The organism is Enterobacter sp. N18-03635 (genome assembly GCF_004006055.1).
GTDB lineage: Bacteria > Pseudomonadota > Gammaproteobacteria > Enterobacterales > Enterobacteriaceae > Enterobacter > Enterobacter vonholyi.
Genome location: NZ_CP034768.1, coordinates 52,243 through 109,913 on the forward strand (window position 1 = coordinate 52,243; position 57,671 = coordinate 109,913).

Annotated in this window: 44 protein-coding genes and 10 pseudogenes (2 of these 54 only partly in view); 39 read left to right on the top strand and 15 right to left on the bottom strand. The window is 50.2% G+C overall.

Annotation, left to right across the window (positions count from 1 at the left end; translation table 11 throughout):
* The 19 genes from traU to ELK40_RS00480 all read left to right on the top strand — a co-directional run.
* A protein-coding gene (gene traU / locus ELK40_RS00390; RefSeq protein WP_032656090.1) for a conjugal transfer pilus assembly protein TraU crosses the window boundary here: on the top strand, nt 1-476 show its 3' end. Its footprint begins 523 nt before the window's first position; only the last 476 of its 999 coding nucleotides appear in the window; its start codon lies off the left edge, out of view; its stop codon occupies nt 474-476.
* A gap of 10 nt (nt 477-486) precedes the next feature.
* Nucleotides 487-1,110: a type-F conjugative transfer system pilin assembly protein TrbC gene (trbC, locus tag ELK40_RS00395; RefSeq protein ID WP_127728909.1), complete on the top strand. Its 624-nt coding sequence runs from the start codon at nt 487-489 to the stop codon at nt 1,108-1,110.
* Entirely contained in the window at nt 1,107-2,969 is a 1,863-nt protein-coding gene (gene traN, locus ELK40_RS00400) for a type-F conjugative transfer system mating-pair stabilization protein TraN (RefSeq protein ID WP_127728911.1), read from the top strand. Before trbC ends, traN begins: the two co-directional genes overlap by 4 nt.
* A complete protein-coding gene (gene traF / locus ELK40_RS00405; protein WP_127728913.1) occupies nt 2,966-3,748 on the top strand; it encodes a type-F conjugative transfer system pilin assembly protein TraF in 783 nt (260 codons plus the stop codon). Before traN ends, traF begins: the two co-directional genes overlap by 4 nt.
* Nucleotides 3,749-3,757: 9 nt before the next feature.
* Nucleotides 3,758-4,249 (top strand): hypothetical protein, encoded by a 492-nt coding sequence (locus ELK40_RS00410; RefSeq protein WP_127728915.1) that lies wholly within the window; start codon nt 3,758-3,760, stop codon nt 4,247-4,249.
* A complete protein-coding gene (locus tag ELK40_RS00415; protein WP_063409492.1) occupies nt 4,246-4,464 on the top strand; it encodes a hypothetical protein in 219 nt (72 codons plus the stop codon). The genes ELK40_RS00410 and ELK40_RS00415 overlap by 4 nt, the downstream gene beginning before the upstream one ends.
* Nucleotides 4,454-5,065 (top strand): type-F conjugative transfer system pilin assembly thiol-disulfide isomerase TrbB, encoded by a 612-nt coding sequence (locus ELK40_RS00420; RefSeq protein WP_127728917.1) that lies wholly within the window; start codon nt 4,454-4,456, stop codon nt 5,063-5,065. Before ELK40_RS00415 ends, ELK40_RS00420 begins: the two co-directional genes overlap by 11 nt.
* A gap of 17 nt (nt 5,066-5,082) precedes the next feature.
* Nucleotides 5,083-5,346, top strand: coding sequence for a hypothetical protein (locus tag ELK40_RS00425; RefSeq protein WP_032641305.1), 264 nt, complete (start codon nt 5,083-5,085; stop codon nt 5,344-5,346).
* A gap of 152 nt (nt 5,347-5,498) precedes the next feature.
* Nucleotides 5,499-5,747, top strand: a complete 249-nt coding sequence (locus ELK40_RS22810) for a hypothetical protein (RefSeq protein WP_244599384.1) — start codon at nt 5,499-5,501, stop codon at nt 5,745-5,747.
* Nucleotides 5,740-7,104, top strand: a complete 1,365-nt coding sequence (traH, locus tag ELK40_RS00435; RefSeq protein WP_127728921.1) for a conjugal transfer pilus assembly protein TraH — start codon at nt 5,740-5,742, stop codon at nt 7,102-7,104. The genes ELK40_RS22810 and traH overlap by 8 nt, the downstream gene beginning before the upstream one ends.
* Nucleotides 7,104-10,385 (top strand): conjugal transfer mating-pair stabilization protein TraG, encoded by a 3,282-nt coding sequence (gene traG / locus ELK40_RS00440; protein ID WP_127728922.1) that lies wholly within the window; start codon nt 7,104-7,106, stop codon nt 10,383-10,385. The genes traH and traG overlap by 1 nt, the downstream gene beginning before the upstream one ends.
* A gap of 8 nt (nt 10,386-10,393) precedes the next feature.
* Nucleotides 10,394-11,107 (top strand): hypothetical protein, encoded by a 714-nt coding sequence (locus ELK40_RS00445; protein ID WP_127728923.1) that lies wholly within the window; start codon nt 10,394-10,396, stop codon nt 11,105-11,107.
* Between the two features lie 148 nt (nt 11,108-11,255).
* Nucleotides 11,256-11,987, top strand: a complete 732-nt coding sequence (gene traT / locus ELK40_RS00450) for a conjugal transfer complement resistance protein TraT (RefSeq protein WP_127728925.1) — start codon at nt 11,256-11,258, stop codon at nt 11,985-11,987.
* Between the two features lie 191 nt (nt 11,988-12,178).
* Nucleotides 12,179-12,490 (top strand): hypothetical protein, encoded by a 312-nt coding sequence (locus tag ELK40_RS00455; RefSeq protein WP_127728927.1) that lies wholly within the window; start codon nt 12,179-12,181, stop codon nt 12,488-12,490.
* A 114-nt stretch (nt 12,491-12,604) separates the two neighbouring features.
* Nucleotides 12,605-15,172 (top strand): type IV conjugative transfer system coupling protein TraD, encoded by a 2,568-nt coding sequence (traD, locus tag ELK40_RS00460; protein ID WP_127728929.1) that lies wholly within the window; start codon nt 12,605-12,607, stop codon nt 15,170-15,172.
* Nucleotides 15,169-20,580, top strand: a complete 5,412-nt coding sequence (gene traI / locus ELK40_RS00465; RefSeq protein WP_127728931.1) for a conjugative transfer relaxase/helicase TraI — start codon at nt 15,169-15,171, stop codon at nt 20,578-20,580. The genes traD and traI overlap by 4 nt, the downstream gene beginning before the upstream one ends.
* Nucleotides 20,581-20,608: 28 nt before the next feature.
* The gene (locus ELK40_RS00470) at nt 20,609-21,394 is read left to right on the top strand and encodes a DsbA family protein (RefSeq protein WP_127728933.1); all 786 of its coding nucleotides are present in this window, start codon (nt 20,609-20,611) and stop codon (nt 21,392-21,394) included.
* Nucleotides 21,395-21,515: 121 nt separating this feature from the next.
* Nucleotides 21,516-22,043: a hypothetical protein gene (locus ELK40_RS00475; protein WP_244599379.1), complete on the top strand. Its 528-nt coding sequence runs from the start codon at nt 21,516-21,518 to the stop codon at nt 22,041-22,043.
* On the top strand, nt 22,034-22,411 hold the full coding sequence (locus tag ELK40_RS00480) for a type II toxin-antitoxin system YafO family toxin (protein WP_206529365.1): 378 nt from the start codon (nt 22,034-22,036) through the stop codon (nt 22,409-22,411). The genes ELK40_RS00475 and ELK40_RS00480 overlap by 10 nt, the downstream gene beginning before the upstream one ends.
* A gap of 251 nt (nt 22,412-22,662) precedes the next feature.
* Here the strand turns inward: ELK40_RS00480 and ELK40_RS00485 are convergent, their stop codons facing one another.
* Nucleotides 22,663-23,652, bottom strand: a complete 990-nt coding sequence (locus tag ELK40_RS00485) for a tyrosine-type recombinase/integrase (protein ID WP_127728936.1) — start codon at nt 23,650-23,652, stop codon at nt 22,663-22,665.
* 424 nt (nt 23,653-24,076) lie between these two features.
* Here ELK40_RS00485 and ELK40_RS00490 point away from each other — a divergent pair, with 424 nt between their 5' ends.
* From ELK40_RS00490 to ELK40_RS00515, 6 genes are all read left to right on the top strand, one after another.
* Nucleotides 24,077-24,547 (top strand): nuclear transport factor 2 family protein, encoded by a 471-nt coding sequence (locus tag ELK40_RS00490; RefSeq protein WP_127728938.1) that lies wholly within the window; start codon nt 24,077-24,079, stop codon nt 24,545-24,547.
* Between the two features lie 840 nt (nt 24,548-25,387).
* On the top strand, nt 25,388-26,434 hold the full coding sequence (locus ELK40_RS00495) for a tripartite tricarboxylate transporter substrate binding protein (protein ID WP_127728940.1): 1,047 nt from the start codon (nt 25,388-25,390) through the stop codon (nt 26,432-26,434).
* A gap of 31 nt (nt 26,435-26,465) precedes the next feature.
* The gene (locus tag ELK40_RS00500; RefSeq protein ID WP_164850599.1) at nt 26,466-27,416 is read left to right on the top strand and encodes a delta(1)-pyrroline-2-carboxylate reductase family protein; all 951 of its coding nucleotides are present in this window, start codon (nt 26,466-26,468) and stop codon (nt 27,414-27,416) included.
* A gap of 211 nt (nt 27,417-27,627) precedes the next feature.
* Nucleotides 27,628-28,071 carry a tripartite tricarboxylate transporter TctB family protein gene (locus ELK40_RS00505; protein WP_127728944.1) on the top strand — a complete coding sequence of 148 codons (444 nt, stop codon included), beginning with the start codon at nt 27,628-27,630 and terminating at the stop codon, nt 28,069-28,071.
* Nucleotides 28,072-28,077: 6 nt separating this feature from the next.
* The gene (locus ELK40_RS00510; RefSeq protein ID WP_127728946.1) at nt 28,078-29,574 is read left to right on the top strand and encodes a tripartite tricarboxylate transporter permease; all 1,497 of its coding nucleotides are present in this window, start codon (nt 28,078-28,080) and stop codon (nt 29,572-29,574) included.
* Between the two features lie 196 nt (nt 29,575-29,770).
* Nucleotides 29,771-30,631, top strand: a complete 861-nt coding sequence (locus ELK40_RS00515; RefSeq protein ID WP_127728948.1) for an alpha/beta hydrolase — start codon at nt 29,771-29,773, stop codon at nt 30,629-30,631.
* Nucleotides 30,632-30,987: 356 nt separating this feature from the next.
* Here the strand turns inward: ELK40_RS00515 and ELK40_RS00520 are convergent.
* The 3 genes and pseudogenes from ELK40_RS00520 to ELK40_RS00530 all read right to left on the bottom strand — a co-directional run.
* A pseudogene (locus ELK40_RS00520) lies at nt 30,988-31,235 on the bottom strand (Tn3 family transposase); the annotation flags it as partial.
* Between the two features lie 1,201 nt (nt 31,236-32,436).
* Nucleotides 32,437-33,057 (bottom strand): helix-turn-helix domain-containing protein, encoded by a 621-nt coding sequence (locus ELK40_RS00525; RefSeq protein ID WP_127728950.1) that lies wholly within the window; start codon nt 33,055-33,057, stop codon nt 32,437-32,439.
* A 65-nt stretch (nt 33,058-33,122) separates the two neighbouring features.
* On the bottom strand, nt 33,123-36,599 hold the full coding sequence (locus ELK40_RS00530) for an inverse autotransporter beta domain-containing protein (RefSeq protein WP_127728952.1): 3,477 nt from the start codon (nt 36,597-36,599) through the stop codon (nt 33,123-33,125).
* Between the two features lie 1,094 nt (nt 36,600-37,693).
* Here ELK40_RS00530 and ELK40_RS00540 point away from each other — a divergent pair.
* Nucleotides 37,694-37,873: pseudogene (locus ELK40_RS00540) on the top strand (helix-turn-helix domain-containing protein); the annotation flags it as partial.
* Between the two features lie 85 nt (nt 37,874-37,958).
* Here the strand turns inward: ELK40_RS00540 and ELK40_RS00545 are convergent.
* A complete protein-coding gene (locus ELK40_RS00545) occupies nt 37,959-39,509 on the bottom strand; it encodes a cyclic diguanylate phosphodiesterase (RefSeq protein WP_164850600.1) in 1,551 nt (516 codons plus the stop codon).
* Between the two features lie 699 nt (nt 39,510-40,208).
* Here ELK40_RS00545 and ELK40_RS00550 point away from each other — a divergent pair.
* The 10 genes and pseudogenes from ELK40_RS00550 to ELK40_RS00600 all read left to right on the top strand — a co-directional run bounded on the left by ELK40_RS00550 (nt 40,209) and on the right by ELK40_RS00600 (nt 48,801).
* Nucleotides 40,209-40,973 (top strand): fimbria/pilus periplasmic chaperone, encoded by a 765-nt coding sequence (locus ELK40_RS00550; RefSeq protein ID WP_127728956.1) that lies wholly within the window; start codon nt 40,209-40,211, stop codon nt 40,971-40,973.
* 62 nt (nt 40,974-41,035) lie between these two features.
* Nucleotides 41,036-41,242 (top strand): annotated as a pseudogene (locus ELK40_RS22660) (FimD/PapC N-terminal domain-containing protein); the annotation flags it as partial.
* Nucleotides 41,243-41,388: 146 nt separating this feature from the next.
* Entirely contained in the window at nt 41,389-41,838 is a 450-nt protein-coding gene (gene afaD, locus ELK40_RS00560) for an AfaD family invasin (RefSeq protein ID WP_127728958.1), read from the top strand.
* Nucleotides 41,839-41,942: 104 nt separating this feature from the next.
* Nucleotides 41,943-42,515, top strand: coding sequence for a hypothetical protein (locus tag ELK40_RS00565; protein ID WP_127728960.1), 573 nt, complete (start codon nt 41,943-41,945; stop codon nt 42,513-42,515).
* 33 nt (nt 42,516-42,548) lie between these two features.
* Nucleotides 42,549-43,058, top strand: a complete 510-nt coding sequence (locus ELK40_RS00570) for a hypothetical protein (RefSeq protein WP_127728962.1) — start codon at nt 42,549-42,551, stop codon at nt 43,056-43,058.
* A 302-nt stretch (nt 43,059-43,360) separates the two neighbouring features.
* A complete protein-coding gene (locus ELK40_RS00575; protein WP_127728964.1) occupies nt 43,361-43,873 on the top strand; it encodes a helix-turn-helix transcriptional regulator in 513 nt (170 codons plus the stop codon).
* A gap of 89 nt (nt 43,874-43,962) precedes the next feature.
* On the top strand, nt 43,963-44,724 hold the full coding sequence (locus ELK40_RS00580) for a winged helix-turn-helix domain-containing protein (RefSeq protein ID WP_164850601.1): 762 nt from the start codon (nt 43,963-43,965) through the stop codon (nt 44,722-44,724).
* A 5-nt stretch (nt 44,725-44,729) separates the two neighbouring features.
* Nucleotides 44,730-45,209 carry a FidL-like protein gene (locus ELK40_RS00585; protein WP_164850602.1) on the top strand — a complete coding sequence of 160 codons (480 nt, stop codon included), beginning with the start codon at nt 44,730-44,732 and terminating at the stop codon, nt 45,207-45,209.
* A 575-nt stretch (nt 45,210-45,784) separates the two neighbouring features.
* The gene (locus ELK40_RS00590; RefSeq protein WP_127728970.1) at nt 45,785-47,116 is read left to right on the top strand and encodes a glycosyl hydrolase family 28-related protein; all 1,332 of its coding nucleotides are present in this window, start codon (nt 45,785-45,787) and stop codon (nt 47,114-47,116) included.
* A gap of 596 nt (nt 47,117-47,712) precedes the next feature.
* Nucleotides 47,713-48,801, top strand: a pseudogene (locus ELK40_RS00600) (IS3 family transposase).
* A gap of 103 nt (nt 48,802-48,904) precedes the next feature.
* On the opposite strand, the gene ELK40_RS00605 reads toward ELK40_RS00600, so the two are convergent.
* The 3 genes and pseudogenes from ELK40_RS00605 to ELK40_RS00610 form a co-directional block, all read right to left on the bottom strand.
* Nucleotides 48,905-49,402 carry a hypothetical protein gene (locus ELK40_RS00605; protein WP_127728972.1) on the bottom strand — a complete coding sequence of 166 codons (498 nt, stop codon included), beginning with the start codon at nt 49,400-49,402 and terminating at the stop codon, nt 48,905-48,907.
* Nucleotides 49,403-49,685: 283 nt separating this feature from the next.
* Nucleotides 49,686-49,964 (bottom strand): annotated as a pseudogene (locus ELK40_RS22815) (IS481 family transposase); the annotation flags it as partial.
* Between the two features lie 4 nt (nt 49,965-49,968).
* Nucleotides 49,969-50,277: pseudogene (locus ELK40_RS00610) on the bottom strand (IS3 family transposase); the annotation flags it as partial.
* 1 nt (nt 50,278) lies between these two features.
* Here ELK40_RS00610 and ELK40_RS00615 point away from each other — a divergent pair.
* The 3 pseudogenes from ELK40_RS00615 to ELK40_RS00630 all read left to right on the top strand — a co-directional run.
* Nucleotides 50,279-50,497, top strand: a pseudogene (locus ELK40_RS00615) (IS3 family transposase); the annotation flags it as partial.
* Between the two features lie 151 nt (nt 50,498-50,648).
* Nucleotides 50,649-51,509, top strand: a pseudogene (locus ELK40_RS22820) (reverse transcriptase domain-containing protein); the annotation flags it as partial.
* Nucleotides 51,510-51,587: 78 nt separating this feature from the next.
* Nucleotides 51,588-51,707: pseudogene (locus tag ELK40_RS00630) on the top strand (IS3 family transposase); the annotation flags it as partial.
* Between the two features lie 78 nt (nt 51,708-51,785).
* Here the strand turns inward: ELK40_RS00630 and ELK40_RS00635 are convergent.
* From ELK40_RS00635 to ELK40_RS00665, 7 genes and pseudogenes are all read right to left on the bottom strand, one after another.
* Nucleotides 51,786-52,008 (bottom strand): annotated as a pseudogene (locus tag ELK40_RS00635) (IS66 family transposase); the annotation flags it as partial.
* A gap of 70 nt (nt 52,009-52,078) precedes the next feature.
* Nucleotides 52,079-52,657: a hypothetical protein gene (locus ELK40_RS00640; protein ID WP_127728974.1), complete on the bottom strand. Its 579-nt coding sequence runs from the start codon at nt 52,655-52,657 to the stop codon at nt 52,079-52,081.
* A 174-nt stretch (nt 52,658-52,831) separates the two neighbouring features.
* A complete protein-coding gene (locus tag ELK40_RS00645; RefSeq protein WP_127728975.1) occupies nt 52,832-53,317 on the bottom strand; it encodes a hypothetical protein in 486 nt (161 codons plus the stop codon).
* Nucleotides 53,318-53,380: 63 nt separating this feature from the next.
* On the bottom strand, nt 53,381-53,887 hold the full coding sequence (locus ELK40_RS00650; RefSeq protein WP_127728977.1) for a hypothetical protein: 507 nt from the start codon (nt 53,885-53,887) through the stop codon (nt 53,381-53,383).
* Between the two features lie 103 nt (nt 53,888-53,990).
* Nucleotides 53,991-54,419: an AfaD family invasin gene (gene afaD / locus ELK40_RS00655; protein ID WP_164850603.1), complete on the bottom strand. Its 429-nt coding sequence runs from the start codon at nt 54,417-54,419 to the stop codon at nt 53,991-53,993.
* A 42-nt stretch (nt 54,420-54,461) separates the two neighbouring features.
* Nucleotides 54,462-56,978, bottom strand: a complete 2,517-nt coding sequence (locus ELK40_RS00660) for a fimbria/pilus outer membrane usher protein (protein ID WP_127728981.1) — start codon at nt 56,976-56,978, stop codon at nt 54,462-54,464.
* 38 nt (nt 56,979-57,016) lie between these two features.
* Nucleotides 57,017-57,671: the 3' portion of a fimbria/pilus periplasmic chaperone gene (locus tag ELK40_RS00665; protein WP_127728956.1), read on the bottom strand. It continues 110 nt past the right edge of the window; 655 of the gene's 765 nt are visible here — the last part of the coding sequence; the start codon falls outside the window, past its right edge; its stop codon occupies nt 57,017-57,019.

The window sequence follows — 57,671 nt, forward strand, 5'->3', positions numbered from 1 at the left end:
ACAGCACCCTCTCGATGCTGATTAACCCCGAGGCAGCGCTGTTCGGCAACCTGATAGCTCAGGGGGCCTGTGCTGCTGACGCAGCTGCATCATCAGCTGGCCTTCCGCTGTCGCCGCTGTTCTGGTGCGCAGGTAGTCAGGGTTCTATCTACCCGTTAACAGGCTTTACCAGCGGTGAGTTTTCCCCGCTCGAGGCCTCTCTGCTGGTCGGAGAGCGAATGGCCTTCAAGATGCATCGTGAGGGGCTGGTATGGAACTCTGTGGGCGCGGACGTCGCCGTATGTAACCAGTATCCATCCCCGATCATCCCGAAAGAGCGATGGCGATACCAGATGGTGAACATGTACCCCGAACCGGGCAACTGCCATCCCTTCGGGGCCAGCACGCAGCTCTGGGGCACAACGCATAACTCTCCATCCTCCAAAAAGAACTTCGGCTACCTCTTCTGGCGCAAACGTAACTGCGTATTCCTTTAAGGACATGACAATGAAAAACGCTTATCTCCGGGCGCTGACGATCAGCGTCATGATTGCTTTCGCGCCGCTGGCCCTGGCGAGCGCCCAGACCGATATCTCCGTCTCCGACCATAGCTGGATCAAAGGTCAGCAGGATGCGCTGACAGCGATGAAGGAAGACCTGCAGGGGCATCCGGCGGCCGCACCCGTCTTACCGCAGCAGCAACTGGACATGATTAACCGCCTGCAGGGCGATATCGCAGCCCGGACCAACACGATGGGGGAAAAAGACACGTTCCCGGCTATTTACTTTGTGAGCCTCGGTATTCCACGTGAAGGTCTGCTGCCCATGCTGAAGGATGCCCGCCGTTACAACATTCCGCCAACGCTGCGAGGCCTGGTTAATAACGACATGCGACAGACCGCGGCGGCAATGTTTGAGCTGAGTAAGGAGGACAAGGACGCCGGCGTGCAAATCGATCCAACGTTGTTCACTCAGTACAACATCACCACGGTGCCCGCCCTGGTGGTGACCTGCCCTGGCCACTATGACGTAATCAGGGGAAGTCTGCCCCTGCAGCAGGCTCTCGAAAAAGTAGCTGAAAGTGGTGATTGTGCGGCAACGGCACGCCATCTTCTGGAGGCCGGAAAATGAAAAAACTGCTTTCAACGGCGCTGATGCTTTTTCCGCTTCTGGCTGGCGCAGCTGATCCTGCCTTTGAGGCGGGCGCGAGCTTTGGCAAAGGCAATGCCTCCGCCGGCACGGGAGCCCTCAAAAATCCGGATACCGTCACGGGGGCAATACCAGGCTATACCGCTAACCCACCGGAGAAAGGGTATTACGGCGGCGTGGATGGTGGTGACGGTGGGCTCGCCAACAAAGGGCAGGCCGCTCTGCAGGGCAATGACGCAGCGCAGTCGGTTATCAACTCCGGAAAAACGAACCCGACGCCCGCCATCGACCCGAACGCACCTTTCATCACTATCGGTAAAAATGCGGAAGCTGGCGCTGACGGTGTGCTGAACGGGACCGCGAACCAGTGTAAGGAGGTGACGGTATCGAAAACCACCTTTGAAAATTACACCTGCGATAAAGATGTGGCCTCAGTTGAGGCCTGTACCCGCACAGCAGTGGCGGGAGGGCATGTAGAAAAAACAACTGAGCAGAAGACCATCACAATTGATAAACCGATGTGGAACTGGACCTATGACAATGACAAACGCGTCTATTTCACGTTTACCTCCCCTTATTCAGGACCGGTTATCAGTGCTTCGCTGGCCATACATTTCAACGATAAGAATATGTATTACCAGTTAACCTGGTGGGGTGTTGATCAAGAGTCAGTTGCCAAAAGAGACAACTCGTGGGTTCTTCCAGGTGCTGCAGGTGCAGTGCTGGCAGAGGGACAGCCTTCACCGCAAGGTGTGATACTCAATAAAAACTGTCTTAATGGAAACCAGGGGCGATGCAGAGATTACGCAAGAAAAACCTATGACTGGCTGAACAGTGGTGAGGCCACCATGACCGTAACATTGACCATGATCGCGACAACAGAGAAGTGGGTTCCGGAAGTTAACTGGTCCTCTTCCTGTGGCCTGGATATGTCGAAGGCGCAAAAAACCACGTCAACATGCACCTCTCCGGGGGGAAATAAAACCATTGTTAACAATGGCCAAAGCTATGACGTCTACAGCGACTGCTGGCAGTACACTGATAACTATGTCGTGCCGTCAGACTCAACGGGAACCTGCGGAACGCTGATGACAAACCCGTCCTGTACGGCGGCAGGCAACACCTGCACCGAATCGACCGATGGGCAGTGTACCCACATGAGCTTCACCTACCAGTGTCAGACCACGCATCAGTCGGGTGGCCTGGTCTGCGGCGGCGACTACATCTGTAAGTCAGGCGAGTGTGACGACACCAATGGTGCCGGAAGCAGCGGTTTTGATACGGCGGTGGCCAAACTGGCCGGCCTTGCCTCGGCGGCTGAAGATGCAAAAGACGCCAGCAGTACCATTGAAGTTAAAGCCTTCACGGGGAAAGCCATGCGCTGCCGTAAGGCCTTTGCCGGTTTCTCTAACTGCTGCAAAGACTCTGGCTGGGGACAAAGTGCCGGACTGGCCGCATGTGATGATGAAGAAAAGGCTATAGGGAAGGCGAAGGCGAAGAAAATTACCGTCAGCGTCGGCGAGCGGTGCGATCGCAAGGTGCTGGGTGCCTGCATCCAGAAAAGTCAGGTCTACTGCGTCTTTGACGGCAAGCTTGCCCGCATCATTCAGGAGCAGGGGCGTCGCGACCAGCTGGGCGTTAAGTTCGGCAGCGGCGACAGTCCGAACTGTCGGGGGATCACCGTCCCGGAGCTGCAGAGTATCGACTTCGACAAAATCAACTTCTCTGACTTCTACGAGGATTTGATGAAGAACCAGAAAATCCCCGATACCAGCACGCAGGTCCAGCAGATTAAGGAGCGTATCGCCGCGCAGGTGAATCAGCAGGGAGGTGGTAAATGAAGCGTGCCCTCTGTGGTCTGCTTATGGCGCTGACGAGCCATACGGTGATGGCCGAGGAGATTGTGACCCCGGCAGAGCCGTTCACCGGCTGGTCCTGGTACAACGAGCCGAAAAAACCGCCGGAGCAGTCCAGAAAGCCACAACAGCCTGCACCGCAGGCCATTCCGGATCTCAGCAAAATGTCCCCTATGGAACAGGCCCGGGTGCTGAAAGGGTACACACAGGAGGCGCTTAACCGCGCCATCCTGTTTCCCTCCCGGGAAAACACGGCGACGTTCCTGCGCTGGCAGAAATTCTGGACCGATCGGGCATCGATGTTCAGCCAGTCCTTTGCGGCTGCGCAGCTGAGCCACCCGGACCTCGACTACAACCTGGAGTATCCGCACTACAACAGCATGGCGCCGTTTATGCAGACCCGCGACCAGCAGACGCGGCAGAGCGCCGTGGAGCAGCTGGCGCAGCAGTACGGTCTGTTCTTCTTCTACCGGGGCAGTGACCCGATTGATGTGCAGATGGCCGGCGTGGTGGCGGACTTTGCGAAAACCAACGGGATTTCGCTTATACCGGTATCGGTTGATGGCCAGGTGGCAGCCTCCCTGCCGCAGAGCCGTCCGGATACGGGGCAGTCCCGGTCGATGAATATTACGCACTTCCCGGCGCTCTACCTTGTTGACCCCCGGAGCAAGAATTACCGCGCGCTGTCATACGGCTTCATGACGCAGGATGACCTGTCTAAGCGATTCCTGAACGTGGCCACCGGCTTTAAACCCAATTCCTGAGAGATTCTTATGACAAAAACACTTTTCACCCTCATCCGTGATGCAGGGCGGGTCGCCATGTATTCCTTAGTCTTTGGCCCGGCACTGGTGCTGTATGTGTTTGTGATGCTGGCTGCATCAGACGGCTCACTTTCCCGGCAATTCCTGACGACCTTTCATGACCTGACTGACGGTGCGCCTGCCGGCAAGGTCATGGGGTGTGTTAATGAAAATGTGATGGCAGGACGCTTCTTGCCACCTGAACCCGGAGAGTCATTAAAGCCTGTGCCTCCTGCCTTAGCGAAAGCACCGCCTGAAGTGTTGTGTCGGCGTGGCCCTGTGGACAGCGATTCGTGGGCGCGTGCGACAGATGCAACATTGCTCAACACCTGGCTTCTCTCGGTGATGTTTGGCTTTGGCGTGTGGTTTGTATTCCGAGGCCTGAACCTTGCCGCCCGAAAGAAAATTTCACCAGACTCGCATTCGGTTCTGGCACGGCAAAACAAGGAGACACACGAATGAAACCCGCTATTCTCGCAGGACTGATTTTCTGGGGCACGATGGCGCGCGTACTGAGCGAGCTGATGACCTGGTCGGTTGAGCATACGCAGCAGGGGCTCTTATGGCTCTGCAATGGTATGTGGGCCGGGGCGGCTGGCATGGTGGTGTATGCCGTGTATCGCTGGTTCCGTGACGAAAGAGGGCATACGCATAAGGAAGGCGACCATGAACATTAAAACCGGACTCACGGCTCTGCTAATGTGCCTGCCCCTGCTGGCGAACGCCGGGGCGCGCGAGGAGTTAAAGGCGCTTGAAGCGACAAAAACAGCTTCTTCCGCTGATGCTGCAGCCATCACCGCTTCCACCATTACGGTACCCACGCCAGCCAGCCTGATGGCGCTGCCGGACGGACGTCGGGCTAACATGAAAGATTATGCCGTGGTGCTCTTTATGCAGGCGCACTGCCAGTACAGCGCTAAGTTTGACCCGCTGCTGAAGGGCTGGGCTGATGAGCATGCCATCAGGGTGTACCCGTACACCCTTGACGGCGGCGGGGACGTATCTTACCCGACCCCGATGATCCCGCGTAAGACGGACCCTAACTCTCCCATCGCAGATGAGATTGTCACCTTCTTCGGAAACGGTTTGCCAATTGCGACACCGACGGCCTTTATGGTCAACGTCAACACCCTGAAAGCCTATCCACTCACCCAGGGCGTGATGGACATCCCCGCACTTGAGAGCCGGATGGCCAGCCTTATTCAGGCTGACATGGATAACGTTGATCCAAAAATGTTGCCGCCAATGCCGGCAAGCGCGCAGGTCACCCCTCAGTAATACAAACGGACTACAAAATGACGACAAATACGTATGCGTTATCGCGTACCGAGCGCGTGTGGCTGTTATTCAGCGTGACGCTGCTTGTCTCCGCAGCATTCTACGGGGTGCTGGCCCACCGGGTGGTCAGCGTCATGGATCGCCCTGAACTGACAACCTGTCTGCAGGACTTCCCTGTGCTCCTGCTTATTTCGCTGAGCATCGGGTTCTTTTTCACCGTCACCGGGCTGTACGTCTGCCGACAGACCCTTGCCAGGAAACCCCGGGAGGAGATTGCATGAGGCTTACCAGACTAAAGACGTTTATCAGGAACCAGGCTTTCGCGATAGTGAAAGACTGTAGTGCGGATACTGAAGCCCGAAAATGGACGGATTTGTTAACCCTTAAACTGTTTTATGCCTTAATTTTTACCGCCGTAGTCGAAAGGGTATACGTGACGTGCGCCATCACAACGCTCAGTGCGATGTCCGTTGACCGCGCCGAACAGTTCACGCTCTCGCTTCTCATCCACTATCCGCAGTACCTGTTGTGGGGCGTTTTGGCCGCGATTATCGCGCTCATTGCGGTGAATTTACTCGTCTGCAGCTGGCTCAGTCTGGCCAGATATCTTTGCCGCAAAATTAACCGTGCTGACAGCCCGGCAGGCAAGAATACGCAAGCTGTGGAGGTGCCAAATGATTAAGGCGCTTATTACGGCAGGGGTCGTGTTCTTCTCAGGCCTGGCTGCTCTGCCTACTCAGGCGGACGTCAACGGCGATCTGAACGGTTTCTTCAATAATCTGGGCTACAGCGGCAACGTGACTCAGGCGCAGGCCTGGCAGGGGCAGGCGGCAGGGTACTTCTCCGGTGGCTCGGTATACCTCCGGAACCCCGTAAAAAACGTCCAGCTGATCTCGATGCAGCTGCCTTCCCTTAACGCCGGCTGCGGCGGTATTGATGCCTATCTCGGGTCGTTCAGTATGATCAGCGGCGAGGAAATCCAGCGATTCGTGAAGCAAATCATGAGCAACGCCGCCGGCTATGCTTTCGATCTGGCTCTGCAGACGATGGTACCGGAGCTGAAGCAGGCTAAAGACTTCCTGCAGAAACTGGCCAGTGATGTTAACTCCATGAACATGAGTTCATGCCAGGCCGCTCAGGGTATCATCGGCGGGTTGTGGCCAGTGACGCAGGTCTCCCAGCAGAAAATCTGCCAGGACATTGCCGGCGAAACCAACATGTTCTCCGACTGGGCAGCTTCCCGTCAGGGTTGTACCGTCGGAGGACAGGGCGACAAAGTCACGGCTAAAGCCGGTGATGCTGAGAAGGATCAGGTGCTGAAGAACAAAAACCTTATCTGGGACACCCTCAGTAAGAATGGCCTTCTCGGCAACGACCGCGCGCTGAAGGAGCTGGTCATGAGTACCGTCGGCTCCATCATTTTCAACAAGAATGGCGATGTGACAATTCTGACACCGCTGGTTGATAACCGCGACCTGATTAAAGTCCTGATGCGCGGGGGAACGGCGAAGGTCTACGGATGTGATGAATCCACACTGTGTCTGGGACCTGTTGTCACCAATCTGACGATTTCCGAGTCCAACGCTCTGGTTACGCTGGTTAAAAACCTGATGCTCTCAATGCAGAACAAGCTGGTCGACGATACTGCGCTGACCGATCAGGAAAAAGGCTTTGTGAACACTACCTCTGTACCGGTGCTGAAGTATCTGACTAACGCCCAGAGTATGGGGATGAGCGCCACTTACCTTCTGCAGGTCTCCGACTTCATTGCCCAGGACCTGATGATTCAGTACCTCCAGGAGCTGGTGAAACAGGCAAGCCTGTCTCTGGCTGGCAAGAACTTCCCTGAAGAAGCTGCCGCAAAACTACGCGACAACATTATTCATGCGCAGGGACTGCTGGCCGACATGAAGCTGCAGTCTGCGGCAGACCAGAACGCGCTGGACGGTATCGACCGCAACATGCAGTACCTGCAGCAGCAGGTGTCCACCATTGTTTCAGGCTCCTATCAAAGCAACTATCACTGGGGTGATCGCTGATGCTTGAGATATACACCATTTATGGCGGGGGTATGTGGAAAACGGCGCTGGACGCCGTTGTTACCCTTGTCGGTCAGAATACTTTCCACACTTTACTGCGTATTGCCAGCACCTTTGGGGTGCTGGCCGTACTGCTTACCTTCATAAAACAACGTAACCCGATGGTTTTCGTCCAGTGGCTGGCGGTCTTCATGATCCTGACATCCATCCTGCTGGTACCGAAACGCTCAGTGCAGGTAATTGACCTCTCTGATCCGGGGGCGGTCTGGGTCACCGATAACGTACCGGTTGGCCTGGCGGCTATCGCGACTCTTACGACCAGTATCGGGTACAAGATGGCGTCGGTTTACGACATGCTGATGGCCAGACCCGACTCAGTGACCTACAGCAAAACCGGGATGCTTTTTGGCTCGCAGATTGTGGCGGAAACCAGTGACTTTACGACGCAAAATCCGGAGCTGGCACAGATGCTACCGGACTACGTGGAAAACTGCGTGATCGGCGACATTCTTCTGAATGGTAAATACACCATCAATCAGCTGCTCAATTCCACTGACCCGTTGACGCTGATTACCAGTAACCCAAGCCCGCTGCGGGGCATCTTTAAGATGACCTCCACCTCGCGTCAGTTCCTGACCTGCCAGCAGGCCGCAACGGAGATCCAGAAGCTTGCCAATACCGACGCCAACCCGGGCAGTGCGACGTTCACCTGGCTGACGAGAAAGGTATTCGGCAACAAGCTGAATGGCGCGGCGCTTCTGGCCAACTCAATGGGGGACAGTTACGGGTTCTTCTATGCCGGTGGTATGACTGCTGCGCAGATCATGAAGAACAACATCACGAACAGTGCAGTAAGGCAGGGTATTAAAGGTTTTGCGGCTCGCTCATCCGATACGGCTAACCTGCTGAATCTGGCTACAGAGAACGCTGCAACCAAACAGCGTCTCGCCTGGGCTGCAGGTAACGAGCTGGCGACTCGCACGCTGCCGTTCGCACAGTCCCTGCTGATGCTTATCCTTGTGTGCCTGTTCCCGCTAATGATTGCGCTGGCCGCATCCAATCACACTATATTTGGCCTGAACACCCTGAAAATATACGTTTCCGGGTTTATCTATTTCCAGATGTGGCCGGTGATGTTCGCCATTCTTAACTATGCCGCCAACTACTGGCTGCAGAGCCAGTCCGGGGGCACGCCCCTGGTGCTGGCCAACAAGGATGTGGTTGCGCTGCAGCATTCGGACGTGGCGAATCTGGCAGGGTATTTGTCCCTTTCCATTCCGGTGCTGTCGTTCTATCTGACCAAAGGTGCTGCGGCGATGGGCTCTCAGGTGGCAGGGAGTGTACTCAGCTCGGGCGCCTTCACGTCAGCAGGTGTGGCCGCGACCACAGCGGATGGAAACTGGTCGTTTAACAACATGTCGATGGACAATGTCAGCCAGAACAAGATGGATACCAACCTGATGCAGCGTCAGGGTCAGCAAACCTGGCAGGCGGATAACGGTTCCACGCAGACTCAGACGGCCGGTGGCCATACGGTTATCGACGGCTCGGGTGCAATGTCGAATCTGCCGGTGAACATGAAGCTCAGCCAGCTGGCCAGCAGTGGTTTCCAGGAGTCTGCCCGCCAGTCGCAGGTACAGGCACAGACTGCTCTCGATGGCTACAACCACAGCGTTACCAGTGGCTGGTCGCAGCTCTCCCAGCTTTCTCATCAGACCGGTACCAGTGACAGCCTGATCCAAGGCAGTGAAAACAGCCAGGCCACTAATGCGACACGCGGAGCTGGCATGATGTTGTCTGCCGCTGAGAGTTATGCGAAAGCAAACAACATCTCGACACAGGAAGCCTATAACAAACTGATGGATATCAGTAATCAGGGGTCTGTATCGGCAGGCATTAAAGGGACGGCCGGAGGGGGACTTAATCTGGGCGTTGTTAAGTTTGGTGCCGAAGGAAGTATTTCAGGCGATTTGCGGCATTCTACGGGCAGCTCCAGAGGAATTCAGGATTCTGATTCCCATTCGCAGGATATGCGACATGATCAGAATGGCCAGGCAGTTAATGACTTCCGCCAGGGTATGGATATGGTTAAAAGTAGTCGTATCACCGATGGCGCAAATCATTCTGAGAATGCTGCAAGCAGCAATGTTCAGCAACTGGCCGCAACGCTCAATGATGCAGAAAGCCAGTACCATCAGTACACCACCAGTTCCACGCAGAGCAACGAGTTCAGCCGTATGGCCACCGTTGCACAGAATCAGAGTGCAAGCCTTGATACGAACTATACGCAGGAGTTTGTGGACTGGGCGGCTAATAAATACGGTGATAAGGCACAGTCCATGCTGACAAGTGCGCCGTCGGCACGAGAAGCAGCGATGGAATTCGTAAATGAACGTCTCAAACCTGAAATCATGGGGGATTATCAGCAGGGCCGTTCAGATCTTACCAGCGGCAAGGAGCATGCAGCATTCAGTGGGGAGCATATCGTTCAGCCAGCGCGTGGCAGTCAACATGTATCAGCTTCATCTGGTCAAGATGCTGGAGTTAGTTACAGCTCTCAGGATGGCGGTGCTCATAGCTCGGGAGGTATTGGCAATGCCCAGACTTACAGAACGACTCAGGGCGTTGAATATGGAGGCCAGCAGGGTGGAAATTATTCAGCCAGAACAGACGATTCTGTTTTGCCGGGTATTGAGCAGTCAACTGTTCATCAAGGACAAGCAGCCGGACAGAGAAGCAGCTCGGGTAATATCACCTCGTCGGCCGGCATGGTTGTTGCCGGTGGACGCACCACTGCAGATGAAAGAACCGGCCACATTGCAGAATCTCACCAGGAGTTCCATCACTCAGGAGCCGTTAGGGAGCAAGGAAGCATGCATGGTCAGGAGAGTGAAGTTACTAATAGCCGTTCAGGCATTAATGTTGGCGGTGAAAAAGTACGTGGCGATGCTATGCAGGAGTCATATAGAGAAAATCAGGCTAAGCTGCATGAACATTCCTCGCAGGGTTTTGGTCCTCAGAATGAATTACAGCGCCGAGTGGCGGAACAAAGATCTGAAAATGAGCATAAAATCAACGAATCTGCTGGGGAAATTGATAAAAAACAATCCACTGTTCAGGCATCCAGTGATATCCTGAAAGGAGAGAATTTAAATGCAACCGGTAATTTCAAAATTCAACGAAAAGAAGCCGAAATTGACCAGCAAACTCCAGTTATAGACAGTGCTGAAAAAAGGAAGTTAGAAGAGCAATTGCTGGAATTGAGGAAAAGGGCCGGCTAGGAGGATAAATGCTAAAGGCTAATCTATGCAGAATTTCGTACATTCCTGTATTTAGTATATATGCTGCTATTCCAATCATTCATGATGTGATGCCTAACCATAACAGGTATTACAGTGAGGATTGGATTGCATTGGCAGGGATGTACGTATTAGGTACATTGATATCCTTACCATTGTTCTATCTTCTTAAAAAAGCGGATAAGAGTGGCAGTGGCGTTTCAATCGCCTCGCTCTTTCCTCGCTTGCTTACTTCAATTCTAGCGCAAGTAATATGCCTCTATTTCCTTTGGGAAAATGCAATATATCTATATCTGTCGATGTCCACAGTTATGGTTCTTTCCGCCGCGTTATTTGGGGCAGGAAGGAAGGGGTTAAACCTCTTGAAGGATAAAGATACAGGCAATATCTATGAAATACGCGGGAGTAAAGCGTATAGACTCTCAGATGAAGAGGCCGTTAGATATCAAACAAGTATGTGTGGCAAGGGAATAGCATTGGCTGAGTTTTCATCGAGCCAATATTCAGGGCTAGACACAAACTTAGCTGTTCTACCTATCAATTTCGGTCCGAGTCATACGGATATCAATCAAGGGATTGCTATAAATCCTTCGTCAGGAATGCCAATGGTTGGCGGCATCTCTGGCCTTGATATACACGGAAACAGTTGGGGAACAAACTTCAACGAACCTTCAAATACGTATGACCCTAACCGGGGATACTGAGAATAAGGGGGCAATGGCCCCCCTTAATTTTTGTAGTAATCTAAGCAAACCATCTATTTAACCTAAATTCCCTTTCAAATCAGCCGATAACGTCTCTGTTAGCTATATCTCGCTAACGGGGACGTTTTTCTATGGACAGGATGAATTCATGAAATTAAAACAATTAGCCGTTGTTGGTCTGATCGCTTCTACTCTCGCTCTGTCTGGTTGTGGTGCCATGTCCACAGCGGTGAAGAAACGTAATCTTGATGTCAAAACCCAGATGAGTGAAACCATCTGGCTGGAGCCATCATCAGAGAAGACTGTTTATTTGCAGATCCGTAATACCTCTGACAAGGACATGTCTGGGCTGCAGGCACAAATTACAAATGAACTGGCCGCGAAAGGCTACCGCGTCTCCAGCTCTCCGGACACGGCCTACTACTGGATTCAGGCAAACGTGCTGAAAGCCGAGAAAATGGATCTACGTGATGCCCAGGGCTTCCTTAAGACCGGGTATGAAGGTGCGGCAATGGGTGCGGTACTGGGCGCGGGTATTACGGCGTATAACTCGTCGTCTGCTGGCGCAACGCTGGGTGTAGGGCTGGCCACCGGGCTGATTGGTATGGCTGCTGATGCAATGGTCGAAGACGTTAACTACACGATGGTGACCGATCTGCAAATCTCCGAGCGCAGCAAAGCGGCCGTCACTACCGACAATATTGCCGCCCTGAAACAGGGCACGTCAGGTATTAAGCTGCAGACCAGCACGGAGCAGGGCAACCGTGCTAAATACCAGACTCGCGTGGTATCCAACGCCAACAAGGTGAACCTCAAGTTTGAAGAAGCGAAACCTGTCCTGGAAGCGCAGCTGGCCAAGTCCATCGCCGGCATCATGTAATACCTGCGGCTGCGGCGATCGTCGCAGCCGTTCTCCTTCCCAAGCTGATTTTTAACCGTGCGCATTCCGGGCAGGGTGCGTCAGTGCTTTCTGTCAGTGACCAGTAATTACGCTTCCTCGCATGACTGCGCCTGGCGCAGCCCTGTCTGCGGCGAGCGTTGCGTCCTTAATTTCAAAGGAGTTCGTCCATCATGATGCATCAGATATATGAACGTGCAGATTACTCAGCTGAATTCTGGTCGCTTATCCATCTTGAAAGCGAGCTGATGGTAGCGAAGGCCTGGATTAATGTATTTGGTTCACTTCCTGAGGGGCAGGGAATGACCATCATTGCTTGCTGGGCTGGCTATGAATTCACCCTTTATGATCTGAAACCTCAGGAATGGCATTCAGCAGTTTATAAGGATGTGGCCTCTTCAGTTCGTTCTCTGGCCGCATGTATTAATGAACAGGAGTGGGAGGACGGGTGCCAGCAGGCCAGATATGAGCTGAGCCTGATGTAATAAACCGGCGCTTTACCCTCGCGATACCACGTTTTACAGCAACCTTTTCAACTTTTCTTCTCTGATAACACACATCACCGCGCAGGTGATGCGATAACGGCCGGACAACACTCTATGAGCTTCGCAGGAAAAAACCTCACCCAGGGCGGGCAGATGACCGCCTACCGCTGGCGCATGTTCATTCAGGTGAACAACTGGATAGGATTCTGGATCTTCATCCTGTTCGCCGTGCTGACTACCGCCATTTTTCTCTGGCGAATTCCACAGGAAGCCCTTGATAACGGCTCCCTGTGGTGGTTCGCCAGCATCAACAGCAGTTTTATCGATCTGATGCCGGCAACGGGAACGCCAAAAATTTACGACGTCCACTACTGGTATGCGCCAACGGCGACGATGATGGTGCTCAAAATGACCCTGCCGCAGATCTATGCGGACCCGTACATGCAGGCTATGGGTGACCAGTGCCTGACTGAGCTGCAGTGGGCGGCCGGCGCCAGTGGGTTGTTCAGTATGGTGGTGTTTATCGCCGTGACATGGTTTATCGCCAATATCGGTCGTAAGGAAAGTGAAGACGAATACATTTCCGGTATGCAGCTGACCGACAAACCTGCTGAAGTGAATAAGCTGCTACGTAAAAACGGTGAATTGTCCGATCTGCGGGTGGCTGATTTACACATGGTTAAACGGGCTGAGGTAATGAACTTCCTCATGCATGGCACCATTAACGTAGGTAAATCAACCATCATCCGCTGGCTCCTGGACTACATACGCAAACGTGGTGATCGGGCCATCATCTACGACTCCGGCTGTACCTTTACCGAAACCCATTACAACCCGTCCACCGATTTCATCCTGAATGCCCACGACGAACGCTGTGCCAACTGGCAGATGTGGGGTGAGTGTATTGATGCAGTCGATTATGACAACCTGGCTGCCAGCCTCATTCCGGTGGAAGGGGAGTCCGATCCATTCTGGGTTTCAAGTTCACGGACCATCTGCGCTGACCTCGCGATACGTATGTCGGTTGACCCGGACAGGAGTATAGAGAAGTTTCTCAAAACCCTGCTGTCACTCAGCATGAAAAGTTTGCGTGAATATCTGGTCAATACGCCTTCAGCCAACCTGGTTGAGGAGAAGATCGAGAAAACAGCAATCTCCATTCGCTCGGTGGTGACCAACTACGCCAAAGCGCTGCGGTTTCTTCAGGGGCTTGATGACGGCACTAAACCACCTTTCACCATTCGGGAGTGGATGACGCAGGAGCGTTATGACAATAGCTGGCTGTTTATTTCCACTCAGGCCCGACACCGCAAGAGTGTACGCCCGCTGATTTCACTTTGGGTGTCACTGGCCACATTGTTACTGCAGAGCATGGGTGAAAACAGTGAGCGCCGCGTGTGGTTCATTCTTGATGAAGCCCCGAGCCTTCAGCGCATCCCGGAACTGGCTGAAACGCTGGCGGAAGCGCGTAAGTTTGGCGGCTGTTTCGTGCTGGGGATGCAGAACATGGCGCAGCTGGTTCACGTCTACGGCCGCGAGCTGGCTAAAAGCATTTTCGACCTGATGAATACCCGTATGTACGGTCGTTCGCCGAGTGCGGAGATGGCCAAAGTGGTCGAAGAAGAACTCGGTAAGCAGCGTACTCGCAAAATCCGTGAATCAAACAGCTACGGTATGGATCAGGTGCGTGACGGTGTGTCCCTCGGCAAGGACGAGGTCAATAACCCGATTGTCGACTACGAGCAGATCATGCGTCTGCCAAACCTCAACTTTTATGTGCGTCTTCCGGGTGAGTATCCGGTCGTTCGCCTGAAGCTGAAATACCGTCCATTCAAAAAACGTCACGCTGGCCTTCTCGAGCGCAATATCCGCGATGCACTGAGTCCGGAACTGGAGAAAGTTATTAAGGAGAATGAGCGTGCAGCGACAGCGGCAGGTCTGACGTTCCCGACCGGTGACGAAGTGCTGGAGAAGGGTAGCGAGACATCATCTGCAGCTGACGTTTCTGCACCGGTTTCTTCTTCAGGATCTTCCGGCTCACCGGCAGCATCGCCCGTCGAAAAAGTGGCTCGTGCCCGAATGGAGGAGCCGAAACCATCAGGCAGCGTTGCACCTGAACAGAAGCCGGTACCTGCCAGGGAGCACGTCACATCGCGGACAGAGCCAGTGGTCCCGGAAGTCGTAACTGAAAATCACAGCACGGTGACAGACCCTGTCACCGAAGACAAAAAAGACAACGTCGTTTCACTTCGGTCTTCTCCTCCTTCAGTAACTCGTCAAAAAGAGAATGCGCCCCTCAAACCGGAAATACCTGCAGCACTGCAAAAAATCCGCAGCAGAACCCAGCTGGATACTTCCTCTGAGCCTGCTGCAGCCGGCGCGCTGGGGATGCTGAAACGGCGGCTCAATACCGGAGCCACCTCAGGCGGAGAAGAAGGTCAGGCCAGTGAGAATGCGGGCGAATCTATGAACCTGGACATGAAGGTGACAGCACTGCCAGACGGCGGCCTGAGTCTGACGACGGCTGGGAAGTCAGTGACACCGCAGACCCCGGATGAAGCACACCGGACGAGCCGGCAGCTGGCGAAGGAAGAAGAGAACATTTTAATTCACCGTCACGCGGACGATCCGGGTTACGACGAAAACGACCATCACTATTACGAGAGAGAGCATGACCTATGATGTCAGTCGCCCCAGTAGCGTCAGCCGGCGAGGCTGCAGGCTACTACAGCAATTCCGATAACTACTATTTTCTGGGCAGCCTGCAGAGCCTCTGGATGGGAGAGGGTGCAAAAGAGCTGGGCCTGGAGGGCAATGTCCCTGGCGATGACCTGACGGCCGTGCTCGAGGGCCGTCTGCCGGACGGCTCACGGCTTGGCAAGGAGGTTAACGGACAGCACGTCCACCGCCCCGGCCATGACCTGACTTTTTCCGCCCCCAAAAGCGTGTCCATTCTGGCTCTCATCGGCAACGATAAAGAAATGCTGGAAGCACACTACCACGCCGTCCGCGTGGCGGCCGGCTATGTGGAGAAGCTCATCTCGGCCCGGAACACCAAAGACGGCGTTACGTCCATCGTACACACCGGCAAGATGGTCGCGGCCGCCTACACGCATGACACGTCACGTAACCTCGACCCGCTGATACACACTCATCTCCTGGTTGCCAATATGACGGAGTATGAGGGCAAATGGAAAGCGCTGGCCACAGACTATATCCATAACGCCGGCTTTATCGAGACCGTCATGAAGCACCAGGTCACGCTCGGAAAAATCTATCGAGGTGCCCTTCGCGAACGTGTTGAATCACTCGGCCACGAAGTGAAAGAGGTCGGCAAACACGGCATGTGGGAGATTAAGGCAATTCCGGATGAAATTGTGGATGAATATTCCTCCCGTGGCCGGGAAATTCAGGGGGCCGTGGGGGCTGAAGCCACGCTGCGCAGCCGGGATGTGGCCGCCAAAGACACCCGCAGGGCGAAAGTTGACCCTTCGCGGATGCGCCTGATGGAGCGCTGGCTGGGCCAGATGAAGGAGAAGGGATTTGACCTGAAGGCGTATCAGGAGAGCGTGGTGCCGCGTGATGCAGGTGTTCGTGAGACCGCGACTCAGCCGGAGCGAGATCACCAGGCTAAGCCGGTTCCTGCCGGGCCTGAACAGACGTCGTCCACGGCAGAAAAGAGCGTCGACACACCTGCTCAACCCGCAGAACGGGAGAGCCAGTCCCGTCAGCAAGCACCACAACAGACTGACACGCTGAGTCAGCCGGCACAGACCGGTCCCGAAAAGACGCCAGCGGCCAGGAGCTTTCCTGCAGCGCAGCTGGACACTGAAATACCCCGCCCGGAACTGACTGAGGCTGTCCGGCTGGCCATCTCGCAGCTCAGCGACAGTAAAACGCGCTTCACCTTTGGCGAGCTGATGATGACCACTGCTGAGCTGAGCGAACAGCTGCCGGAAATTCAGGAAATTCGTGTGGCCATCGATGCGGCGCTGAAGGACGGCATGATTGTGCCGCTGGACAGTGAGAAAGGGGTCTTCACCTCCCGTATTCACCTGCTGGATGAACTCTCGATCCAGGCGCTGAGTCAGGAACATCTCAAATCCACAAAAGTCGTCAGTTTCACCCGCCCGGCGCAGTACGCGCCGGCGGCGCTGGAAGTGGTGGAGAAAGATGCCCTGGTTCTGATGAATGCCCCGTCAGGGGTGGCGGGTATCCGTGACCTGACCGCGCAGCTGGCCGGTATTGCCGGCGCGAATGGACGTGACGTACAGGTGCTGGCCAGCTCTGCCGAGCGCGCCATTTCGCTGGCGAAGTCGGACGATTTGCGGGAACGGATTATCAGCCGGCAGCATGTTCTGAGCGGTGATTTCCACCTGAAACCACAGAGCACGCTGATTATCGAAGGGGCAGAGCGTCTGGGATTAAAGGAGACGCTGGTTCTGCTGGGCGAAGCGCGCACGCAGGACGCACAGCTGGTCTTTCTCGACAGTGCCGGGCGTCAGGCGAACGGTAACGCCATGTCCGTGCTGGAGTCCGCGGGGGTTGCCCGCTCCCGCCGCATGGAGCCGGCGCCCGGACTTGAGGCTGAAGTGGTCAGTATTCCGAACAAACGCGACCGTTACGAGGCGCTGGCCAACCGGTTCGCAGAGCTGAGCGGAGGCAGTGAAAACGTCACCGCCGTCGTGGTCGGCAGGCGTGAACAGGCACAGATGACGTACCTGATACGTGAGGCGCTGCAGAACGCAGGACAGCTGGGGCGTGACGGCGTGGAGATAGAGGCCCGGCAGCCGGTCTGGCTCGACAGCAAAACGCGGCGCATGCCAGGTTCTTACCGTCCCGGCATGGTGCTTGAGGATCGCACGGACGCAAAAGAGCGTAAGTCCTATGTGATTGACCGGGTGCATGAGGACACGCGAGTCCTCTCGCTCATTGACGGTGACGGCGTGCTGACCCGGATGAAAATCGGGGATATCAGCGCTGACTGGCGTCTCTTCAGCCGAGAAACCCTCAGCGTGGCCACCGGCGAAAAACTGCTGTCCGTGGCGGGCGACCGCGAGCACAGCCTGAAGGCCAAAGATCGTCTTGAGGTGACCGGGATAAGTGAAAAGGGGATTGAGGTGAAACGGGGGGAAGACACCCTGACGCTGCCACAAGACCAGCCTCTCTATCTGTCACATGCTTACGTGACCGCGCCGGGCGGCCGGGATAACGACACCGGCGTGGTGCTGGCCGCGCTGAACAGCCGCGACATATCGACCCAGACCATGAATTCGCTGGCACAGAGTGGCCACCGGGCGGAAGTGTTCACCGCCGAAGTGCAGGACCGGGCGGAAGCCCGGCTGCAGCGTATGAAGACCAATGCCTCTCCCGTGCAGCTGGTAAGAAACCTGAGTGGCCACGATGACGTCAGTCAGGCGGTGGGTTCACTGCATGACAGCGTCCGGACGGACGCCGGACTGGCCGTCTGGCGTGCCATCAACGACCAGCGTACCGTGGTGATCAGCGAGCTGAAGCTCGCGACGGAAGCGCAGAAATATCATCCCGACCTTGAGGCCATCGGGAATGAAATTGGCGCGATGATTAAAAATGGCGAGCTGTTGTCCGTATCCTCAGGGGGAGAGCCGGTACTGGTTTCCCGGTCCACCTGGGAGATGGAGAAAGCCATTCTGCGTGTGGTGGAGGAAGGGAAAGGTACGCAGCAGCCGTTGCTGGAACAGGTACCGGAGGCCGTGCTGAACGGCCTGACGGATGGCCAGAAAAAGGCGACCACCCTGGTGCTGGGTACCACGGATCAGTTTATCGGGATTCAGGGCTATGCCGGCGTGGGGAAAACCACGCAGCTGAAGGCGGTGATATCTGCACTGGAGACCCTGCCGGCGGACGTTCGTCCGGTGATGACGGGGCTTGCTCCTACGCACCAGGCGGTGAAAGAAATGAGCGACGTCGGTGTCCGGGCGCAGACCATCAAATCCTTTGTCGTTGAGCATGACCAGGCGACGGCCGCAGGCGGGAAACCTGACTATAAAGGACAGGTGTTTCTTATCGATGAATCATCAATGGCAGGCAACCAGGATACGGCGGCACTGTTCCAGGCCATTGCCAGCGGCGGCGGTCGCGCGGTCTCAATGGGAGATATCGACCAGTTTGAAGCGGTCGACGTGGGCGCGCCGTTTAAGCTGATGCAGGAGCGAAGCCCGATGGATGTGGCCATTATGAAGCAAATCGTCCGTCAGAAAGACCTGCAGCTGCGCGGCGCCGTTCACGACATCATTGATAACCGGATCGATGCGGCCCTTCAGCGCATTGAAACCCAGCCGGCTGACCGCGTGGCGCGTAGCGCTTCAGCCGCGCTCCCGGAGAGTGCGATTCAGGAAACGGAGACTCCTGTTAACGACATCGTGGCGGACTGGAAGGACCGGACGCCGGAGGCGCGGTCCCGTACGCTCATCATTGCGCAGCTGAACGCCGACCGTAAAGCGATAAATGCCGGCATTCATGCCGCGCTTGCAGCGCGGGGAGAACTGGGGGAGAAGGCCATTAAGGTGCCTGTGCTCGATAAAATCCCCCATACGCGCCATGAGTTCAACAAAACAGAGGCCTGGGAAGCAGGGATGGTGGTTAAACGCGGTGACCGCTACCAGGATGTGGTGGCTGTTGACCGTAACGGCAGAACGGTGACGGTACGTGATGAGGAAGGGAAGATTGCTCTGATTTCACCGAAGGAGCTGATCACCGGTGACGTGCAGCTGTTTCGCCGCAGCGAGATGGAAGTCCGTTCCGGCGATCTGCTTAAGTTCACGGCGACCGATCGCGAACAGGGGCAGATGGCCAACCAGCGCTATACGGTGGAGTCGGTCAGCGAGGAGGGGAATATCCGTCTGAAAGGGGAGAACGGTCGCGTCACCATCAATCCGGAGAAGGTCCGGGCGCAGCAGCATATCGACTACGGCTGGGCCGTCACCGGCTACGGTGCACAGGGGGCCAGTAGCGATTATGTCATTGCGCTTGAGGGCACGAAAGACGGGCGTAAGGCACTGGCTTCCCGTCGTGCCTTCTACATATCAACTTCCCGCGTCAAGGAGCACGTCCAGATTTACACCGACAAGAAAGCGGACTGGGTTAAGGCGATAAAAACACCGGAGCGTGATATCAAAACGGCGCACGATGCGCTGGCACCAGAAACGCAGCGCAAACAGGCGAAAGCCATCTGGGCAATGGGGCAGCCGGTGAATAAAACGGCCATCGGGCGCGCCTGGGTGCGCCATCAGGGCATGCAGGAAGCGTCACTGACGGCAAAAATCATCCCGGCCACCCGGCGCTTTCCTGAACCGGCGCTGGCGCTGCCGGTGTATGACAACAATGGCAGGAGTGCGGGCCTGGCTATGGTTTCCCTGGTTTCCAGCCCGGAAGGACGGATAACGCAGGGTGAGACCCGGATGGTCATGACAGAGCGTGCCCGTGGCGCCGTGCTGCAGCGGAGTCAGTCCGGAAACACGATTGTGGCCAGCGACCTGACGGCTGCACTCGATGCAGTACGAAATCATCCAAAGGACGGCGTGGTCTGGCAGACCGGTGATGAACCGCCTTCAGCATGGCTGCTTAAGGTAAGTGGTGGGACAAAACAGGATGTGTCACCGGGTATTGTCTCCACGCTGACGGACGAACAGAACGTACAGCAGCTGCGCGAGCAAATGCTGGCAGACCAGGTTCGCAATGAAGAAGCCGGACGGAGCAAGCTGCCGGAGTCGTTGCTGGCGGAAGTTCCACAGGAAGAGGTGATCAGACTGAAACCGGAAGACATTAACCCGCGTAAACCGGAACCACTCAACCCGGATGCGGATGTGATCGCGAGGGTCAGAGGTGAGGAAAACACCGATGGACAGGAAATAAAAGCCGCTGCAAGCGTCAGAAGCGAGCTGGAAGGTGCTGACAAGACCGCCGGTGAACAGTCGCGGGCATCGCGTGTGATTGCAGATCTGGCAAACGCTGAACGAGACATGCTCAGGGTGGCAGAAAATACTGAACGCGGCCGCATGCCGGAACGTGAAGAACAGACCCTCACCCGAACCATTCAGAAAGAACGTTAATCTCCCTTTTAACCATGAGAATCAGACAATGAAAGCAAACAAATTAGCCGCATTAATAGTTACAACATACATTTGTTTTATTTCAATGGCACACGCTTCGGCCCCTCAGCCAGTATTTAGTCCGGAGCAAAAGGCACGTATCGGCGAAATCGCTGCTGACTACCTGGTGTCGCACCCGGAGATACTGGTGACGGTCAGTCGTAAGCTGCAGGAACAGCAGGAGACACGTAAGCAGAAGATGTTTGCACTCAGCGTGATGGAGAATCAGGCGAACCTTCTGCATGATCCGGACACCCCGGCTTACGGGCCTGATAATGCAAAGGTCGCTGTTATTGAATTCTTTGATTACCAGTGCGTGTTCTGCAGCCGCTTCGCGCCGGAGCTGGAGAAGGTCATGAAAGCGCAGCCGGACGTCCGCTACCTCTTTAAGGAGTGGCCAATATTTGGTGGTCGCTGGGAAGCTTCACTTCAGGCTGCACAGCAGGGGTTGACGGTCTGGCAACAGAAAGGGCCGCAGGCCTATGTCACCTATCACAATGCCATCTACGCCACCGGCAATAATGAAGGCAAACTGACGGCGCAGGATATTCACGGGGCAGCGTCAAAGGCGGGACTGGCCGCCCCAGCTCCTGGCGACCATACCGCGTCCCTTGAGAAAAACAGTAACTTGGCAGAGGAACTGGGGCTCACCGGAACACCTGGGATCATCGTCATGCCCGTTAGCGGGGCGACTCCCGACACCATCACGGTTTTCCCGGAAGCCGTTATCGCTGACAGGCTTCAGGTAGCAATCCGGAAAGCCACGTCCAGATAGAGGATTTCAATTTCCTGTTTGCTGTGCCAGCCACATATGCAACCAACTTTTTTTAGCATATAGTTAAGTTCAGTAGTAAAATGCAGCGCCTCGTCGAGAGATGATGATTATGGAGCCCGTCGTGAAATTTAAAATCCAGCACTTGCAGGCCGCAGTGGCACTGGTTCTTGCCAGTTTCCAGCCGCAACCCAAAGCGGTTGAGTGTCAGCCTACGATTGTTGAACGGGTTTACGAAATGGGCTCCAGAGTCAACAAAACCGATATCAGCGAGCTCACTGTTGCTCTCAATGACGTAGCTAAAGAATTACGCTCAAGTCGCATCGAGCTGGCCCGGTATGCAGACAGCGATTTCTCCGGCGCTATCAAAGTCGCCAGCGACATAAGAAATCATACTATCCATGTCGCAGGTATCGCAGAGTCATTTGTTCTGATGCTGCCGGAAAAAAACATCGTTCAATCGTATGACAGGAATTCTGTTGAGTTTGCGTTCTTTAAGGCCATTAAAATGGTCAGTCTTGCGACCAAAAACTACCTTAGTCTGATTGATCAAATCACACGAACGACAGAAGTGCGTGACTCTGGAATCAACCTCTCGGCCATGAATCATCTGCTGGATTCAGGCAACAGGGCTGCGTCTAAATGGCGTTAACGGCTGAGTACAGTCATGCCACGTGGGATACGTTTTTCCAGCCCACGTTCGCCGTTTACCCTGAGCTGGAGACCCAGTTACAAGCAGAGTTCATCACGTATAAATCAACTGGCGCACCATCGAATCTTCTTGGAAGGGACGCCCCTTTTGATTTCCCGCCATTCGCTGTCGATGCTAACGTCCAGCATATTCACGTTAATCTGCATTTCCAGCTCACCTGGAGTGCCAGACAAGAAAATTACAACCGTACCTCTGATCACTATCTCATTTACACAGAACACATGTGGGATAGCGGACGCTTTCTGCTGATGGGGCTGATAACACCGGCTCATGAACGTATGCCAGCGAGAGATACCCGGTTTACTTAGCTTCTTTTCTGAAGTCGCAGAAGACTTTCACGCTTCATAACCCTTAAAATCACATCTGGTACCCGGATAAAAAACGAAAAGGACCGGCTATCCCGCATATCCAAACCACCCCGGTTCAGAAGGGAAGCAGAATAGCCAGCAGACCTACTTTAACGGAAGTTCCGCTGTGGCACCATTGCAGAAAATCGCGCAGTCAGCGAGCATTCTCACCTTCTATTCTGTTAACTTAACCTCTTAACATGTTGTTAAGATCATATCAGATCAAGACGGTCACGGGCCGTGCGCAGGCGCGCCTCGCCGCGGCGGTCGTACTGCTGAGTGGTGGTGACGCTGGCGTGGCCCATCGCATCCTTCACAGTGATGAGATCTTCACCATTATCCAACATGGCGGTGGCGAAAGTTCGCCTTAAATCGTGCGGCGCGCATTTCGCTATTCCGGCCTGATGCTGGCGGACCTGCAGGACATGGTACACCGCCTGGTCGGTCAGTCGGTCGTTGGTCAGGGTGTCAAAGCGGCGGATGCGGGTGAACAGCGGCCCGTCTTTTTCCCCCCGAACCTCTTCAACCCACTTATGCAGGCGCTGCCAGGTGCCGGCAGGCATGTAGGCCAGCCTTTCCTTGTTTCCCTTACCCAATACCCGTAGTGCCCGCTCATCTGTGACAATGTCACGCAAATCCAGCCCCACGGCCTCCGAACGGCGCAGGCCGCAGCCGAGAATGACGGCCAGCATCGCCGCATCACGTACCCCGATACTTGAATCATCGGCCTCACATGCAGCAAACAGCGCGCGGATCTCCTCAGGCGGCAGGGCTCTCCCGCGGGGAAGACGGCTGCCGCGCAGGTTGCGCACCGCCCGGATGTGCTGAAAACTCTCGACGTCCATGAGCTTCAGCATCCAGGCTTCCTTCGCCACGCCCTTCAGCGCCGAAAGATAGGTGTTAACGGTTGCCGTGGCCCGGCCGGTATCCCGCAGTAATTCCGTAATGGCCATCACGTGATGACGCCGCAGGCTGCCCCAACTGCAGGACTCCAGGGACGCAGCGCCGAGCATACCGGCAATAATTCCGAGGAACGAGGCCATGGTCTGCCGGCTGCGGAGGGAATTGAGGGAAAGCAGGTAGGCCCGGGCGGGGCTGACCGGAGCATCACCACCTGACAGCGCCGGCAGGAAATCCCCATCAGGTGGAATGACTGCCGGCAACATGGACAGCTCAGGATCATCATCAGGCATCTTTGTCATCCGGGGCTCCGTCCGGGCCAGAAATCGTCCGGCGCGCTGCGTGAAAAATCGGGGGAAATGATACCGTCAGAGCGTACCGCAGAAAGTCTGCTTTTTCAAAGATACATTTTAATAAGTAAATAATCGGCAAAAGATAACGTACTTTTTACTCATCTAACCAACGAGAGGTAAAAGGTGTAACAACAAAGCGAACATTACAAAATAGCTATGAACGCGACACGTGATGTGACTGTCCAGAATAACTACATATCGATTGAGCAGTTTAGATTGAATCTAGCATCTTTATTCATAAAAAGAACACCCCTATATAAACTTATGAAAAAACATCAACTCGATATGGGAAGTATTATAGACATAACTGTGAAATCTGAACTACTATGATCAGTGACATCATATTTTTAACAATCCTGAAAAGGTAAACATAATGAAGATGATAGATAAAACAATAAGTCAGTTTATTGATTATTATAGCGCAATAAATATGCGCCCCCCTCATATACTCAATGAGATATATCACCCTGACGTAATTTTAATTGATCCTTTCGGGTGCTATTACGGTTTGAATAAATTAAAAAAAGCCCTGTCACCGTTGGTGTTAAACGTTAATGTACATTATCTGCTAACAGATGAACCACTGAGAAATGATCGTTCTTTCGCCATAACATGGACATTATACTGGTCACATCCTATTTTAACGTTCAATGCAATTGAAGAACTAAATGGTTGCACATACGCATGCATATATAAAGGGAAAATAATCTCACAAGAAAACTATTATGACCTTGGTGAATTTCTTTATGAGAAAATACCACTTTTAAAGTGTGCTATCAAAAAAATCAAGATAAATCATATGAATGAAAATCCTGATGCTGCGTCAGATAGCGATCATGGTTAGTTAAATGCTCTGAAGTCAGAGCGTATAAACAGCCATATATTTGAACCAATATTAATTTTGCTTACTTTAACCGCGCATAAGGATATGTCTCCACATGATAATTAATACGTCATTCAAAGACAGAAAATCAATAAATTTCTCAGGGTAATAAGAAACTTTATAAAGGATAAGATATATGTAATCTCTCTTTAAGTAATAAAATTATATAATTAGTTTTATGATCTATAAAAAATGCCCCGAACGTGATTATGATCATTAACGTGGAACATAAGTAAATGCGTATTTATATAATCATGTAAAAACACCTACATCGCAACTAAAGAACAGGGGGGAATTGTACATACTAAACCTGTAGTTGATGAAAGATCGATAAATAAGTGATCCAACTGCACAATCACAAGTGCCTCTATGGTTGAATGGGAAGCTTTAAACTATAGGGCAGGATCGTCTACCAGGGCGTGGTCAGTCCATAAATGATTCTGAGGCGTCTAATCTCTGGCGATTCATCAAGTCTATAACCCCTCTGTGGGCACCAGTACTGAAGGGCCTTACGAATCAAATAACAACACTAAATACTAGTTTTAAGTTACAAAAAAACAATTGAAGTTTTTTTTAGGGGTTTACGCGAGTGAGAAATATAATTATGATATTAAATATTGAGTTGCTAATATAGTGTAATTTTGAACAATTGCCGTTATAACTTAAAAGCATTCTGTTTATCATTAAAATATTGGTGCCACGTTAATGGGGTAAACACATTTACGTGCCAATAAATAGGAAGAACTCAACCTAGTTACTGCTTACATTTTAATCTTATCAAGTTGGCGGTTTTAAAATTGAATGGATATTTCAATTAAAACCTGGGAAGTATTAAACACAAACCTTTATGGTAATTTACTAATGATAAACTACAGATCATGTAAATTATTTTTGATGCTTATATTTTTTATTAATAAAATTTTTTTCGCATCGGCTTTTGCTGAAACTGAAATTTACCCATCAAAAATGATAAGGCTGATAGTTCCTTTTCCTCCAGGTGGTGGTGCTGATATTTCTGGTCGTATAATGGCACAGCATTTATCTCGTGAGTTGAAGGTTAAAGTTATTGTTGAAAATAAACCTGGTGCAGGTGGGAATATAGGGGCGTTTTATGTATCAAAAGCTCGTTCAGATGGTTACACACTTTTGGTAAGCACATTAGGCCCCAGTGTTACTAACAAAATAATTTATCCAAAAGCAAGATTTGATCCTGAGCTCGACCTTATCCCTGTTGCTCTTTATTCCAGAACACCGATGGCTTTAGTTGTAAATAAGTCCTCTCCATTTAACAGTGTACAAGACTTAATGAACACTTCCAAAAATAGTGATGCAGGACTTGTTTATGGTAGTGGAGGTCAGGGCTCTACTTCACATTTGGGTATTGAGTTGTTAAAAGAGATGACTGGTATGAAACTTACCCATATCCCGTATAAGGGAAGCGCACCCGCATTGATCGATCTCATAGGCGGTCGTTTAGATTTTACGCTAGATAGTCTTCCTTCTGTAACTCCACATATTCACTCAGGCAATATAAAAATTCTTGCAGTTGCCGAAAAATGGCGCCTCAAGGATCTACCAGATGTGCCAGTTCTTTCTGAGATTCCTGATTTGTATAACTATGAAGCGTCAGGATGGGTTGGTTTATTTGCTCCAAAAAACACTCCCCCTGAAGTAATATCGGTTATCGCGCGTGCTTTGACTCAGCCAGTCGATAAGATATGGATCAAGGGTAGATTAGAAAATATAGGAGCTATTTATGTTGGTGCTGACACACAGGAATTTAAAGTTTTTTTAAATAATGAAGTTAAAAAGTGGACACCGCTTGCTGAAAAAAACAGCTCAAAATAATTTCATGTAACTCGGATGGATGGTTTGTAATATGAGTTTAAAAGTGTGTTTACCCTGGAAAAAACCTGGAAAAATAGAAAAAATTACTCGAAATGCTAAAGAGACTGCACATCTTCTCGGGCATTTAGCACTATTTAATTCGCTTGAAAAGGTTTGCCGTGAATATGGCGAAGGGAAAATATCTTGCCCTCCACGCACCTATATATCCTTGCCTGAACACGGACATCTTTTTTCGATGGTTGCTAGTGCCCATGATATAACTGTACACAAACTAATTCTCGTTAATCCCAACAACCGCAAGCGAGATTTACCGCTAGTACATAGTGAGGTAAGGGTTTACGATTCAAAAAGTGGCGAATCAATATTATTACTGGATGGGCCTACAGTAACAGAAAGGCGTACAGCGGTATTAAGTGCAGTTGGTATGCGGCATCTCTGTTCTGCTCCGCCTTCTGAGGGAATGTTAATCGGTACGGGAAAACTGGCAATAAGTCACTTACAGGCATTTAATATATTGTTTCCTAATATGAGTTTTTGGATTAAAGCAACAAGTGAGGCTAAAGCTAAAGAGTTTTGCCGTAAACATTCTTCGATTGGTGTGGAATTACGCCCATGCACTAGTAACGTTGTCCCTGAGTCTTTAGATGTAGTTATAACTATGACTAGCAGTACTAATCCTGTTTATTCTGAACCAGCAATCGCTGGACGATTGCTTATTGGTGTAGGAACATGTAATCCAAATGCTTCTGAGATTTTTGCTGATACAGTACGTTCCAGTCAGGTGGTTATAGATGAAAAAACAGGCGGCATAAATGAGGCGGGTGATTTGCTTCAAGCGAAAATTGATTGGTCGGAGGTTCATTCGCTTTCCGATATTTTGACATCTCAACCTGATTTTTCACGCCCCATTTTTTTTAAGACTGTCGGTTGTGCCGCCTGGGATTTAGCAGCAGCTAGAGTTGCTATTGATACAGCTAGATAATTTTTAGTCATAAAATTATGGATAACCCTGATGTATGTATTTTTAATTATTTATAGAATTCTATAAAAGGCGATTGACAAACAGTCCCTTAACTAAATAAAAAAGAAGAGGACGCCAGAAATGACAAACAATAGTATAACACAAAATCTTAACCAATTCTTTTAGATATGTTTTGAAATATAACTATTAACAATAGAGATGGACAGAAAAATTGAAAAGTAAAAAAAGAGAGTGGGCTTCATCAGTGGTTATATTTTCAATCGCTATCATTACTCTGTATGGCGGACTTAGCTACCCGAGAGGAACATTAGAAAATATGGGGCCGGGTTTTTTTCCTTTAATTATAGGTGGGAGCATGGTTGTCATAAGTATAATCATGGTTGCAGTACCTATAAGTCAAGATAAGATCGAAAAAGTCTCCACGCAAGAATTACGAGCTTTCTTCTTCCTTGTTGGTGGTTTTTTAGCTTTCGTGATATTGGGCATTTATTGTGGTCTAGTACCTGCAACTTTCTCGATAGTGTTTATATCAGCACTAGGGGATAAAAATAATTCTCCGTTATCTGCGTTGATACTGTCCTTGGCAAGTGTTATTGCAATGTTACTCTTTGCATTTGCTCTTCAAATTCAGCTTCCATTTTTCCGCGAGATGTAAGTTTTTATGAATAAATTTATTAGCCTTTTTGACGGCTTTGTTGTAGCACTAGAGCCAATTAATTTACTATACTCCTTTATAGGGGTTTTTCTTGGAAATGTCGTAGGGGTCTTGCCTGGGATTGGTCCGCTTGCTGCTATTTCTATTCTATTGCCGATTACTTATAATCTAGATCCTACTGCTGCTCTGATGATGTTAGCTGGTCTATATTATGGGGCTCAATATGGCGGGGCAATAACATCTATTTTATTGAATATTCCTGGTGTTACATCGCATGCAGTTACTTGTTTTGATGGATATCCTATGGCCAAAAAAGGCCTTGCTGCACAAGCATTGTTGATTTCAATGTTTGCATCTTTTATCGGCGCATCTGTAGGTATTATTCTCATAATATTATTCACTCCTTTTTTAACAGGTATTGCATTCAAATTTGGGGCGGTAGAATATACTTCTATTTTAATGCTTGGTCTCTTGCTGGCATCGACTGTTTCTGTGAGCTCACCATTAAAAGGTATTGCGATGATGCTTTTAGGTTTGGTTGCTGGACTCATCGGTACAGATATTAATTCTGGAATTGTTAGGTTTTCGTTTGGGTTTGCAGAACTCAATGATGGGATTGCAGTTGTTGCGATCGCTATGGGACTTTTTGGAATTTCCGATGTCCTGCGTAATGCTAACCGCGATAATAATCGGGAAACCATCGACTCCAATATATCTATAAAGTCAATGCGACTAAATCGAAATGGAAGAAAAAAGTCAATAATGCCGATTCTCAGAGGCTCAGTAATAGGTTCATTATTTGGTATATTGCCTGGAACTGGCTCAACTATAGCATCATTTATGTCCTATGCAATTGAAAAAAAAATATCATTATCGCCAAGGCGTTTTGGCCATGGAGCAATTGAAGGTGTTGCAGGTCCAGAAGCAGCGAACAGTGCTGCTGCACAAACTGCGTTTATTCCGACTATGAGTATCGGTGTTCCAGGAGATGCTGTAATGGCGCTTATGCTTGGTGCGCTAATGATCCAAAATATTCAGCCAGGTCCTCAATTAATAAACGAGTATCCGTTAATTTTTTGGGGGCTTATAGCCAGTTTCTGGGTTGGGAATTTATTACTTTTAATTCTTAATGTACCTCTAATTGGATGCTGGACTAAGATGCTATCTATTCCTTATAGACTAATATTTCCTATTGTACTCTTCTTAATATGTATCGGTGTATATAGCACGAATGCAAATATTTTTGATGTTTTGATTGCGCTGGCTATTGGCGTTTTTAGTTATTCTTTATCTCGCCTAGGATTTCAACCTGCTCCTTTACTTCTGGGCTTTGTTCTTGGTCCAATATTCGAAGAGAATTTACGGCGAGCTATGCTGCTATCACGAGGAGATGCCGCTGTATTTTTAACTAATCCTATTAGTGTGATGTGTTTATTTATTGTTGTGATTGTATTGATTTATAATGTTCGGAGGAAATTAATCCTCAGCTATGACGTTAAATAACTAATTAAGCTAGTTAGTTTATTTACATCAAAATGGAAAAGACGTTCTGGATCAAAGGAAGAACCAGTTTAATCGGTTGTATTTAGAACGTTGGTCGGAGGTGCTATATTCAGGACCAATATCTGCAGATTCCTAAACAGAGTTCTAGAGCTTAATTTTTCTTCTAATGACTGACCTGATAAAAGGACATATATTAATGGAAATTTCAACAGAAAAAATTTCTAAAGGCATCGTTCTGACGCTTCGTTCTCCCTCCGACAGTACAAAAAGCCCGGTGATCATTTTGTGCCATGGCTTCTGTGGTATCAGAGAATTTTTGCTACCTGATTTTGCTGAAGCATTTACCCGCGCCGGATTCTCCACAATCACGTTTGATTATCGTGGTTTTGGGGACAGTGACGGCGAACGTGGACGCTTGGTCCCTGCTATGCAAATTGACGATATTATCTCCGTTGTTAACTGGGCAAGAGAACAGCCATCCCTTGATGCCCAGCGTATTGGCCTGTGGGGAACATCATTTGGAGGATGCCACGTATTTGGTGCGGCGGTCAGAAGCCAGGGGGTCAAATGTATTGTCAGTCAGTTGGCTTTTGCAGACGGTGAAGGAATAGTCACCGGGAATATGAATAAGGAAGAGAAAGAAGCTTTTGTTTCAACCCTGGACAAGATGGCTGAAAAGCAGAAGAGCACCGGTAAAGAAATGTTCGTGGGGGTCAATCGGGTACTGAGCGATACAGAATCAAAATCATTTTTTGAAGAAAATAGAACGCAACATCCAAAGATGGACATTAAAATACCATTCCTTACGGTGCGCGAAACTCTTCTGTATAAACCCGCATTTAATGCCTCACTGGTGACGTGCCCAACCCTGATCGTTATTGCTGGTCAGGATACGGTTAATCCACCGGAGCAGGGACGAGCCTTATTTGACGCTGTGGGGGCCAAAGAAAAAAGGCTATACGAGGTAAGCAGTGCACGTCATTACGATTTTTATGCAGGAGAGCATCTTAAGCAGGTTATCAGCATTCAGACAGAATGGTTTAAAACGCACTTGTAATTTTAGATGTCCACTAACGGCGGGTTCAACAGAGCCCACCGTTATGACAAACGTCAAATGCCGCATCCGCATTTTGTAGCTTCAGCTTTCTCTGAGTCTTATTTCACGATGTTTTTGCCACCGGCCCTCTTTTTTGACATGTACACATGCCAGTAATCACATCCGGCGGTCAGTATAAGGCTGCGCCACTGCGATTTGATGGTGATGGGCGGCTGCGAGACGCCGTCTGACCAGGCGCCCAAGAGAAATGAATGTGAAGATGCCATTTGATTCGACTTCCGTTGGAAAGGATAGCACAGAAAACGCCGATATACAGCCCGCACTTGAGGGCGGCGTACCGCATGTTATCCAGAGCCAAGTGCCAGAGCGCACGGTTGTTCTTCCAGACCGTCGGTATAATGCTTTCCTATCTCACTTTCTGTCCGTGGCAGATCGCTCTGGCAACCGCATAGCTGCTTTCTCCGATGTTAAGTTAAGTCAGTATAAGCCTGCGGAACGCTTCATCATCAATCAATGTTTTGTTAATTCCGCCCACTTTAATTATTGCCTGAATCAGTCTGGAGGGGCTTTCACTTTTCAGTAATGAACATACCTGCACCGAGGACAGGGCTTTTCTCTGCTTCAGGAAACTAAAGCTGGTAGGTTCAACGTTCAATTCTCGCTGAAGATGAGTGGGAACACTCATCTGCCGGAAACCGTATGCTGTAGTTCTGTGAGTCGGGTTCTGAGGAGTACACGTCCGCATAAACGGCGTGCAGGCAAGCCTCAACTCCCATCACCACAAAATACTTTTTGCGCTGCAGTACCGCTTTGAAGCAAAAAATCGCCCTATTCACGTATTTTTTCATTAGCTTAGATAACATATCCCACGGAGTAAACTTTATCCGCCAGTACAGCATGACCACGTCGCTTCTCTGGTGCTGAACACCAATGCAGTCCTGCAGGCTTTCTGCGGACTGGCTTTCGTTGGTTTGTCCGAGGCTGAGCACGATATTTAACGGCAGTTCGCTTCCGTCTATCGCTAGATTGATTTTGTGCCAAAACCACCGCGAGTGCGCCCCCGCTCAATATCTCTGGATATGTCAGTATGTTCTTTTTAGCCCTGGCAGCACATCTGATGAGCGCTCGGATATTGCTGCCATCCAGCGCTGTCGCTGACCAGTCAACGAGACCATGAGCTTCAGGAGATAAAAGCAACTTATTGAAAGTAATGTTCATCACAGCTGACTTTGAACGCGGGCTGTAAACGGCCTTATCTGGACCATATCGCTCAGGAAATCGGGTCATGGTGCGACCGAACACAGAATACAGAACATATAATGAATATACGGTTTTCTGCCCAAGAGAGTGCTGCCCCGGTGTTGCTGGTTCAGCAGTCTGGATGAGAGCCCATGCTTCACAGGAAAGAACGTAACGAGCAATAGTTCAATATGTTGTGAAAAAAGGCTGTGACAATTAAGAGGCTCAGCCTGGATTATCCGTGGCAATTCACTCAGCCACTTCCTGTGATTCTCGATGCAGCTGCCGTACAGACAGAGCCGCTCGCAGAAGACATGGAAAACGGTGTTCCCCTCATCAGTAATGCTCAGGGTGCTCTGCAGCACTCATGGACAGCTTTGTATCCTGGGTTCGGTGTCAGGTCCGCACTCCACATTCAGCGGCGATGTTCTGTGCATGAGCCTAAAGAGCGCAAAGAACTGACCGCACCGGGTGAAGTAAATCACAGCCAGCCTTTTATCTTCCTTGATGCAACGCATGACTCTGGCGGGTCGGTAAGGATGGAAACCTTAACCACAGACTCATCTTTAATAATTTTTTGGAAGATGTCGAAGCTCAATCAGTTTTCCTCTTTCCATGGTAATGTACTGCCCAGCCTGCAGACTCCTGATTACCTTGTACAGAGTGCTGCGGGAGACGGTTGAACGCTCGCTGATATACCGGTGAAACGATTCCTGCTTCAGGAGGCCCCCGTCACCGTTGCTCAGGGCAAGAAGATGATGGCGAACGATGTGGTAATTGCTGCCGAACGCACTGATGGCGAGATTATCCCGCACATGCCGCGCATTGTCCGCAAGAATGCTGAAGACATCATGCCACATCCCCGACAGCTCAATTTCCGCAGCAAGGTCAGAAGACAGCACCTGAATAAGACGAGCTGAATCCTGAACGGCCACGGTTGTATCTGGTTCACGACCGCAGAGCAGCTCAAGACCGAGCACCGCGGGTGCCGTGAAGTCGGCAATAATGTAGCCATTACTTTTAAGGCGAAGGGAGGCCCGCCCCTCCTCGAGAAAGAAGACAGTGGGACGTGCGCGCAGTGTCATGGCTATATCTTCTCGCCCGGAGACCATAACACTCCTTTTTTCCCGGAGGGAGCGAATGATGTTTTCAAGTTTCTGCTGCGGAGTGAATTCAGTATTCATCATAAAAAAGTTTATTAGTTTAGAGAGGGGGAGGAGTACCTGGGCTTTCAGGTACTCCGGTGTTGCCTTTAGTTCGTGGCACCCGCTGTAATGGTGTACGGGGCGGAGAGAACTAATCCGTCGGCTACAAAGATGGAGGCCACCATGTCGGAGCCCTCATTCTGTGCGATGCCGGTCATTAACCAGGTGCCGCCTGCCAGCATCCAGGCTGGGTTCGGGGCCGGCCCGGCGCCCGGTATGTTGATGGTATCCGGACTCTCGGGTGGCATGTTCGCAATGTTGCCCTGCGCGTCGCGCGGGGTGAAGGTGACGGTCATCTCGTCTCCAATCCAGAACGTGTTGCCGCTGACGACAAGGGTGGAGGTGGCCGCAGAAGCCGCGCCCGCCTTGATGGTGTACGCGGCGGAGGTGACGGTTCCGTCGCCCAGCGTGACGCCGGCCGTCAGGCCGGTGCCCGCCGTCGTCGCGGTGAAGGTGCGGATCCAGACGCCGCCGGCCTGCGTCCAGGCTGAGCCCGTGGCCGGCGCGGCGCCCGCCATGGTGATGGTGTCCACAGCCTCAGCCTCGATATCTGCCGGGTTGCCCTGCGCGTCGCGCGGGGTGAAGGTGACGGTCATGCTGTCTCCGGCAGTGAACGTGCCGTTAACGCCGCCGCTGACCTCAAGGGTGGAGGTGGCCGCAGAAGCCGCGGCAGCCGTGATGGTGTACGGGGCGGAGGTAACGGCCGTGCCGCCCAGCGTGATGCCGGCCGTCAGGCCGGTGCCCGCCGTCGTCGCGGTGAAGGTGCGGATCCAGACGCCGCCGGCCTGCGTCCAGGCTGAGCCCGTGGCCGGCGCGGCGCCCGCCATGGTGATGGTGTCCACAGCCTCAGCCTCGATATCTGCCGGGTTGCCCTGCGCGTCGCGCGGGGTGAAGGTGACGGTCATGCTGTCTCCGGCAGTGAACGTGCCGTTAACGCCGCCGCTGACCTCAAGGGTGGAGGTGGCCGCAGAAGCCGCGGCAGCCGTGATGGTGTACGGGGCGGAGGTAACGGCCGTGCCGCCCAGCGTGATGCCGGCCGTCAGGCCGGTGCCCGCCGTCGTCGCGGTGAAGGTGCGGATCCAGACGCCGCCGGCCTGCGTCCAGGCTGAGCCCGTGGCCGGCGCGGCGCCTTCCGCGCTGATGGTGTCCACAACCGCAGCCTCGATATCTGCCGGGTTGCCCTGCGCGTCGCGCGGGGTGAAGGTGACGGTCATGCTGTCTCCGGCAGTGAACGTGCCGTTAACGCCGCCGCTGACCTCAAGGGTGGAGGTGGCCGCAGAAGCCGCGGCAGCCGTGATGGTGTACGGGGCGGAGGTAACGGCCGTGCCGCCCAGCGTGATGCCGGCCGTCAGGCCGGTGCCCGCCGTCGTCGCGGTGAAGGTGCGGGTCCAGACGCCGTCGGCCTGCGTCCAGGCTGAGCCCTCCTTCTCCTGTAGCCCCGGACCAGTAAATGTGGCAGAGGCAAGATCCACCTCCGTCACACTGTTGCCGGATGCATCCTTCAGAGTCAGTGTCAGTACCACATCCTCCTGACTGGCATAACGCGTACGGTCTGTTTTCAGGGTCGAAGTGGCCTGCGAGACAGAGCCCGCTTTCACTGTGACGGTGGCCTGCGGCTGCGCCAGCTGGATGCCGTTCACAATAGAGCTCACCGTCACCACGCCCGTCCGCGTGGCGCGCATAGTGGCAGTGTAAACTCCGCCAGCAGACTCCTGCACGTCAGAGAAGGTGACGCCGTCCTGACCGCTGCTGAATCTCACCTTCTGGCCGTTAATCGGAATGCTCGCCTCATCACGCAGCGTAAGCATTACAGGCACCGGCGTATCCGTATCGGTAACAGGCTGCCCGACCACCAGTGAGGAGTTAGCATCACTCAGAGTCTGGCTGATGTTGACAGTGATGGTGCCGGCGCTGTAGCCGCGCACATACGGAGTCAGCGTGAAGTGCTCTTCCTGCGTTCCCGGAGTAACCGTCAGGTCATAGCTGCCGGCAGAGGTGCGTACGAAATGCCCCACCCGGGCGAGACCGCGTGCAGCCCGCGCTACGTTTTTGTCGGTATTATCGCTGCGTTCCGTAACAATCTCACTTTCGTCCACGTCAACCGGATTGCCGGCTGCATCACGCAGGGTGAGGGTGACTTTCTGCGCACTGGTGCCGTCCGGGACCAGATTAAGCGACGAAAGGCTCAGGCCCGACAGTGCGGGACTGATGGCTGCCTGTGAAACGACAACACGAGTGCTGGACGCGGCAGAGCGGTTGCCCCGGCCGTCCACGGCAACACCGCGTACCGTATAGGTATTGCCGTGGAGAGCTCTTCCCGGCTGCCAGGCCGGTAGTATAACAGCGTGAGAATGCGGGCCGGAAGACATGATAATCCCTCCGGCCGCCTCCAGCTCTGGCGACTGCCACTCAATGCGCTCAGCAGGATACCGGCTCTTTATCTCCACGCTCAGGGGCTTCTGCTCACCAGCGTAGCCAGTGACCAGCTCCTGGGTCTTCAGGAATATGACCTCTTTCTTTTTGTACTCGAGGACAATGTTGCTGTTGCGCTCGACAAGGTCATGGCGAGCACCGCTCAGACTACGCAGTGCGGCGACGGAGTCAGGACTGGTCTGATGCGCCCAGGATACGCCCGGGGTGTAGCGCAGCTCAAGACCCAGGCGGGAATCGCTGGCCGAGCCCTTGCCCTGACGCTGCTCGGCGTTCAGGGTGAGCAGCGGGAACGGCGTCCAGTTCAGGCCTGCAGTGGCGGCATAAGGGTCCTTCTGGCGGTTGCTGTGTCCGAACAGGCCTACCTCTTCACCGTAGTAGCGCTCAAAGCCCAGCGAGGCGCCGAGCTGCGGCAGCGAAGGAAGCCAGCCGCGGGCGGTAATGTCCCAGCCGTTTGCCGGACGCTCAAGGTAGTCGGTGACGTCCGGGGAGTCCTTCCAGCCCGAGAGGCGCATGTAGCTGTTGGCGCCAAGGCGGAGGTTGTCGCGCCAGTATTCAATACCGAGCCCCGCCCGGGTGTGGCTGCGGGAGAGGTCGTGGTCGATAAAGGCGCTGGCGCCGAGCATGCCGGCGGGCCCGAAGCTGCGCACGCCGAGGCCGAGGGAGGACTGCGTGCGGTCGTCCGCCCGGCGGATACCGCCCTGGGCAAAGGTGAGCAGGTCAGGCGAGTCGTACAGGGGCACCAGGAGGTCGAGAGAGGAGCCCTTCAGTGAGAAGTCCTTATCAACGTCAATGGTGGTGCGCGCTGTGCCGAACTGGCTGAGCCACTGCTGGACTTCGGCACTGGCGTACCCGCTGGCGAGTGATGCAGCAGCATCGGTATCTGGGGCGTTGCTCAAGAAGGTCCCTGCCCGGGATGCGGCCTGGGCAAGGCGTACGGCGGCCTGATTGTCGTTCACGTCGGCGGTCGCGGTGGTGTCGCGGTTTGGCTGAACGGCGGAGGCAATAGCCGGGGTAAAGGCAACAGATAATGGAGAGCAGAACTGCACCAAAAGTGTGGCGATTGCAGTTTTCCGAATAAGAACTTTTTTCACAGTTTAATATTCTTCCTGATGGAATGAATCACTGCGGTACTTTAGAATCGAAGTGTGTTTTTTTGGAATGTAATTTTGTTGATTATAGTTATATTAGTTTTATGTGTGTTGAAAGTTTATTTTTTTGGATATAAAAGCCAGTGGAATGAGTGCATGTTGTGGTCGGGGCATGGTGACTGGCGGAGTTTACGGTGTATGGAAAAAAAACCGCCCGGGGAGGGCGGAAAAACCACATCCAGAAAAACAGGGGTATGCACTGCAATACAATGTTCAGAAGAATCATGACAGGCTATGCTGGCAATTGACAGGCTATGATGGGACGACTGGAGTGCAAAATAACACGTATCACTCTGTACATGACGGAGGGGGACGAAAAACGAGATCAGATATTAGCCATTTATAACACATCCTTTTATCTCTGCAACCGGCTGAACCGTACCGGGTTTCTGGGAGACTAAACTCTCAGTGAAAGAAGAACCGAAATGTTATCCAAAACGAGCCAACCGTTATATGCCCCCTTTGATGAAAAGGCGATCCGTGCGGCTTCGGCCAGCCATTATCAGACCCAGCAGCCGTCCTATCCGTCGAGACGGGTCTGTTGCTGCCAATGTGACAAGCTTGTGTTACATTTCGCTGATTATCGAAGGTCTTCACCTTATTAGGTCTGTTAGTTCACTTCGCAAACACCTTTAAACTGCTTCCCTTTGCCGTGTAACGGGCTTTCCCCATCACAGACTACTGCGGAAGCTCCGCCAGCCAGCGAGTCATCGGAGCCATGCCCCCTTAACATCCGTCGCTGACTTTCCCCGGTTCACCTTTCAGCTTCCGTCAGGGAAGCCTTAACTGACTGGAAGTCTGTGTGGCTCAATATCATCTCGTTGCGTTCCCCTAGCAGTTACTGAATGTAGCCATCCGGACTGATTGTCGTTCACGTAGGCGGTCGCGGTTTGGCTGAACGGTATAGGCAATAGCCGTGGTAAAGGCAACATATCATAGAGAGGAGCTGGACCAAAAGTGTGGCGAGTCATGTGAAAACATGGAATTGTGGAGGATTGTTGGAAGACGGACATTTATAGCAAAGGAAAATCTGGCACGAGGAAATACTAGCTGTTTTGTCAGCCAAAATGAGCATTCGCGCTATAGCTGCTACGCTTAATTCTAGTCCTTAGACGATCCCTACTGAAGTTCAGCGTAATCGAGGCAGGCGCTATTACAAAGCTGTTGGTGCAAATAGTATATCAAAAAGAACAAAATCGTGCTTACTGGAACAGAACTTACCGATGTGAGCGCTTGGTAGTGATTAGCTTATGTAGCATTAATCATAAATATATTCGCCGGTATTATCGTGGTTGGAACTTTTCACTCGTAACCTTGAACGGCATTATCATCGGCTGCCCGAGTTTGTTCCAGCATATTTTTAAACTCATTTAAAGGTACAGGTATACTGAAATAATAACCCTGAAAATGTGTCACCCCCATTGCTCTCAGCATTTGTTTTTGTGTCTCGTTCTCTACACCTTCAGCTATTATAGCGCAGCCCAGCTTTCTGGCCAGATTAATAATGCTGGAAATCACATATTGACAAACTCTATCATTTTCAACACCGGAAGTAAACATCTTATCGATTTTTAGATAGTCAGGAGAGAAAAGCTTTACATAGCTGTAGTTGGCATTTCCTGTTCCAAAGTCATCCAATGACAATGCAATATGACGTTCTTTTAATGACTCTATAACTTCCTGTGTTTCTAAACTGTCGGTAATTATTTCCCTTTCGGTTACCTCTAGGACGATACGGAAAAGATTGGGTGAAACAAACCGTGAAAAATAATCACATAATGAGAGTATGTCTTTGTTTTTAAAATGCCATGCACTTACGTTGAAACAAATAATGAGAGGAGTATAGCCGGCGAAACTGAATTCTTTCAATTCTTTTGCCGTATTTATAAAGCAGATGCTTGTCAGTTCTTTAATAGTGCCGTTCTCTTCCGCCAGTTTGATAAATATATCGGGTGCGATATAATCCTTACCGGGTTCTAACCAGCGAAGAAGTATCTCACCGCCTGCAATTTGCTCATTCTCTGCATCATAAATCGGCTGGATCCAGGGTGAGATTTCAGCTTTTTTTATCGCTTTATGAAGACGGGCATCAAGCGTTTTACGATAAAGAACGTACCGGCTCATAAGAAAACTGGTCAGAACCGAAAAAAATACAACTAAAGCTATTGAATCCCAGGAATGTTGCAGGAAAGTAGAAAATGTGTATATCTGTGAAATATCCGCTACGATTGAGAAAGGATACAGCGAAGAATCTTGAGAGATCGTTTTCTCAACTCCTAGCTGGGTGATAACGATACCATCCTTGCTCATAAATTTATTACCTACCTGTATATAAAAATGTGATTTACTGTCTATTAGCTTCAGTATATTGTACAGATAATACCCATCGACACCGGCCAGCACAGAATTTCCATAGCTCGTAAGGTTACGATAGACAATAAGAGAGCGGTAAGGTGTCAGTTCGTTTCCATTAAGCAGTAACAGTTTTCCCTGCGTGTAATCTTTTCCATCAACGTCAAAATGTCTGCTGCCGTAGACAGTTGTACAGTAAATCTGATTGTACTTAGCAAGATTAATAGAACGGACATCAGGAATTGCAGCAACATGTGCCCGCAGAGCTGAAAGAACCGAATCTGTGCAGGTACTTCCAGCATACATGGCGCCTTTTTCAGAGGCTGACTTTGCATGCCCTAATATTGCCTCAACTCTTACTGCGGCCTGCACAAGCTGATTGCGTGTCTGTTGCTCAAGCATTGATTCCATTTTCCAGTAACTGAATGCGAGACCTGAAATAAAGATTACAAAGAAGACAAATGCATTAAAAAGCCATATCGGAAATTCTAAGTTTTTCATAGTATCTGGCATCTTAATATACGGGAGGCTGTACTTAATAAAGTAGCATGAAAAAAGATATTTTGCATGCGTGCAGGATAAACAATAGTAATTCAGATTGCTCAATAATATGTAGTCTAATGAAATATTAGGGCATTATGCTACGTGTCAGCCTATTTTTCTCCTGCAGATCCCTCGCAGCAGCCTCAGTTAGTTCCCACTGCTGCTTCCCTCAGCCGCCCGCTCCTTACATCCGGCTGCGAACTGGCTTATCTGCTTCGCCATTCGGACTCTTATATAGTGCCACCCTCCACCCTCCACTCGCCGCCGCCGCGACATTATATGCTGCTGTAAAGGTTATACATAGCGCTATAAATTAATATTTATGTAATTGAAATATTATCTTTCAATAACCACCCTGTCCTTCCTATTATTTTTCCGCAATTAGAGCGACCTAATTCCATAAACCGTCGCCGCATTGCTGCATCATGCGCAGCGGTAAATTAAAGCCACTATGCGCCTGCCTTGCGGTTTTTTCAGGCAGATTTGAGGAACACTTTAATCTTGTCCGCAGGATGCTTCATTTTGTGGATGCGCCCTGATTTTCCGCCCGGCAATCCTGCTTTATCCTGGAATCAAGCGCCACAAAGATGCAGAACTGCGGTTTTATTGCCTGGATGCAGGAATGCTGCTTACTGCTTTTACTGACTGGAGTTTCTGGTGAAAAACACCCATATTACCCGCGCGCCGCTGTTCCTCGCGCTTATTTTCGTTATGCCTTCCGCCAGCTCAGCGGAGCCACAAACCAAACTGGAGCAGAAGACCACCACCTACTCTGTCGGCCTAAGTGCAACCCGTCTGATATACACACCGGGCTCGACAGGGGTTTCCGTCACTATCAATAACCCGAACGATTTCCCTGTTCTTGCCCAGAGCGAAGTTTCTCCTGATGATGGTGGGAGCCGTGTACCGTTCTCGGTTACCCCTCCCCTGTTCAGACTTGACGCAGGCCAGCAGAGCCGTGTGCGCATCATAATGACCGGCGACAGCAGCCCGAAGGATCGTGAATCCCTCAACTGGTTCTGCGTGACAGGTATCCCGCCTGAAAAAGGGGACGCCTGGGATGAGCGCAAGGACGCCAAAAACGGCAGCGCCACACTTGACGTTAAGGTTAAGCTTCGTCAGTGCATCAAACTCTTTACACGGCCTGCAGGTCTGAGCAGCACCCCGGAAGCGGCAAGCTCAGAGCTCACCTGGTACCGCGATGCTAAAGGGGTGCGGGCGATGAATAACTCGCCTTATTTCATTAACCTCAAGACCATCTCTGTGGGTGGAAAATCCATTGATGCCCCGGACTATATCGCGCCGTTCAGCAGTCGCATCTACACCGTATCCGGTGGTACCGGTCCGGCCAGCGAGCTGAAGTATGTGGTGATTAACGACCTGGGCGGTGATAGCGCGCAGGTAACCGCCCGTATTCAGTGATGATTTTCATCTTTAGTTTTCCGGGGAGCCATCAAACCATGCGTATTACTGCGATATTTTGCGTGCCTGCCGTTTTGACCTGCCTGACACTGTTTTCAGAGTCTGCGGCCGCACGCACCTATACTTTCGACCCGGCTATGCTGGGAGAGGCCGGGGTCGGAGCAGACATAAGCCTTTTTAACGAAGGTGCGCAACTGCCGGGAACCTATATGGTCGACATTCTGCTCAATGGCCAGCGAGTGGACAGCCGGGAGGTTGTGTTCTCGCTGGTGCGTGAGGATAACCGTCCCGTGCTTTAGTCCGCTGGAGCGGAAGCGAGTGCAGTGCAAACTATACACTCCCTGCAAGTCCGGGAGCTTCAGGCGTCCATACCATACAGGCGACGTGCCGCTGACGGCACCCACAGGAGAATTAGATGAGAATTCTGAATGCAATCTTGCGGGCGACCCTGGTCGCCATAATCCTGAGTTTCCTGCAGTCGCTTCCGGCATCGGCAGACATTCCGCATATCGATTTTCGCCCGGAAGCGACCCGAACCGCCGGGCCTGTTGCAGACGGCTCCCTGCTCGGAAGGGGGCGGGTGACCTGGAATGGGCCGCATGAAGGTTTCCGTCTGTGGCTGGAAGGAGGTCAGGATGCTGGCGATTATCGTCTTGCACTCACCTCCCCCGGTGGTACAGGTCTTCCACTTCGGGTCAGGATTGAGACCGACGAGCCGGCGACCGCAGAAGATGCAGGACGTGGCCTGCGTATTCTGAGTAGTCAGAACAGTGTCAATTTCAGGATAGTTACGGACGGCCATCAGGAGGCAAGCCCCGGCATGTGGCGGTTGCTTATCGGGGCGTCAACGGTGCTGAGCCTCTAAAACACAACTCCTTTTACTGTGACCATGGGTACGAAAGGCCAGTAATCTTCGGAATCCGTAAAGTGTGTTTCAGCAGGGTCAAAACCCAGAATAATGGAAAAAAGATGATTTATAAAATGAAAAAACTGGTTTTTGCCAGTGCCCTGATATGGTCGTCAGCATCCGTCCTCGCCGCTGACTTCAGCGATCGAGCAGTATTTTCTGATGGCGGTACGGCAGAGACGCTCGTAACCTTTCAGGCGCCTGCTGATGCCTTTGAGCTTGATGTCACTGGCTATGTGCTACCTGCTGGCGCGTTTGCTGGCCAGCTAGGACGCCGTATAGTCGCGGAGTTTGAGATTAAAACCAAGGTGCCGCGATATATCGCTTTCGCTTTTGCTAACCCCGAAGGTCTTGAATCAATGGCTATTTCTCCAGTTATTCCAGGTACAGGTGTTACAAATGCGAGGATGATATTTTCCTTGTTGGATATAGATGATTTACCTTTGACTTCTGAACCAACTACATTTTTACCCGCTGACTCCGTTGCAGGTTATTGGGAGATAACAGAGAAAATGGTTACCTATCAAAAAGCGTTTATTTTTGCTGAAGGCAGCATTTATAACAATATTGTGAGTAGTAATTTATTCCCCGGTCGATACGAGGTAAAGATTAAGGCTGCGGTATATAATCCTTGAGCGATTCCAAGCTCAATTAGTAGGGAAATAAGGATGAAAAATTTTATTAAAACTATCGGACTCACTTGTCTGGCTCTCACCAGTCAGGCCGGAGCATTTACCTTATCTCAGATCACTGAGTCCTCGGGAATGGTGGAAGTTCTTTATCCTGCCAACCAACTGACACTGAATATCTTCACGCCACCTAACCTGCGTCCGGGGACGTTTGCTCCTGGTACAACATGGGCAAACATAACTCTGCAGGCCGAGGGGCCAGGTCTGCTCGGTTTGCGGTGGTCTCCAGACCAGCCAAGGGCGGAAGTTTATAGGCGTGAGAGAATCGCGGTTATTTATGGCTACTATAATCCACGCAATAAACTCAAGGTCGAATTTTGGATGCCAAACGCGAACTGGAAGGATGTGGAGGGCGAGAGCTTCTTCGTCCTGAATACTGCCGCCAGCAATATCGGCATGGACGCCACTCTTAATTCTTCATCTGAAGAAACTACCGTCGTGGCTGATCGTTATGAGGCTCGCCTAGAAGCTGCTATATACCGGCCATAAAAGATAAGGCAGAATCCGTACCATGAAGACAAGGTGCCTGCTATTAAAGATTAGCCTAAAGGTACAGGAATAAGTATGAAAGGACTATCGTAATAATTCTGGTTATCGCATCAATACCAGCAGGAAAAGTTATTGTGCAGGATATATTGACCACCACAAACGTAGCGTAAAAACCCATTCATTATATAATTAAATCACAAAGATAGTTTAAAGAAGCTTTGACATCAAGTGAAAAGCATCATGAGTGTTTTCATAAATTCAAGTAACGTGAAGTACGAACCATAAAACAACAAAGGTATAATGTGAATCATAAACGCAAAGCACTCCTTGTCACGGATAATAATTTTCTGGCTGAAGGGGTTGTATCTGTCTTTAGGTATAAATTAAGTCATTTAAAAGTAGAGGTTATTAAAATCACACATGAGGATTTTAGCATGGTTGAAAATTTTTGCGCAGATTCTTTTGAGGTGGTATTTATAGATATCCCACCTCCTCCATTTTATTTTGGGGGGGGGGCTGGAAGCATCTTAAGAAATAGAAGATCGGCAATGAAAATATCACTACCATCCATTTTAAAAAAAATAAAGATAATAAAACCAAACAAAAAAAATAATTTTTCTTTTGAGTGCCTTTCACAAAAAGAAATAGAGTTCTTAAGCCTGGTATTGCGTGGCGCCACAGAGAGAACTATCAGCAAAGTAATGAATATTTCTGTTAAAACAGTAAGCGCGCATGGTCGTAATGTGCGAATAAAAATGGGGTTGGAAAATAGGAACCATTTTCTTCAGTTTGTCAATTTCATGAGGGTAATATAGCGTTCTTGTGCTATAAAACATAGAAGGGATTGAAAAAAAACAAATTTAAATTATACTTAAGAATGCATACTTCAATAGTTGAGTTCGCTATGAATATTATCATCAATAACCAAGTTGTCTTTAACCAAGATGAATTTACACTAACCCTTGTAAGGCAGCCTGAAAGTTATATTAAGTTACAACCAATAACATCGTTAGTGCTTTCTGAGCTACTTGAGAAAAGTAATAACACCATATCACGGGAGGAGTTGCTTGAAAATATCTGGGTTGGTAGGGGGTATGCACCATCCAATGCTAGTTTAAATAATAGCATAGCAGCCATAAGAAAAAGCTACTACACATTGACTAACGATGAGTTGCATTTAAAAACAATACCTAAGGTTGGATACGAATTTTATTGTGATAAATATATAGATAATAATAATGAGAATGAAATTCCAGATGTGTTGGAAAATAAAAAAGAAAGTCGTTACAGCCCCAGTGCATACGCATACAAAATAATGAATTTGTTATCATTGTTTTCTTTGGTTTTTTTATCCTTGTATTTTTATTTTGAAAGTGTTGGTTTTAATGAATTTAAGAGTAAAACCTATAGTGAGATTGAAAAAATAGGCATTTGTAATATTTATGGATATAACTCATTCGCACCTAAAAAAAACTTTGATAATAACATCAAGAAAGATCTCAATTTTGATGAGTGTTACGGCGCTAAAGATGGAAGCTCAGTTGATATATATTTAGATTTCAATACCCAAGGAGGCAAATATATTTTCTATACCACATGCAAAAATAAAAAAGGTGAAAATTTAGAACAATGCATGAATTACAAGATATCGCACTCAACAAGGTGATTCACATGAACAAAAGAGGGTTTGTGTTTTTTCAAATAACAGTGGTATTGATTGCTGTGTTTTTTTTATGTACATATTATTTCTTTGTGGATAGAACATTTACATGCGTCGCAGATGTTAATTTTATAGTAAATAAAAACAATGAATCAATTAAATTGGATAGTGATTACGATTTTGTTTTGAAACCTAACAATAAGGCTACAATGCATATAAATGGTACGCTAATATTTAATGATAAAAGATATGAACTAAACAGGACTTACTTCATTGAATATACCCGCAAACATAATAGCTTGTATTATGAAATGCTCATAGTAAATAAAGATAAACATAAACTTGATAACACTCCTGATGAATTATTTGAGGCGTATTTTATGGCGCAAAATATAAGTATACCTTTTTATCTTAAAGTGTCAAAGATACGTAATAATTTATACTTAACTGAAGGGCTTAAAAGAACATATTTTACCTGTTTGAGATCGTAATCAAGTATTAATAGTCGAATTAACCGAGATGGCACGTTTGCCCTGCACTTTCTTGAATAAATTGAAATATTATACATGAAATCATGTATGAGGGCGCGCCAGTGAACGGAGTGATTGAATCATAAACCAACCCCAAATTCATCATATGCGCAGTAAAATAATGTCATCCGCAGCAGAAGGAGCTTAAGACTGTTGGTCACGTCACTATGAAATGCACCTAAAGAAAAACAGTTTCACGATCCCTCACCGAAAGACGCCTGTTACCGTGCTGGAGAATCCGTGCGTTTGCTAAATAACAAATTAAAGTCATCGATAAATAGCGGAAACGCCCATGTACAAGATGAAGCAACTGTGCGGCAGCTGCGAGAGTATGATGGTCTGGCAGCAGATGCCCTTTTCATGGTGCGTGCACTTAACAAAAGACAAAGGCAGGTATGCCAGAAAGTGATCTTATCGCCTGGAAACACAACATGCTACTGAAATACTTTCCTGTATTTTTTATTTAACAAATAATGTGAAGTCATGAAATGCGTTTCTTGAGAGACAGAATGACTTATTTAAAATAAGGGCTATATATGAAAGATTTAAATATCGGATTGACTGTGAATTTAAAAGACTATATCTATGGGCCTGATGCAGGGATTAATCCTGATACAGGAGAAGACCTCACGGAAAAATTGACCGCGTTACTTGATGTTAGTAATTCTGCAAAGAAAGGGATTTTCTTTCCGCCTGGAGTCTATCTTTTTTCTAATGATGTAATTATGAAGTCCTACAATTCGCTGAAAGGTTCTTTCAGCGGCACTGTATTCCGAGGTATCTCTGATAGTGGTAATGCTGTGATGTTTGGTGACTGCACATATGTTAATACAGTCACCACGTTAAGCATCGAAAATATTATTTTTGATAATGCTATTGTGAACTTCTACGGACGTAAAACGAATATAAGCATAAGTCATAATGTGTTTATCAACACCATAACATCTACTGATGTAGCGCAGCTCACCTGCTCTACGCACCCCTATATAATTAAAGGTAACGTTTTCATGCGTGGTAGAGGTTATGCGGGGGTTGGTCTTAGTACTTATGGAAACGCTCCTGGATTAGTTATCGAACAAAATTTCCTTGGTTCAGTGGTTGATATCGATACGGCAAAACCGTGGCTCGATGATGAAACCCAGGTGATGCTCGCAATTTTACTTAAGTTGCGCAAAGCTGGTTCTATTTCATTCGACGACGTACAGGGGGATTTTGTTGCTGGCTGGTACTCCACAAGTAATCTGAAGAAAGCCTTATTTCGTAAAAACTTCTTCGTAGGTAGTCAGGAAATGTATCTCTTCAATCCAGCAACAGGTAAAGAGGATATTAGCCGTGACCATAACATATATATCAAGCAGTATGACCAGGTTGAAGTCGTACAAAATTATTTTGGTGGTTGGCCTTGCGATGATAATCCTTCTGGGCAGTTAAAGTTCCGTAACGCTAAAGGTCTGATTTTCGCAGGAAACTATCTGCAAGGTATTTCCTTCAATGCACGACCATATGACGATGTTAATAATGTCTGGTGGATTATGCAGGACACCTACATTTTTAATAACTACATCAATAATGGGATGGTTAGTTACTGGCAAAATTTTGGTGACAGTGGAGAAAAATCAATCAGGATTTTAAACTATCTGGTCTTTTCTAATGAGTTCATTAATTGCGGAGGTTCTAAGGCATTAATTTCATCACCATCAAGGACTTTTTCACCCAATCAGTTCCTGTGTGCTGAAAACCGTTTCATTGATACTGGAAAGCTAGTGCCGACAATCGGAGTTTTTGTCGAGACAGATATAAATACTTTGCGAGGAATGTTGCCTGAGTATGCTTATAAGTATCTAGAAGTTAAGCCAATAATGCCTTGAGTGCTTTATTTAATTTAATCTTGAGCTCTCAGGGCATTTAATTATTAGTGCAGGCTTCACTGATTGCCAGCACTAATATTCACTCATTCTTATATACTAGGTAAATTAAGGTGGTAATTAAGAGCTTTGCTTTTGCGCAAGACTACGATATGCATTGCACTCGAGGATTGATATATTTAGTCTGGCACGCTATTAAGCGTGAAGCCGGAATTTTAATGTCCATTTTGAACTTGACTTTGTGGATTAATACGACAGTCAGAATAAAGTGTGGCAATGCAATTTATTCTAGAATGCCGATCGGTAATTGCACTAACATTGCTCCAGTATGAATGATATCTTAAATTTTCATAAACTCACATTAGTAACTGCATACAGGCCGAACCTTATAGCAGTAACTTTAAAAAAAATTTTAATAAAAATCTCCATAACATTTTTGCGAGTATTCTTAGCTTCCTAAACAAGCATATGTAGTTTAATCATGATTTTTTGCTTTTGGTTTGAACTGCCCCAGTATTAGTTACAACCGTTGAGCTCTTATAGGCTGCTCCCGCCCCGGTAGACGATCCTGCCCTATAGTTTGAGCACAGGAGGAGCGTATGGGCACACCACGATTTACACCTGAATTTAAGGAAGAAGCCGTCCGTCAGATAACAGAACGCGGTTATTCCGTTGCCGAAGTATCCGATCGTCTGGGCGTTTCTGCGCACAGCCTCTACAAGTGGCTACGGGCTATCAAACCTGATAACAGCGAACAGCATGCCCGGGATTTACTGGAAGCCAAAAGCGAGATCCTGAAACTCCGGGCGCAGCTAAAACGCACCGAAGAAGAACGGGATATCCTGAAAAAGGCCGCGCGGTACTTTGCAAGGGAGCCCGACTGAAGTACCGCTTTATCAATGAACACCGCACTGTATGGGGTGTGATGACGATGTGTCGGGTACTGAATGTCGCCCGGGCCGGGTTCTATGCGTGGCTGCACAACCCGGTCTCGGCGCGTGATAAAGATAACCAGCGTCTGCTGATGCTTATCCGCGACTCATATTCACTGAGCGGAGGCGTATACGGTTACCGGCGGGTTCATGGCGACCTGAGCGAAATCGGGGAGACCTGCGGCAAAAACCGGGTGGGTCGTATTATGCAACAAAACCGGATCAAAGCCGTGCGCGGCTATAAAGCGCCGCGTCGTATCGCCGGCCGACCTTCAGTGGTTGCCCCTAATCGCGTGCAGCGGCAGTTTACTGTTGTCCGGGCCAATCAGGTCTGGGTTACAGACATCACTTACATCCGCACCTGGCAGGGCTGGCTGGTCGATGAAGCCCACTCTCTCTCGCGAACTGGCTCTCGACGCGCTGATGATGGCCGTCTGGCGTCGAAAACCGGACGGTGAGGTTATCGTACATAGCGATCAGGGCAGCCAGTACGGCAGTGACGACTGGCAGCGCTTCTGCCGGGCTAATAACCTGGCCCCGAGCATGAGCAGGCGTGGCAACTGCCAGGATAATGCGGTGGCCGAATCGTTCTTCAGTTCGCTGAAAAAAGAGCGGATCAGAAAACGCATCTATAAAACCCGGGATCTGGCCCGGGCCGATATCTTCGATTACATTGAAGTGTTCTACAACCGGGCCCGGCGCCACAGTCACCTCTGCGGCGTCAGTCCGGAGGCCTTCGAACAGGCCTCATCGTGAGGACAGAATTTGTCTACGGGCGTGGGGTCAGTCCAAAGATTGTAACGAAGACTATATTGGTTGACACTGCTGGAATATTTCACCCAGCAGTGTCAGAAGTATCTTAAGCGGTGTAACTCGAAGCGTCGAAGGTTACGACATAGTTCCCGGGGACAATATTTTGTTGACCTTCACTAATGATATCAGTAGCGATTCCCCCAGCGGAATTTTTCACGAAGTAGGTATCATTACCAATGTTTGTTTCGGTTAATCCATCAATATTAAAACTCGCATAAAGGATATCACCATTTTCGTTGATAATTTTCGCTGTGTAATTATTATTCAGAAGAATCTGATTTGTATTTGAAGGACTCCAACGAATACCTAAATTTTGTGTATTATCAGTACTTTTTACAGAAATAGAAGCAAGTCGTTTACTTTCCTGATAATCGCCAGAGGTCAAATCCGTGCGTGGGGTAATTTTCAGAGTAATTGGTCCTGTAGGACTGCTGAAGCTAATAGTGGAACTAGTAGTAGTCTCATCTTGAAAACTTGCAGCTGTTGACATGTTAGATGCGGCCATTCCTGCAATAGCTAGAATAGATAAAGTAATTTTTTTCATTTTCATTATACCTGTGAGTCTGTGAGTTTTTTGTTTGAGCTAAACGGAGTTGTTTTAGCTGGTACGATATTAAATGAAAAAAAACAAGCTCAAAACATAATATCGAAATTAATAAAAAATTAGATTAAAATCACACAAATCAATTTTTTTTTTGACTTTTTTGTCCGTTTTTTTGTAATCCATGAAATTATCTACTTATATACCCATATGCAATTGACAGATCTAACTTCGCTATACGCTCGCGCCCTGTTTTTGGTACTGACGAGAACATGGTGAACACTTTTTAACATCCTTTACTCATGGTGATCGACTGTTTCTTCCGGTCGTTCCCCCCCACTTTGCTGCTTTACCACCATAATTCGTAACAGTTATCCTCCTGCATCTCATTAAGTACGACCTGTTCTCTCCTGAACGCTTTACCTGCGTTCAGACTGATACCTCTGACACTCAGCTTTCCTCTGATACCTACTTTCCTGACTATCCCCACTTCCTCATATTCCGGTGGAGATATATTGCTGCTGTATTGCCGCACAGAAGGCTGAGAACGCGAGGCCGCCAGAGCACTAGCGCATATCGCTTTCTGCTACTGCGATTTTACCCTTATGCTCACGCTTTGGCCGTTCCGGTTTGTAATGCAGTAACAACAGGTTATTCTCGCTCATTATCCTGTAAAGCCCTTTGGCGTTTACAGATGTCAGCCCTTCTGTACAACCCCGCTTACGCAGGATGGCCCACACTCGTCTATAGCCGTAACCAGGCATATCGCAGATGATGTCGAGGATGTCCAAAAATATTTAAGCGTCAGCTTCGTCATAATTACGCCGGTAACTGCGCCTGTACTGCCAGTTGGCAGACAGCTTAATCCGTTCTGACAATGGTTTCGGACGGGGTCATGGCGATTTGAACGAAATCGGGCAAACCTGCGGCAAAAACCGGGTGGGTCGTATTATGCAACAAAACTGGATCAAAGCCGTACGCGGCTATAAAGCGCCGCGTCGTATCGCCGGCCGACCTTCAGTGGTTGCCCCTAATCGCGTGCAGCGGCAGTTCACCGTTGTCCGGGCCATTCAGGTCTGGGTCACTGATATAACTTATAGTGTGCCCGGAGTTCAGGGCGAGCATGGATGCTCAAATGAACCACAAGTCTGTCTGGAATATTGAACCGGTAACTCACGATGAGAAATCCAACAATCCCGCCGGGTGTGGCGGCGGTGAACCTGAGCGGCAGTGACCCGCTGCATGCCTGCAGGGCGGCGTAATATCGCCGTTGCTGTCGAATATCATGCTCAATGAGTTCGATCAGTATCTGCTCTAACGCTACCTGAGCTGGAAAGCCAGAAAGGATCGCTGGTACTGGAATAACAGTATCCAGCGGGGCCGAAGTACTGCAATCAGAGAATACTGGCAATGGAAACCCGCTGTGGCGTACTGCCAATATGCCGGTGACTTCGTGCTTATCGTCAAAGGCACCAAAGCACAGGGGGAAATTATCAGAGAGGATTGTCGGGGTGTGCTCGAAGACAGCCTGAAAATCAGGCTTAACATGGACAAGACCCGAATCACCCATGTTAATGACGGCTTTATCTTTCTGGGTCACAGGAGCATCCGCAAACGCAGTCGTTATGGCAGGATGCGGGTGGGCTCGACGATTCCGAAGGAGAAAACCAGAAACTTCGCTGCATCACTGTTATCAGGCAATTACAGTGAAAGCAAAGTTGATATGGCTGAACAACTCAACCGGAAACTTAAAGGCTGATCTCCGTTCTACCAGTTCATTGATTTTAATGCAAAAGTCTTCAGTTATATTGACCGTGCCGTGTTCTGGAAGCTGGCTCACTAGCTGGCCCGAAAATACCGTAAAGGTATCGCTTCCCTGATGAGGTGGTGGTGTAAATCACCGAAACCGTATCAGAGCAAAACGTAGGTTTTATTTGGTAAAACCAATCGCGGCAAGCTCAGTGGCGAAATACTATACCGGCTGGTAGGGCAAGGCAAGAAGCTGTTCCGCTGGCGTCTATCCGAAGGTAATCCCTATCTGAGGACGGAAACCAGAAACACGTATACATCGCGCTTTAAAGAAGTGGCAATGGCGTTCTCCAGCATTTAAATAGAGCCGGATACGCTTAAAGGTGCACGTCCGGTTCGGGGAGGAGAGGCAGGGAAATAGTCCGACTACGCCCTGCCTCTTACTCCACACCGCACCAGCCAAGGCTGGTTGTATCTGGCGATGGTTATCGATCTCTTCGCCTGTTACATAGTGGGCTGGCAGATGAAACTGACTTTATCGCGCGATCTGACACTAGATACGCGATGATGGACTGATGACGAGGAAAACCCACAGTTGGGTCTTCGTATACTCAGACCAGCGCAGCTAGTGAGGCGCTTGATCGGTCAGTGCATCGCTTTTTTTCTGAAGCCGGGTCAGATTGCTATATGTCGAGATTCCTTTTCAGAACGGCTGCCGAAGTTCATTCGGCAGAGTTTATACTGCTGTGCCTGAAGATGGTCTATTTCACGTTCCGGTTGCTTGGTTTTTCCTGCAGGGCAAGGATCAACGCATCCTGTTCGTTAAATATAAAAGTGTTGTCAGAATAGATGTAGTTAATAAGCCTGAGTTTTCTCAGGCCTATTATAGCGGCATGTAGGATATATAATTTACTGATACAAATCATTTTTTTAAGGATTATATATCGCCCCTTCAACACTTAATGTATATGTGCCAGCATTAATTTTATGCTCTCCCGCTAACATTGCACTAAACGTATAACTCGGCGTTGTTGTTTCTGTTATAATCATATCTATGCCATTAATAGATGAATAACTCACTGCATCACCTACAAGCTGCAAAGGTAATTCATGTGAAAAGTTTTTCCCTTTTCCTTTTAGGATAGTTTTACTCCCGGAGGTTTCTGTTACTTGATTTGAATTGGTTGGACTGAATCTGAGCGCTAAACGTTGTGATGAACCATTGTCGGTCGTTATCTTAATATCAGCAATCTTGGTCCCCTTAGGATAGTCATTTTCAATTAATTCCATAGGTATTATAGCAATTGTAATAGGGACTGGTGCCTTTTTAACCTCAAAAGTCACTTCCTTATAAACATTATCGGAAAAGCTAGCGGCAAAACTACTAGCGTTAACAATCAGAAGGGTTGCAATTGTAAGGGGTTTTAAATTTTTCATGGCGTTTCTCGTTTGCATTAGATTAATTTTTTTCAAAAAATTAGTTACTGTAATTTTGACGTCCTTTGCCATATTTTTGCCTCAAATTGTTTAAGTATCATTGAGGAAAAAATCTAAGCTTCACAGTTAATGCTATTTAAACTAGCTAAGTTGACCTATTCCTATATGTGAGAGCCTTTCTATTAGCGTTTTTTCATCTGGCATTCTTTTCAGGAGCATTGCAACCCGCCGGCTGCAAATGCTATGTCAATCGTTATATACCGCAGCCTGAATTGAGACCGGGTACACACCCGGTTCAATCTCCTGACGTGTAGCCAGGCTAATGTCCGCCTCTACCGGCCCCTTCAGCCCGGAGACGTAAAACGTCTCTGTACCCAGCAAAGTCGCTGTCAGGTCATAAATGTTCAATATCAGCTTCAAAGTTTTTTTTGGCTGTGTTTTGTTTTTCACCGTCACGACATTGCCGTTCACCCCCTGACTTGGGGACTGCAACCAGCGGAATCCAATCTTCTCGTCACGCTCACTGCTGGCGCGCAGAGTTGCTACTTTCGTACCAGCTTCCATCGTCACGCTAGCGTACAGACCTGTGATTTGCTCGAGCGTCAGGGTGACACTGTTTCTGTCGCGTGTGAATTCCAGCGAGACGTCTGCATTTATGCGGTCACTGAAGGCATCGGATAATGCCGGTGCAGACAATCCCGCCATGACGCCTGCAATAATCAGCTTTGTCATCTTTATATTCATGTTAATCATTCCGATTGTTATGTATTAACAAGGAAATAGCCTGGGCAGGAATTACGGGTTGTACACTGCGGCATCAACAGCTATAAGGTATGATCCCGGCATAATGTCTTGGTTTGCGGCGAGAACAATATCATTAGTCAGCTTGCCGGCAACATCAGACACGAAGAATGTGTCGGTTCCCTCCGTTATCGGACTCACGCCTTGTTTCTCAGCAAATGCCAGAGTCACGTATGTATTTGGCTCACTCTCATGATTAACCTGAACAATTCTGCCATTTTCCTGAATGCTCTGATATATTTTATCGGACCAGCGGAAGCCCAGTTGTGCTGGGTACTCGCTAATCACACTCAGATGCGCAATTTTCGTGCCAGCTTGTATATTTTGCCCCGCGGACAGATTCTTAGTCTGGCTCAGTGTCAGTTTCACCTTGTTAAGCTGGCGGGCATAGGTCAGGTCAGCCTCGATCACCTGACGATCGCTGAAGTCAGCGGCGAGGACGGATGCTGACGACCATATCAGGGCACTGGCAAAAACCAGTTTTTTCATTTTATAAATCATCTTTTTTCCATTATTCCGGGTTTTGACCCTGCTGAACCACACTTTACGGATCCGAAGATTACTGGCCTTTCGTACCCATGGTCACAGTAAAAGGAGTTGTGTTTTAGAGGCTCAGCACCGTTGACGCCCCGATAAGCAACCGCCACATGCCGGGGCTTGCCTCCTGATGGCCGTCCGTAACTATCCTGAAATTGACACTGTTCTGACTACTCAGAATACGCAGGCCACGTCCTGCATCTTCTGCGGTCGCCGGCTCGTCGGTCTCAATCCTGACCCGAAGTGGAAGACCTGTACCACCGGGGGAGGTGAGTGCAAGACGATAATCGCCAGCATCCTGACCTCCTTCCAGCCACAGACGGAAACCTTCATGCGGCCCATTCCAGGTCACCCGCCCCCTTCCGAGCAGGGAGCCGTCTGCAACAGGCCCGGCGGTTCGGGTCGCTTCCGGGCGAAAATCGATATGCGGAATGTCTGCCGATGCCGGAAGCGACTGCAGGAAACTCAGGATTATGGCGACCAGGGTCGCCCGCAAGATTGCTTTCAGAATTCTCATCTAATTCTCCTGTGGGTGCCGTCAGCGGCACGTCGCCTGTATGGTATGGACGCCTGAAGCTCCCGGACTTGCAGGGAGTGTATAGTTTGCACTGCACTCGCTTCCGCTCCAGCGGACTAAAAGTTTACCTTTTACCGGCAGTCCGGTTAGGTATACCTCACCGCCAGCGCCGGCAACGCCGGCACCGCCTTCCGCCCCAGACACGGTTACTAGAGCGCCGAATGGAACACCGCTGCCATCTACCCGCGTCAGACGCATCAGAGCACGCGCACCGGAGCGGGTATTAAAGCGTGCCGTGACGACGGCTCCACGAGTAGGTACCACCCGTACATCCGTCTGGGTGATTTCTACATCATCAGCAAGACTCAGCGGATCAAGACTAATTATGTTTTCCTGATACGGTGTAACCGACGGATGCAAAGTGTACCCACGATAATCGGTCCGCACACCGGAGGTGCCACTGACAGAAACACCTGCTGCACCGGGGGCCTGCACCAGGCTAACAGTGCCCGGTATGTTCTGTCCGAATGTCAATCCGTTTTCGTGCAGAATCATACCGCCATTCAGTTCTGCGCTAACTGTACGCTGCTGAGTGTTATAGCTGTAACCAGTCCCGGCATTACCATAGGCTCCGCTCCAGCCCAGATGCATATAGCCGTTGTTCGTTGACGGTCCTTCACGACTGAGGCTGCGGGCTTGGCGTACGTCCCAGTTCAGGCGGCGGTCCAAAGCGGAACCGTTGAGACCCAGGCTATGGGTATCCCCGCTGCGGCCCATGGTGCCCTGATAAGAGGCCGTGATGGTGCTGTCGGCACGACTTGTGAGCGGCAAACTGAGCCACAGACTGCTCAGTGACTCATTTCGAATTGCCCCAGTGGCTGTGGTGCTCCGCGTACGGGACTGACTTAGTGAAAGCCTTGCCCCCCATGGCAGTCCCATTCCGTAGCTCAGGCCATAGTTATTGTCATTTCCGTCATGGTGCCAGTAGTCTGTGATGGAATAATTAATCCCCAGACTACCAAAACGACCTATTGCCTGAGAGACGGCAATACTGGTCGTGGAGCGCATGCGACCGTAACTTCGGTTGTACCAGAGGTTACTGTCAGTCGGATTAGTCCGGCCGTAGCTATTGAGAGTCTCCTCAATAGTCGCAAATCCAGGAGTAGCATGACGATAGCCTGCTACGGTAAGGGTTGTATCGGTAGCGTCGATGAGTTTGCTGTAGCGCACACGCCATGCCGTTCCCTGTTCTTTGTCTTGGTCACGCAGCTGCGCCTGGGCACCGGTTACGTCAAAAGACGCAGATCCCCAATTACCAAGGGATACTCCCAGCCCAAGCGCTGCGGACTGATACGCTTTTGCACCCTGCAAGCCGCCGTAGATTGTCAGATCATAAGGCAGACCGTAGAGCAGCACAGCCTGCCCAATAGTTGCAGCTTCTGTGTTATGGTCAGCAGGCCGATACTGGCCTGCCATCAGGCCGTAACTAAGATACCCTTCCTTCAGAGAGACCGCGGGGGTCTGATAGGGTACGCTGAAGGTCTGCTGGCTTCCATCACTTTCGCGCACTGACACCTGAAGCTCTCCGCCCCAGCGGCCCGCCAAGGTAAGATCCCGCAGGGCAAACGGACCCGGAGCCACAGTGGTTTCATACAGCAGGTATCCTCCCTGTCGAACCTCAACGCGCGCCTGTGTTCGGGCGATACCACGAATCATAGGGGCAAAAGCTCGTTCGGTATAAGGCACCATCAGCTCGTCTGAAGCCAGCATTACGCCGCGGAACGGTACACCGTTAAATACTTTGTCTTCCGTGGTACGGTCTCCGAGGGACAGCCTACTGCGCAGGCCACGAAGGCCACGCTCGGCATATGTATAGCTTGTCTGCCAGCGCGCCTGCGTATTCTCCTGTTTCTGCCAGTTGGACTGGCTGCGCAGGCGCCAAGCTCCGGCGTTCAGACCAGGACTCAACTGCGCGAAGCTGCTGTCGCTATTTTTCCCACTGTTACCGCGCAGTTCGGTGCGACTTGTACTGGCGCTATAGTTCATAAGAAAAGCCGGAATACCATCGTCCCACAGAGACTGTGGCGCAATTCCTTTACTGGCGGGCCGAAGATGGATTTGCGGTACCGACAGACGAAGTTGCTGCTCGCTAAAGCTGAAGTTGTAGGTTGTCCCGGGCAGTATGGAAAGATCAGCACAGCCGGAACCGTTGTCAAGCGACTGAAAATCCTCTGTGCGCACGCCATAGCGCGCTAGCTGTTCGACACTCAGACAAGGGTAAAGCACGGGACGGTTATCCTCACGCACCAGCGAGAACACAACCTCCCGGCTGTCCACTCGCTGGCCATTGAGCAGAATGTCGACCATATAGGTTCCCGGCAGCTGCGCACCTTCGTTAAAAAGGCTTATGTCTGCTCCGACCCCGGCCTCTCCCAGCATAGCCGGGTCGAAAGTATAGGTGCGTGCGGCCGCAGACTCTGAAAACAGTGTCAGGCAGGTCAAAACGGCAGGCACGCAAAATATCGCAGTAATACGCATGGTTTGATGGCTCCCCGGAAAACTAAAGATGAAAATCATCACTGAATACGGGCGGTTACCTGCGCGCTATCACCGCCCAGGTCGTTAATCACCACATACTTCAGCTCGCTGGCCGGACCGGTACCACCGGATACGGTGTAGATGCGACTGCTGAACGGCGCGATATAGTCCGGGGCATCAATGGATTTTCCACCCACAGAGATGGTCTTGAGGTTAATGAAATAAGGCGAGTTATTCATCGCCCGCACCCCTTTAGCATCGCGGTACCAGGTGAGCTCTGAGCTTGCCGCTTCCGGGGTGCTGCTCAGACCTGCAGGCCGTGTAAAGAGTTTGATGCACTGACGAAGCTTAACCTTAACGTCAAGTGTGGCGCTGCCGTTTTTGGCGTCCTTGCGCTCATCCCAGGCGTCCCCTTTTTCAGGCGGGATACCTGTCACGCAGAACCAGTTGAGGGATTCACGATCCTTCGGGCTGCTGTCGCCGGTCATTATGATGCGCACACGGCTCTGCTGGCCTGCGTCAAGTCTGAACAGGGGAGGGGTAACCGAGAACGGTACACGGCTCCCACCATCATCAGGAGAAACTTCGCTCTGGGCAAGAACAGGGAAATCGTTCGGGTTATTGATAGTGACGGAAACCCCTGTCGAGCCCGGTGTGTATATCAGACGGGTTGCACTTAGGCCGACAGAGTAG

Coding starts and splice junctions, on each gene's coding strand:
- trbC (WP_127728909.1), top strand. CDS start 487: ATGAAAAACGCTTATCTCCGGGCGCTGACGATCAGCGTCATGATTGCT.
- traN (WP_127728911.1), top strand. CDS start 1,107: ATGAAAAAACTGCTTTCAACGGCGCTGATGCTTTTTCCGCTTCTGGCT.
- traF (WP_127728913.1), top strand. CDS start 2,966: ATGAAGCGTGCCCTCTGTGGTCTGCTTATGGCGCTGACGAGCCATACG.
- ELK40_RS00410 (WP_127728915.1), top strand. CDS start 3,758: ATGACAAAAACACTTTTCACCCTCATCCGTGATGCAGGGCGGGTCGCC.
- ELK40_RS00415 (WP_063409492.1), top strand. CDS start 4,246: ATGAAACCCGCTATTCTCGCAGGACTGATTTTCTGGGGCACGATGGCG.
- ELK40_RS00420 (WP_127728917.1), top strand. CDS start 4,454: ATGAACATTAAAACCGGACTCACGGCTCTGCTAATGTGCCTGCCCCTG.
- ELK40_RS00425 (WP_032641305.1), top strand. CDS start 5,083: ATGACGACAAATACGTATGCGTTATCGCGTACCGAGCGCGTGTGGCTG.
- traH (WP_127728921.1), top strand. CDS start 5,740: ATGATTAAGGCGCTTATTACGGCAGGGGTCGTGTTCTTCTCAGGCCTG.
- traG (WP_127728922.1), top strand. CDS start 7,104: ATGCTTGAGATATACACCATTTATGGCGGGGGTATGTGGAAAACGGCG.
- ELK40_RS00445 (WP_127728923.1), top strand. CDS start 10,394: ATGCTAAAGGCTAATCTATGCAGAATTTCGTACATTCCTGTATTTAGT.
- traT (WP_127728925.1), top strand. CDS start 11,256: ATGAAATTAAAACAATTAGCCGTTGTTGGTCTGATCGCTTCTACTCTC.
- ELK40_RS00455 (WP_127728927.1), top strand. CDS start 12,179: ATGATGCATCAGATATATGAACGTGCAGATTACTCAGCTGAATTCTGG.
- traD (WP_127728929.1), top strand. CDS start 12,605: ATGAGCTTCGCAGGAAAAAACCTCACCCAGGGCGGGCAGATGACCGCC.
- traI (WP_127728931.1), top strand. CDS start 15,169: ATGATGTCAGTCGCCCCAGTAGCGTCAGCCGGCGAGGCTGCAGGCTAC.
- ELK40_RS00470 (WP_127728933.1), top strand. CDS start 20,609: ATGAAAGCAAACAAATTAGCCGCATTAATAGTTACAACATACATTTGT.
- ELK40_RS00480 (WP_206529365.1), top strand. CDS start 22,034: ATGGCGTTAACGGCTGAGTACAGTCATGCCACGTGGGATACGTTTTTC.
- ELK40_RS00485 (WP_127728936.1), bottom strand. CDS start 23,652: ATGACAAAGATGCCTGATGATGATCCTGAGCTGTCCATGTTGCCGGCA.
- ELK40_RS00490 (WP_127728938.1), top strand. CDS start 24,077: ATGAAGATGATAGATAAAACAATAAGTCAGTTTATTGATTATTATAGC.
- ELK40_RS00495 (WP_127728940.1), top strand. CDS start 25,388: ATGGATATTTCAATTAAAACCTGGGAAGTATTAAACACAAACCTTTAT.
- ELK40_RS00500 (WP_164850599.1), top strand. CDS start 26,466: ATGAGTTTAAAAGTGTGTTTACCCTGGAAAAAACCTGGAAAAATAGAA.
- ELK40_RS00510 (WP_127728946.1), top strand. CDS start 28,078: ATGAATAAATTTATTAGCCTTTTTGACGGCTTTGTTGTAGCACTAGAG.
- ELK40_RS00515 (WP_127728948.1), top strand. CDS start 29,771: ATGGAAATTTCAACAGAAAAAATTTCTAAAGGCATCGTTCTGACGCTT.
- ELK40_RS00525 (WP_127728950.1), bottom strand. CDS start 33,057: ATGATGAATACTGAATTCACTCCGCAGCAGAAACTTGAAAACATCATT.
- ELK40_RS00545 (WP_164850600.1), bottom strand. CDS start 39,509: ATGAAAAACTTAGAATTTCCGATATGGCTTTTTAATGCATTTGTCTTC.
- afaD (WP_127728958.1), top strand. CDS start 41,389: ATGAGAATTCTGAATGCAATCTTGCGGGCGACCCTGGTCGCCATAATC.
- ELK40_RS00565 (WP_127728960.1), top strand. CDS start 41,943: ATGATTTATAAAATGAAAAAACTGGTTTTTGCCAGTGCCCTGATATGG.
- ELK40_RS00570 (WP_127728962.1), top strand. CDS start 42,549: ATGAAAAATTTTATTAAAACTATCGGACTCACTTGTCTGGCTCTCACC.
- ELK40_RS00580 (WP_164850601.1), top strand. CDS start 43,963: ATGAATATTATCATCAATAACCAAGTTGTCTTTAACCAAGATGAATTT.
- ELK40_RS00585 (WP_164850602.1), top strand. CDS start 44,730: ATGAACAAAAGAGGGTTTGTGTTTTTTCAAATAACAGTGGTATTGATT.
- ELK40_RS00590 (WP_127728970.1), top strand. CDS start 45,785: ATGAAAGATTTAAATATCGGATTGACTGTGAATTTAAAAGACTATATC.
- ELK40_RS00605 (WP_127728972.1), bottom strand. CDS start 49,402: ATGAAAAAAATTACTTTATCTATTCTAGCTATTGCAGGAATGGCCGCA.
- ELK40_RS00640 (WP_127728974.1), bottom strand. CDS start 52,657: ATGGCAAAGGACGTCAAAATTACAGTAACTAATTTTTTGAAAAAAATT.
- ELK40_RS00645 (WP_127728975.1), bottom strand. CDS start 53,317: ATGACAAAGCTGATTATTGCAGGCGTCATGGCGGGATTGTCTGCACCG.
- ELK40_RS00650 (WP_127728977.1), bottom strand. CDS start 53,887: ATGATTTATAAAATGAAAAAACTGGTTTTTGCCAGTGCCCTGATATGG.
- ELK40_RS00660 (WP_127728981.1), bottom strand. CDS start 56,978: ATGCGTATTACTGCGATATTTTGCGTGCCTGCCGTTTTGACCTGCCTG.